Annotated in this window: 49 protein-coding genes, 1 pseudogene and 1 riboswitch (2 of these 51 cut by a window edge); of the genes and pseudogenes, 31 read left to right on the forward strand and 19 right to left on the reverse strand. The window is 69.2% G+C overall.

What is annotated here, in order from left to right:
• On the forward strand, nt 1-1105 hold the 3' end of the coding sequence (locus BXA03_RS23445; protein WP_076511604.1) for a YbcC family protein. Its footprint begins 1439 nt before the window's first position; only the last 1105 of its 2544 coding nucleotides appear in the window; its start codon lies beyond the left edge, outside the window; its stop codon occupies nt 1103-1105.
• Nucleotides 1106-1286: 181 nt separating this feature from the next.
• Here the strand turns inward: BXA03_RS23445 and BXA03_RS23450 are convergent, their stop codons facing one another.
• From BXA03_RS23450 to BXA03_RS23460, 3 genes are all read right to left on the reverse strand, one after another.
• Nucleotides 1287-1853 (reverse strand): fasciclin domain-containing protein, encoded by a 567-nt coding sequence (locus BXA03_RS23450; RefSeq protein WP_076511605.1) that lies wholly within the window; start codon nt 1851-1853, stop codon nt 1287-1289.
• 490 nt (nt 1854-2343) lie between these two features.
• Nucleotides 2344-3093: an anti-sigma factor gene (locus BXA03_RS23455; protein WP_076511606.1), complete on the reverse strand. Its 750-nt coding sequence runs from the start codon at nt 3091-3093 to the stop codon at nt 2344-2346.
• Between the two features lie 43 nt (nt 3094-3136).
• Nucleotides 3137-3715, reverse strand: a complete 579-nt coding sequence (locus tag BXA03_RS23460) for an RNA polymerase sigma factor (protein ID WP_076511667.1) — start codon at nt 3713-3715, stop codon at nt 3137-3139.
• Nucleotides 3716-3954: 239 nt separating this feature from the next.
• On the opposite strand from BXA03_RS23460, the gene BXA03_RS23465 reads away from it, so the two are divergent.
• From BXA03_RS23465 to BXA03_RS23510, 10 genes and pseudogenes are all read left to right on the forward strand, one after another.
• Nucleotides 3955-4503 carry a DUF3455 domain-containing protein gene (locus tag BXA03_RS23465; protein WP_076511607.1) on the forward strand — a complete coding sequence of 183 codons (549 nt, stop codon included), beginning with the start codon at nt 3955-3957 and terminating at the stop codon, nt 4501-4503.
• 178 nt (nt 4504-4681) lie between these two features.
• Nucleotides 4682-6640: a 1,4-alpha-glucan branching protein GlgB gene (gene glgB / locus BXA03_RS23470; protein WP_076511668.1), complete on the forward strand. Its 1959-nt coding sequence runs from the start codon at nt 4682-4684 to the stop codon at nt 6638-6640.
• On the forward strand, nt 6637-8703 hold the full coding sequence (locus BXA03_RS23475; protein WP_076511608.1) for an alpha-1,4-glucan--maltose-1-phosphate maltosyltransferase: 2067 nt from the start codon (nt 6637-6639) through the stop codon (nt 8701-8703). Before glgB ends, BXA03_RS23475 begins: the two co-directional genes overlap by 4 nt.
• A 33-nt stretch (nt 8704-8736) precedes the next feature.
• Nucleotides 8737-12090 (forward strand): maltose alpha-D-glucosyltransferase, encoded by a 3354-nt coding sequence (gene treS / locus BXA03_RS23480; protein ID WP_076511609.1) that lies wholly within the window; start codon nt 8737-8739, stop codon nt 12088-12090.
• Nucleotides 12087-12743: pseudogene (locus tag BXA03_RS23485) on the forward strand (hypothetical protein); the annotation flags it as partial. The gene treS and the pseudogene BXA03_RS23485, both read left to right, overlap by 4 nt.
• 283 nt (nt 12744-13026) lie before the next feature.
• On the forward strand, nt 13027-14937 hold the full coding sequence (gene treZ / locus BXA03_RS23490) for a malto-oligosyltrehalose trehalohydrolase (protein ID WP_083716333.1): 1911 nt from the start codon (nt 13027-13029) through the stop codon (nt 14935-14937).
• A 41-nt stretch (nt 14938-14978) separates the two neighbouring features.
• Nucleotides 14979-20078, forward strand: a complete 5100-nt coding sequence (gene treY / locus BXA03_RS23495; RefSeq protein ID WP_076511611.1) for a malto-oligosyltrehalose synthase — start codon at nt 14979-14981, stop codon at nt 20076-20078.
• Between the two features lie 93 nt (nt 20079-20171).
• Nucleotides 20172-20411 (forward strand): DUF3606 domain-containing protein, encoded by a 240-nt coding sequence (locus BXA03_RS23500; protein WP_076511612.1) that lies wholly within the window; start codon nt 20172-20174, stop codon nt 20409-20411.
• Between the two features lie 70 nt (nt 20412-20481).
• On the forward strand, nt 20482-21648 hold the full coding sequence (locus tag BXA03_RS23505) for a DUF3182 family protein (protein ID WP_076511613.1): 1167 nt from the start codon (nt 20482-20484) through the stop codon (nt 21646-21648).
• Complete coding sequence (locus tag BXA03_RS23510; protein ID WP_076511614.1) at nt 21632-22408, forward strand: alpha/beta hydrolase family protein; 777 nt, start codon at nt 21632-21634, stop codon at nt 22406-22408. Before BXA03_RS23505 ends, BXA03_RS23510 begins: the two co-directional genes overlap by 17 nt.
• A gap of 135 nt (nt 22409-22543) precedes the next feature.
• Here the strand turns inward: BXA03_RS23510 and BXA03_RS23515 are convergent, their stop codons facing one another.
• Nucleotides 22544-23356 carry an IclR family transcriptional regulator gene (locus tag BXA03_RS23515; RefSeq protein WP_076511615.1) on the reverse strand — a complete coding sequence of 271 codons (813 nt, stop codon included), beginning with the start codon at nt 23354-23356 and terminating at the stop codon, nt 22544-22546.
• A gap of 186 nt (nt 23357-23542) precedes the next feature.
• Between BXA03_RS23515 and BXA03_RS23520 the strand changes: the two genes are divergently transcribed.
• The 9 genes from BXA03_RS23520 to BXA03_RS23560 all read left to right on the forward strand — a co-directional run bounded on the left by BXA03_RS23520 (nt 23543) and on the right by BXA03_RS23560 (nt 31943).
• Complete coding sequence (locus tag BXA03_RS23520) at nt 23543-24511, forward strand: Bug family tripartite tricarboxylate transporter substrate binding protein (RefSeq protein ID WP_076511616.1); 969 nt, start codon at nt 23543-23545, stop codon at nt 24509-24511.
• Nucleotides 24512-24516: 5 nt separating this feature from the next.
• Nucleotides 24517-25716, forward strand: a complete 1200-nt coding sequence (locus BXA03_RS23525; RefSeq protein WP_076511617.1) for a CaiB/BaiF CoA transferase family protein — start codon at nt 24517-24519, stop codon at nt 25714-25716.
• Entirely contained in the window at nt 25713-26594 is an 882-nt protein-coding gene (locus BXA03_RS23530) for a citryl-CoA lyase (protein WP_083716341.1), read from the forward strand. Before BXA03_RS23525 ends, BXA03_RS23530 begins: the two co-directional genes overlap by 4 nt.
• A 97-nt stretch (nt 26595-26691) precedes the next feature.
• Nucleotides 26692-27390, forward strand: coding sequence for an HAD family hydrolase (locus BXA03_RS23535; RefSeq protein WP_076511618.1), 699 nt, complete (start codon nt 26692-26694; stop codon nt 27388-27390).
• Between the two features lie 63 nt (nt 27391-27453).
• Nucleotides 27454-27786 (forward strand): hypothetical protein, encoded by a 333-nt coding sequence (locus BXA03_RS23540; protein ID WP_076511619.1) that lies wholly within the window; start codon nt 27454-27456, stop codon nt 27784-27786.
• A 199-nt stretch (nt 27787-27985) separates the two neighbouring features.
• Nucleotides 27986-28549: a hypothetical protein gene (locus BXA03_RS23545; RefSeq protein WP_076511670.1), complete on the forward strand. Its 564-nt coding sequence runs from the start codon at nt 27986-27988 to the stop codon at nt 28547-28549.
• A complete protein-coding gene (locus BXA03_RS23550; protein WP_083716346.1) occupies nt 28546-29787 on the forward strand; it encodes a PrsW family intramembrane metalloprotease in 1242 nt (413 codons plus the stop codon). Before BXA03_RS23545 ends, BXA03_RS23550 begins: the two co-directional genes overlap by 4 nt.
• A gap of 186 nt (nt 29788-29973) precedes the next feature.
• Complete coding sequence (locus tag BXA03_RS23555) at nt 29974-30411, forward strand: tripartite tricarboxylate transporter TctB family protein (RefSeq protein WP_076511620.1); 438 nt, start codon at nt 29974-29976, stop codon at nt 30409-30411.
• 8 nt (nt 30412-30419) lie between these two features.
• On the forward strand, nt 30420-31943 hold the full coding sequence (locus tag BXA03_RS23560) for a tripartite tricarboxylate transporter permease (protein ID WP_076511621.1): 1524 nt from the start codon (nt 30420-30422) through the stop codon (nt 31941-31943).
• 69 nt (nt 31944-32012) lie between these two features.
• On the opposite strand, the gene BXA03_RS23565 is transcribed toward BXA03_RS23560, so the two are convergent.
• From BXA03_RS23565 to BXA03_RS23575, 3 genes are all read right to left on the reverse strand, one after another.
• Nucleotides 32013-32447, reverse strand: a complete 435-nt coding sequence (locus tag BXA03_RS23565; RefSeq protein ID WP_076511622.1) for a MarR family transcriptional regulator — start codon at nt 32445-32447, stop codon at nt 32013-32015.
• A gap of 171 nt (nt 32448-32618) precedes the next feature.
• Nucleotides 32619-34367, reverse strand: coding sequence for a thiamine pyrophosphate-requiring protein (locus BXA03_RS23570; protein ID WP_076511623.1), 1749 nt, complete (start codon nt 34365-34367; stop codon nt 32619-32621).
• 10 nt (nt 34368-34377) lie between these two features.
• Entirely contained in the window at nt 34378-35352 is a 975-nt protein-coding gene (locus BXA03_RS23575) for a Bug family tripartite tricarboxylate transporter substrate binding protein (protein ID WP_076511624.1), read from the reverse strand.
• 168 nt (nt 35353-35520) lie between these two features.
• Between BXA03_RS23575 and BXA03_RS26695 the strand changes: the two genes are divergently transcribed.
• Complete coding sequence (locus BXA03_RS26695; RefSeq protein ID WP_143476427.1) at nt 35521-35811, forward strand: hypothetical protein; 291 nt, start codon at nt 35521-35523, stop codon at nt 35809-35811.
• A 111-nt stretch (nt 35812-35922) separates the two neighbouring features.
• Here the strand turns inward: BXA03_RS26695 and BXA03_RS23580 are convergent, their stop codons facing one another.
• Genes BXA03_RS23580 through BXA03_RS23625 form a run of 10 tightly spaced genes read right to left on the reverse strand, consistent with a single transcriptional unit; the run spans nt 35923 to nt 43963 of the window.
• Nucleotides 35923-36162, reverse strand: a complete 240-nt coding sequence (locus BXA03_RS23580) for a PAAR domain-containing protein (RefSeq protein ID WP_234983809.1) — start codon at nt 36160-36162, stop codon at nt 35923-35925.
• Nucleotides 36163-36178: 16 nt separating this feature from the next.
• Complete coding sequence (locus BXA03_RS23585) at nt 36179-36619, reverse strand: hypothetical protein (RefSeq protein WP_076511626.1); 441 nt, start codon at nt 36617-36619, stop codon at nt 36179-36181.
• On the reverse strand, nt 36616-38445 hold the full coding sequence (locus tag BXA03_RS23590) for a T6SS phospholipase effector Tle1-like catalytic domain-containing protein (protein WP_076511627.1): 1830 nt from the start codon (nt 38443-38445) through the stop codon (nt 36616-36618). Before BXA03_RS23590 ends, BXA03_RS23585 begins: the two co-directional genes overlap by 4 nt.
• A 26-nt stretch (nt 38446-38471) precedes the next feature.
• Nucleotides 38472-39017 (reverse strand): DUF3304 domain-containing protein, encoded by a 546-nt coding sequence (locus BXA03_RS27565; protein WP_076511628.1) that lies wholly within the window; start codon nt 39015-39017, stop codon nt 38472-38474.
• Complete coding sequence (locus tag BXA03_RS23600; protein ID WP_076511629.1) at nt 39014-39229, reverse strand: hypothetical protein; 216 nt, start codon at nt 39227-39229, stop codon at nt 39014-39016. The genes BXA03_RS27565 and BXA03_RS23600 overlap by 4 nt, the downstream gene beginning before the upstream one ends.
• 26 nt (nt 39230-39255) lie before the next feature.
• Nucleotides 39256-39798, reverse strand: coding sequence for a DUF3304 domain-containing protein (locus BXA03_RS27570; RefSeq protein WP_076511630.1), 543 nt, complete (start codon nt 39796-39798; stop codon nt 39256-39258).
• Nucleotides 39795-40010, reverse strand: a complete 216-nt coding sequence (locus tag BXA03_RS23610; protein WP_076511631.1) for a hypothetical protein — start codon at nt 40008-40010, stop codon at nt 39795-39797. Before BXA03_RS23610 ends, BXA03_RS27570 begins: the two co-directional genes overlap by 4 nt.
• Before the next feature lie 25 nt (nt 40011-40035).
• Nucleotides 40036-40623 (reverse strand): DUF3304 domain-containing protein, encoded by a 588-nt coding sequence (locus BXA03_RS23615; protein WP_076511632.1) that lies wholly within the window; start codon nt 40621-40623, stop codon nt 40036-40038.
• Nucleotides 40620-41414, reverse strand: a complete 795-nt coding sequence (locus BXA03_RS23620) for a DUF4123 domain-containing protein (RefSeq protein WP_076511633.1) — start codon at nt 41412-41414, stop codon at nt 40620-40622. The genes BXA03_RS23615 and BXA03_RS23620 overlap by 4 nt, the downstream gene beginning before the upstream one ends.
• Nucleotides 41411-43963 carry a type VI secretion system Vgr family protein gene (locus tag BXA03_RS23625; protein WP_076511634.1) on the reverse strand — a complete coding sequence of 851 codons (2553 nt, stop codon included), beginning with the start codon at nt 43961-43963 and terminating at the stop codon, nt 41411-41413. The genes BXA03_RS23620 and BXA03_RS23625 overlap by 4 nt, the downstream gene beginning before the upstream one ends.
• Before the next feature lie 217 nt (nt 43964-44180).
• Nucleotides 44181-44289, forward strand: a riboswitch (TPP riboswitch).
• 115 nt (nt 44290-44404) lie between these two features.
• On the opposite strand from BXA03_RS23625, the gene thiC reads away from it, so the two are divergent.
• From thiC to BXA03_RS23650, 5 genes are all read left to right on the forward strand, one after another.
• Complete coding sequence (gene thiC / locus BXA03_RS23630) at nt 44405-46270, forward strand: phosphomethylpyrimidine synthase ThiC (protein WP_076511635.1); 1866 nt, start codon at nt 44405-44407, stop codon at nt 46268-46270.
• 111 nt (nt 46271-46381) lie between these two features.
• Nucleotides 46382-46588: a hypothetical protein gene (locus BXA03_RS23635; protein ID WP_076511636.1), complete on the forward strand. Its 207-nt coding sequence runs from the start codon at nt 46382-46384 to the stop codon at nt 46586-46588.
• Between the two features lie 200 nt (nt 46589-46788).
• Nucleotides 46789-47610, forward strand: coding sequence for a DUF3047 domain-containing protein (locus BXA03_RS23640; protein ID WP_076511637.1), 822 nt, complete (start codon nt 46789-46791; stop codon nt 47608-47610).
• 10 nt (nt 47611-47620) lie between these two features.
• The gene (locus BXA03_RS23645) at nt 47621-48607 is read left to right on the forward strand and encodes a VTT domain-containing protein (protein WP_076511638.1); all 987 of its coding nucleotides are present in this window, start codon (nt 47621-47623) and stop codon (nt 48605-48607) included.
• A gap of 45 nt (nt 48608-48652) precedes the next feature.
• On the forward strand, nt 48653-49579 hold the full coding sequence (locus BXA03_RS23650) for a class I SAM-dependent methyltransferase (RefSeq protein ID WP_076511639.1): 927 nt from the start codon (nt 48653-48655) through the stop codon (nt 49577-49579).
• Between the two features lie 5 nt (nt 49580-49584).
• On the opposite strand, the gene BXA03_RS23655 is transcribed toward BXA03_RS23650, so the two are convergent.
• The gene (locus tag BXA03_RS23655) at nt 49585-50628 is read right to left on the reverse strand and encodes an AraC family transcriptional regulator (protein ID WP_076511640.1); all 1044 of its coding nucleotides are present in this window, start codon (nt 50626-50628) and stop codon (nt 49585-49587) included.
• Between the two features lie 118 nt (nt 50629-50746).
• Here BXA03_RS23655 and BXA03_RS23660 point away from each other — a divergent pair, with 118 nt between their 5' ends.
• A complete protein-coding gene (locus BXA03_RS23660) occupies nt 50747-51928 on the forward strand; it encodes an isovaleryl-CoA dehydrogenase (RefSeq protein ID WP_076511641.1) in 1182 nt (393 codons plus the stop codon).
• Between the two features lie 10 nt (nt 51929-51938).
• Nucleotides 51939-53609: an AMP-binding protein gene (locus BXA03_RS23665; RefSeq protein WP_076511642.1), complete on the forward strand. Its 1671-nt coding sequence runs from the start codon at nt 51939-51941 to the stop codon at nt 53607-53609.
• Nucleotides 53610-53662: 53 nt separating this feature from the next.
• On the opposite strand, the gene BXA03_RS23670 is transcribed toward BXA03_RS23665, so the two are convergent.
• Entirely contained in the window at nt 53663-55393 is a 1731-nt protein-coding gene (locus BXA03_RS23670; protein ID WP_076511643.1) for a Na+/H+ antiporter, read from the reverse strand.
• Between the two features lie 128 nt (nt 55394-55521).
• Between BXA03_RS23670 and BXA03_RS23675 the strand changes: the two genes are divergently transcribed.
• The 3 genes in view from BXA03_RS23675 to BXA03_RS23685 are tightly spaced (at most 46 nt apart) and all read left to right on the forward strand, a layout consistent with a single transcriptional unit that may run on beyond the window.
• Nucleotides 55522-57183 carry a carboxyl transferase domain-containing protein gene (locus BXA03_RS23675; protein ID WP_076511644.1) on the forward strand — a complete coding sequence of 554 codons (1662 nt, stop codon included), beginning with the start codon at nt 55522-55524 and terminating at the stop codon, nt 57181-57183.
• 46 nt (nt 57184-57229) lie between these two features.
• Entirely contained in the window at nt 57230-57511 is a 282-nt protein-coding gene (locus BXA03_RS23680; protein WP_076511645.1) for a type II toxin-antitoxin system VapB family antitoxin, read from the forward strand.
• Nucleotides 57508-57671: the beginning of a type II toxin-antitoxin system VapC family toxin gene (locus BXA03_RS23685; RefSeq protein WP_076511646.1), read on the forward strand. The gene runs 229 nt beyond the window's last position; the window shows 164 of its 393 coding nt (coding positions 1-164); the start codon lies at nt 57508-57510; the stop codon falls past the right edge of the window. The genes BXA03_RS23680 and BXA03_RS23685 overlap by 4 nt, the downstream gene beginning before the upstream one ends.

The following is a 57671-nucleotide window of genomic DNA, read 5'->3' on the forward strand; positions in this document are numbered from 1 at the left end:
CTGGCTGCGGCCTGGCTTGCAGGACCGCGCGCGCGACGATCTGGACGGCGTGCCCGCGCGCTATCGGTCGGTGTGCCGGCCGCAGCTGCTCGGCCTCGATGCCGAGGCGCGTGTGGCCCTCGCGGCGCGCGTGCTGCAGTCCATGGGCCTCGTGCAGGGGCTCGCGCCCCTGGTGCTGCTCGTCGGCCATGGCAGCCAGTCGGCCAACAACGCGCATGCGGCTGCGCTGGACTGCGGTGCCTGCTGCGGCCAGACCGGCGAGGTCAATGCGCGCAGCCTGGCGCAGCTGCTCAACGATGCAGCGGTGCGTGCAGGCCTGAAGACGCAGGGCATCGACGTGCCCTCGGCCACGGTGTTCGTGGCCGCGCTGCACAACACGTCCACCGACGAGATCGAAGGCTTCGACCTCGACCGGCTCTCACCCGAGGCCCGTGCCCATTGGGACCGGCTGCAATCGGTCTTCGAGGCCGCCGCCGACCAGGTGCGTCGCGAGCGCGCGCCGCGCCTGGGGCTGGATCCGAAGGCGCCGGCCGATGCGCTGCATCGCCAGCTGCGCCGCCGCGCCAACGACGGAGCGCAGACCCGCCCCGAATGGGGACTCGCGGGCAACGCCGCCTTCGTGATCGGGCCTCGGCATCGCACGCAGGGCGTGGACCTGCAGGGCCGGGCCTTCCTGCACGACTACGACGCCGCACAGGACCCCGGGGGCCAGTTGCTCACGCAACTGATGACGGCCCCCATGCTGGTCACGCACTGGATCAACTGGCAGTACCACGCATCCACCTGCGACCCGGTGCGGCTGGGCAGCGGCAACAAGCTGCTGCACAACGTGGTGGGTGGCACCCTGGGCGTGTTCGAGGGCAATGGCGGCGACCTGCGCATCGGCCTGTCGCGTCAGTCGCTGCACGATGGACAGCGCTGGGTGCACGAGCCGCTGCGACTCACGGTGGTCATCGATGCGCCGCAGGCCGCCATCGATGCGGTGATCGCGGAGCATGCCGTGGTGCGCGATCTGCTGGCCAATGGCTGGCTGCATCTGTGGCGCTTCGAAGGCCTCACCCTGCAGCGCCTTGCCGAAGGCCGGTGGCAGATGCTGGCCTGCTGAGAACACGGACGCACAAAAGAAAAAGGGCCCGCCGTAAAGCGGGCCCCAAGACAGTCCGGGTGTGGAGGGGAAGCAAGAGTCGGAGAAGATCGGACTGCCGAGAACGAAGTATGTCGGGGTGCCCTGAGTGGCACCTGACGGTCCGCACGCAAAGGTAACGGACCGTGCATGCCTTCTCTGTTTACTTGGGCAGCAGCACCTTGTCGACGACGTGGATCACGCCGTTGGACTGGTAGACGTCGGCGATGGTCACGTCGGCCGAGCCACCCTTCTCGTCGGTGATCTTCACGGTGTTGCCACTGCGCGTGGCCTTGAGGCTGCCGCCCGCGGCGGTCTTGAGCATGGCCTGGCCCTTGCCGTCGTCGATCATCTTCACGAGCGCCGCCGAGTCGACCTTGCCGGGCACGACGTGGTAGGTCAGGATGGTCGTCAGCTGGCCCTTGTTCTCGGGCTTGAGCAGCGTGTCGACGGTGCCGGCGGGCAGGGCGGCGAAGGCCGCATTGGTGGGCGCGAAGACGGTGAAGGGGCCCGGGCCCTTGAGGGTCTCGACCAGTCCGGCGGCCTTGACGGCGGCCACGAGCGTGGTGTGGTCCTTGGAGTTGACGGCGTTGTCGATGATGTCCTTGGTGGCATACATCGGCGCGCCACCCACCGTGACCTGGGCCAATGCACCGATGGCGGCGCCGCCGAGTGCGAAGGCGGTGAGGGTGGCGGCGAGGATGCGGGTGGTCTTCTTCGAGAAAGTCATGGGAGGCTCCTTGGGATGTTGTACCGCCGGATATGCGGCAGGCTCTTCAGATACGGGTCTGTGCATCGCCTGGATGGCATCGGCCTGCAGTGCGTCCGGGAATGCATCCGCAGCGCGGTGTTCTGCGTAGATGGACCCCCTTCGTTCTGCGCTGCGCTGGTTGGTGTGTTGAAGGCTCGCGATTGTCGTGACGTGCCTTGCAGGGGCAGGCGCTTGACTTCCTTGATGGGGCACATGGGGCGCGCCGCTAACCGGCAGAGGGCACCGGCATGCGCGCTCCCGGTGCACGCTCGCGCCAACCGGCTTGCCTCACGTCGCGGGTGCCCGCATTCCACCGACGTGCTTGCCGTACTGCACGGCGCCGCGAATGGCACCTCCGCACGCACACCGGTGCCCTCTGCCGGTTAGCGGCACAGCGGTAGAAGGAGCGACGTCCGTCGTCGCGCAGACCCCGATCAGTCCACTCGGGTGACCGGATGCCGTGAACCCATCACAGCGTCTTCTCGATCAACGCCCCATGGAACAGCACCGGCCCCGTCGGCCCACGGTCGCCGGACACCCCGCCCTTGGGTTCCAGGCTGACCGCGAGCGCCGGTGCCTGCTGCAGCATCTGCGCGCTGGCCGCCAGGCGCATGCCCGCGGGCGAATCCACCACCCCCAGCGACTGCGGCGTGCGCCCTGGCGGCAGGGCCCACAGCTGCAGCGACCGATCGGCCGCCACGCTGAAGTCGCCTACGCGCTGCAGCGTCAGCTGACGGTGCTTCGCATCGAAGGTCACCAGCATCGACGCGGCCGAGCGATCGTCGTTCAGCACCGCCACGTACTTGACCTGCTGCGCCTCGCGCGCCTGATACCAGAACTGCAGGCCGATCACGCCCGCCAGCACCGTGGCCGCCAGGCCCGCGGCCGATGCGCCGCGCCATATCGCCAGGCTTCCCCACCAGCCGGTGGTGCGTACCGGCGGCGTCGGTGCCGCCTTCTGCTGGGCCAGACGGGTCTCTTGCAGGTCGGCGTCGACCAGGTTGCGGATGCGGGTCCACACCGCGGCGGGCGGGTTCACCGCGGGCGCGAGTTCGACGAAGCCCGTGAGCCGCTCGCGCCACAGCAGCGCGCTCGCCCGCACGGCGGGCTGCTCGCGGGCCAGGGCCTCGAAGCGTCGGCGTGCGCCGCCGCGCAGCGTGCCCAGGGCATGGGCGGCCGACAGCAGGGCCAGCAGGCGGGCATTGGCGGCGATGTTCATGAGAGTCTCCTCGGGCCGGTGGCGGTGGAAGGACGGGGCCGGGTCATGACGCCTGCTCCATGCAGCCGCGCAGCTTTTCCAGCCCGCGCCGGATCCAGGTCTTGATGGTGCCCAGCGGCTGCGCCAGTCGGGCGGCCAGTTCGCTGTGGCTCAGGTCGCGCAGATAGGCAAGCGACAAGGCCTCGCGCTGGGCATTGGGCAATTGCTGCAGGCACTGGTGCAGGAGCCAGGCCTGCTCGCTCGCATCGGCCAGCTCCTGCGGACCGGGTTCGGCCGCGGGCAGGGTGTCGGCCAGCGTCTCGCTGAACTCCTGCGTCACGTCGCTGCCCTGGCTGGTCTGGCGGCGCAGCAGGTCGAGTGCCCGGCTGCGCACGATCAGCGACATCCAGGCCATCGGCGGGCTGAGCGTCGCGCGGTAGTCGGGCGCCGAGCGCCAGATGGTGAGGAAGGCCTCCTGCAACACGTCCTCTGCCCACTCGTGCTGCCGCACCACGCGCATCGCAAGGCCGAAGAGCCGGGACGACGTGCGTTCGTACAGCGTCTGAAGGGCAGAGGCGTCGCGGCGGGCGACACGGTCGAGCAGACGCAGCAGCTCGTCGTCGGGCGTCGTGGCAAAAGGCATCAGGGGATTGTGCTGGAGCGGCGGCCATCCGTCGGGTACGCACGCCACGACCGGACGGATGCGGGTGGCTGCCGCCGTCGAATTCACAAATCCTTCAACTTTCGCAGGGTATGCATCCGCACCATGGCGGCCGCCGTAAGTCGAGGAGGGGCAGGCAGCAAGGACAGGTCGCGGAGGGCGACCGCCGACTGCCACCCCTGAACCTCAACCCTGTTGCTGCCCATCGAAAGGAGCATTCCATGCGCATGACCGCCCCCCTGGCCACCGTGGCCGCCGCCGTCCTTCTGTCCGCCTGTGCCACCGCGCCCATGCCGGCCCCGTATTCCCAGGCCAGCCTGCCCGCACCGGTGCAAGTCCCGGCGGGCCAACGCGTGGCCCTCGAGACGGTGGGCGCCGGCACCATCACTTACGAATGCCGTGCCAAGGCCGACATGGCCGGCCAGTTCGAATGGTTCTTCGTGGGCCCCGACGCTCGCCTGATGGACCGCAGCGGCAAGGCCATCGGCCGTTACTACGGCCCGCCCGCCACCTGGGAGAGCATGGACGGCTCCAAGGTCACCGCCACGCAGGTCGCCGTCGCGCCGGGCGGTGCCGGCAACATCCCGCTGCAGCTGGTCAAGGCCAACCCGGCGATGGGCATGGGCGCCATGCAGGGCGTGAGCTACATCCAGCGCGTGGCCACCAAGGGCGGCGTCGCACCCATGATGCCCTGCGGCCAGGCGACCCTGGGCCAGAAGCAGGTGGTCAACTACCAGGCCGACTACATCTTCTACAAGCCGACGATGTAAGGCACATGTCCCTCTCCCCTTGCGGGAGAGGGTCACAAGACGGGGCGCCGGCCGGCCCCCCCCGTGTTGTTCGCAAAGGACGTGGGCATCCGTCCGACAAGGCACCGCGGCTTTGCCGTCCGGCCTCCTTCCTGCTGGCGGGGTACAACCTTCGTTGACCTTCACGCCCCCCGGCATCATGTCCTCAGCCTCTGCTCCATCCTCCCGATTCGGCCCCCTGGACGTGCACCTCTTGCGGGAGGGCAGCCATGCGCGGCTGTACGAGCGCCTGGGCGCGCACCCCGACGGAAGCCATGGCTTCCGTTTTGCCGTCTGGGCCCCCAACGCCAGCCGTGTCAGCGTCATCGGTGACTGGAACGGCTGGAACGACGAAGCCGACCCGTTGCAGGTTCGCCCCGACGGCAGCGGCGTGTGGGAGGGTGAGGGCATCCCGGCCCAACCCGGTCAGGCCTACAAGTACCGCATCTGGGGCCCCGATGGCCGCTATGTCGGCGAGAAGGCCGACCCCTTTGCCTTCAGTGCCGAATTGCCGCCGGCCACCGGCTCACGCATCTGGGCCGGCGCGCACGAATGGGGCGACGCCGCCTGGATGAAGGGCCGCGCTGCGCGCAACGCCCTGGATGCGCCCATGAGCACCTACGAGCTGCACATGGGCTCCTGGCGCCGCCGCGACGGCCAGTTCATGGGCTACCGCGAGCTGGCGCATGCCGTGGGCGAATATGTCGGCTGGATGGGCTTCACGCACGTGGAGCTGATGCCGGTGACCGAGCATCCCTTCTACGGCTCCTGGGGCTACCAGACCACCGGCTACTTCGCGCCCACCTCGCGCTATGGCTCGCCGGAAGACTTCATGTACTTCGTCGACCACCTGCACCAGCAGGGCATCGGTGTGATCCTGGACTGGGTGCCCTCGCACTTTCCCACCGACGCGCACGGCCTGGCCGAGTTCGACGGCACGCACCTGTACGAGCATTCGGATGCGCGCCAGGGTTTCCATCCGGAGTGGAACTCGGCCATCTTCAACTACGGCCGCAACGAGGTGCGCGCCTTCCTGATCTCGTCGGCGCTTTACTGGCTGGACCGCTTCCACATCGACGGCATCCGCGTGGACGCGGTGGCCTCGATGCTGTACCTGGACTATGCGCGGCAGCCGGGCGAATGGATCCCCAACGTGCATGGCGGGCGCGAGAACCTGGAGGCGGTGTCCTTCCTGCAGGACCTCAACCGCGCCGTGTACCGCGAGCATCCCGACACCTTCACCGTGGCCGAGGAATCGACCGCGTGGCCCAACGTGTCTCGGCCCATCGAGATGGGCGGGCTGGGCTTCGGCATGAAGTGGAACATGGGCTGGATGCACGACACGCTCGACTACGTGCACGACGATCCGGTCTACCGCCGCTACCACCACCACCGGCTCACCTTCTCGCTGGTCTACGCCTTCACCGAGAACTTCGTGCTGCCGCTTTCGCATGACGAGGTGGTCTACGGCAAGGGCTCGCTGATCGGCAAGATGCCGGGCGACGAATGGCAGCAGTTCGCCAACCTGCGCGCCTTCTTCGGCTACATGTGGGCGCACCCAGGCAAGAAGCTGCTCTTCATGGGTGGCGAGTTCGGCCAGCGGCGCGAATGGACGCACGAGGGCGAACTGGAATGGTGGGTCAGCGACCAGTGGGGCCATCGCGGCGTGCAGCAGTTCGTGCGCCAGCTCAACCGCGTGCTGCGCGAAGAGCCGGCCCTGCACCAGCTCGACTTCGACCCCGCCGGCTTCCAGTGGCTCGAGGCCGACGATTCGGACCGCAGCCTCTACATGTTCCTGCGCAAGCCGAAGGCTGGCGGCGCGCCGGTGCTTGTGATCTGCAACATGACGCCCGTGCCCCGCCCGGGCCTGCGGGTGGGCGTGCCGGTGGCCGGCAACTGGACGGAACTCATCAACAGCGATGCACAGGAGTTCGACGGCAGCGGCTGGGGCAACCTGGGCGGCGCTCAGACGGTGCCGGTGCCCTCGCACGGCCAGGCCCAGTCGCTGGTGCTGGCGGTGCCGCCCCTGTCCACGCTCTACCTGCGGGCGCCGCTGTCGCCCGATGTCTCCGATGTCTCCGACGTCTCCGGTGTTCTCGAGAAAGGTCCTGTCCGATGAGCGCTCCCGTTCTGCTCAGCGCCCAGCCCCTGGTGCATCCCATCGGTCTCGAAGACGGCCGGCAGCGTGCCGTGATCGATGCCGTCCTGCCCTGCGTGGACAACGGCCGCTTCGCCGCCAAGTGCGTCGCGGGCGAGCCCTTCGCGGTCGAGGCGCACTGCTTCGCCGAAGGCCACGACATGCTGCGCGTGATGCTGCACTGGCAGCGCGAGGGCGAGGCCACCTGGACCGAGGTGGAAATGGCCCTCAAGTGGAACGACGAATGGCATGCGCGCTTCATGCCGCCGGTGCCTGGGCGCTACCGCTACACGGTCGAGGCGTGGGTCGATGCCTTCGAGTCGTGGCATCACGAACTGGAGCGGCGCGTCGACGCCGCGGACATCCGCATCGCCGCCCGCGTGGGCGCGGCCGAGATCCTGGCCGCCGCCGGCCGGGCGCGCGAGGCCGGCCAGTCGCAGGACGCCACGCGCCTGCAGGGCTGGGCTCATGCGCTCGAGGCCCGCGCGGCCGACGCGAGCGAGGATGCCGCCCTGCTCAAGGCCCATGCGCTGGATGAGGGCCTGGCGGCCATCGTGCGCCGCTATCCCGACCGCCGGCATGCCACGGCGCTCAAGCCCGGCTTTCCGCTGGTGGCCGACCGGGCGCTGGCGCGCTACTCGACCTGGTACGAACTCTTTCCCCGCTCCGCCTCGCCCGAGCCGGGTCGCCACGGCACCTTCGCCGATGTGCAGGCCCTGCTGCCGGGCATCGCGAAGATGGGCTTCGACGTGCTGTACTTCCCGCCCATCCATCCGGTGGGCCGGATGCAGCGCAAGGGCCGCAACAACGCGCTGGTGACGGAAGAGGGCGACGTGGGCAGCCCGTGGGCCATCGGGGCCGACGAAGGCGGGCACGACGCCATCCTGCCCGCGCTGGGCACGCACGAGGATTTCCGCGCGCTGGTCAAGGCCGCCCGCGGGCATGGGCTGGAGATCGCACTGGACATCGCGTTCCAGTGCGCGCCCGACCATCCCTGGGTCAAGGAACATCCGGCCTGGTTCAAGTGGCGGCCCGACGGCACTGTGCAGTACGCCGAGAACCCGCCCAAGAAGTACCAGGACATCTACCCCTTCAACTTCGAGAGCGAGGACTGGCAGGGCATGTGGGTCGCGCTCAAGGGCGTGCTGGACCACTGGATCGCGCAGGGCGTGACGGTGTTCCGCGTGGACAACCCGCACACCAAGGCCTTTCCCTTCTGGGAGTGGGCGATCGGCGAGGTCAAGCGCGAGCATCCCACCGCGATCTTCCTGGCCGAGGCCTTCACCCGCCCGAAGGTGATGCACCGGCTGGCCAAGGCCGGCTTCTCCCAGTCGTACACCTACTTCACCTGGCGCAACACCAAACGGGAGCTGGTGGCGTACTTCACCGAGCTGTCCACACGGCCGGGGCTGGACTACTTCCGCCCCAACGTGTGGCCAAACACGCCGGACATCCTGCATGCGCAGCTGCAGACGGGCTCGGACGCCATGTTCCGCCTGCGGCTGGTGCTGGCGGCCATGCTGAGCGCCAGCTACGGCATCTACGGCCCGGCCTATGAGCTGAAGGAACACCTGCCGCGCCATGAGGGCAGCGAGGAATACCTCGACTCCGAGAAGTACCAGCTTCGCCACTGGGACCTGGGCCGGCCGGACAGCCTGGCGCCCTACATCGCGCACCTCAACGCCATCCGCCGCGCGCATCCCGCGCTGCAGCGCAACGACGGCCTGACCTTCCTGCCCATCGACAACGATCAGCTCATCGCCTGGGCCAAGCAGTCGCCGGACGGGCAGGACGTGATCGTCACCGTGGTCAACCTCGACCCGGACCACGCGCAGTGGGGCATGCTGGACTTCGACCCGGTGGCCCTCGGCCTGGGCGTGGAGCCCGGCCAATGGTTCCAGATGCACGACCTGCTGGGCGGCGAGCGCTTCCTCTGGCAGGGCGGCCGTCACTACGTGCGCCTGGACCCCGGCGTCAACGTGGCACACGTCATGCAGCTGCTGCGCAAGACGCGCAGTGAGCGCGACTTCGATTACTACCAATAACAGCCACAAGTCACTTTTGAGGAGGCGCGCCGCATGACGCAGACCGCACCCCGCCTGGCGCTGGAGAACGTCGAGATCGACAGCTCCCAGGACCCCACCTGGTACCGCGACGCGGTCATCTACCAGCTCAACGTCAAGGCCTTCAACGACACCAACGGTGACGGCATCGGCGACTTCAAGGGCGTGACCGAACGCCTGGACTATGTGAAGGAGCTGGGCGTCAACACCATCTGGCTGATGCCGTTCTACCCGTCACCGCTGCGCGACGACGGCTACGACATCAGCGAGTACTGCGCCGTGAATCCGCAGTTCGGCACGCTGGAGGACTTCAAGGAGATGCTGGACGCCGCGCACGAGCGGGGCCTGCGCGTCATCACCGAGCTGGTGATCAACCACACCTCCAGCGACCATCCCTGGTTCCAGCGTGCGCGGCAGGCCCCGGCCGGCTCGCCCGAGCGCAACTTCTATGTCTGGAGCGACACCGACCAGATCTACCAGGGTACGCGGATCATCTTCACCGATACCGAGACGAGCAACTGGGCCTGGGACCCGGTGGCCAAGCAGTACTACTGGCACCGCTTCTTCAGCCACCAGCCCGACCTCAATTTCGACAACCCCGACGTGCTGGAGGCGGTGTTCGGCATCATGCGCTTCTGGCTGGACATGGGCGTGGACGGCTTCCGCCTGGACGCCATTCCCTACCTGATCGAGCGCGACGGCACCAGCAACGAGAACCTGCCCGAGACGCACGACGTCATCAAGAAGCTGCGCGCCGCCATCGACGCCAACTACACCAACCGCTTCCTGCTGGCCGAGGCCAACATGTGGCCCGAGGATGTGCGCGAGTACTTCGGCACCGGCGACGAGTGCCACATGTGCTATCACTTCCCGCTGATGCCGCGCATGTACATGGCCATCGCGCAGGAAGACCGCGATCCCATCGTCGAGATCCTGCAGCAGACCCCGGACATCCCCGATGGCTGCCAGTGGGCCATCTTCTTGCGCAACCACGATGAGCTGACGCTCGAGATGGTGACCAACCGCGAACGCGACTACATGTACAGCACGTACGCGGCGGACAAGCAGGCGCGCATCAACCTCGGCATCCGCCGCCGGCTGGCGCCGCTGATGGGCAACGACAAGGACCGCATCAAGCTCATGAACGGCATGCTGCTGTCCATGCCCGGCTCGCCCATCATCTATTACGGCGACGAGATCGGCATGGGCGACAACGTGTTCGTCGGCGACCGCAACGGCGTGCGCACGCCCATGCAGTGGAGCAACGAGCGCAATGCAGGCTTCTCGCGTGCCGACCCGCAGCGGCTGTACCTGCAGCCGATCATGGACCCGATCTATGGCTACGAGGCCGTCAACGTCGAGGCCCAGCTGCGCGACCAGAGCTCGCTCCTGCACTGGACGCGCCGCATGCTGGCGGTGCGCAAGACCAGCCGCGCCTTCGGCCGTGGCCGCAAGACCTTCCTCAAGCCCGGCAACCGCAAGGTGCTGGCCTACCTGAGCGAGTACGAGGGCGAGGTGATCCTCACCGTCTTCAACCTCTCGCGCGCCGCCCAGCCGGTGGAGCTGGACCTGGGCGCCTTCAAGGGCCGCGTGCCGGTGGAGCTGCTGGGGCGCAGCGCCTTTCCACCCATCGGCGAGCTGCCGTACATGCTGACGATGCCGTCGTACGGCTTCTTCTGGTTCCGTCTGGCCACCGACGTGGACGTGCCCAGCTGGCACCAGGAAGGTCTGCAGCTGCGCGACCGGCCGGTGCTGGTGCTCTTCGACGGCTGGTCCAGCCTGTTCCGCGAGCGTGTCATGCCCTGGCGCATCGGCATGGCCGACCGGCTGCGCGAGCAGTTCGAGGTCGACGTCATGCCCCGCCACCTCGAAGTGCAGCGCTGGTACGCCGCCAAGGGCGAGGCGATCCAGCGCGTGGGCATCGCCGACTACGCGGCCTGGGAGCAGGGCGAGCGCGCCTACGTGCTGCCTTTGCTGGACGTGCAGGCGGGCAGCGGCAGCGGCCGCTACTTCATGCCGCTGGGCCTTGCCTGGGAAGAGCTGGACGAGGAAACCATCAAGCAGTACGCGCCTGCCGTGATCGCCAAGGTGCGCCAGCAGGCGCAGGTGGGCGTGATGGGCGACGCCATGTACGACCCCGCCTTCGCGCATGCCGTGGCGGTGGCCATGGCGCAGGGCCTGGTGCTGCCGGCCACCGGGGGCGAGATCCGCTTCACCGGCAGCCGCGACCTGACTGGCGTCGATGCCGCCGCGATCCAGGCGCTGCCTGTCAGCCGGCCCAGCGTGGCCAGCAGCAATACGGCGCTCACCTTCGGCGACCAGCTCTTCTTCAAGTGCTACCGCCGCGTGCAGCCGGGCATCAACCCCGAGTTGGAGATCGGCCGCTTCCTCACGGAGACGGTGCGCTTCGCCAACTGCGTGCCGGTGGCCGGCGCGGTGGAATACCACGGCAACGACGGCACGGTCATGACGCTTGGCCTGCTGCAGGCCTTCGTGCCCAACCAGGGCGATGCCTGGGACTACACCCTGGCGTACCTGGAGCGGGCCCTGGCCGAGCACCAGGCCGCGCCCGAGGCGGCGCAGGTGGACCATGGCGCCTTTCTCGCGCTCATGCGCCTGCTGGGGCAGCGCACGGCCGAGATGCACCTGGCCTTCGCTGCGGCACCGGCGGACGACCCGGCCTTCGCGCCGGAGCCGCTCACCGGCGAGGACCGCGAGGCGCTGCGCCTGCGGGCCCATGACGATGCGCGCGCCACGCTGAGCCTGCTGGCCGAGCGTCTGCCCACGCTGGGCGAGGGTGCCCAGGGCGATGGCCGCCAGCTCATCGAGCGGCAGGCCCAGTTGCTGGATCGCATCGCCGCCTTCGACGGCGTGGGCACCGGCGGCATCAAGACGCGCCTCCACGGCGACTACCACCTCGGCCAGGTGCTGGTCTCGCGCAACGACTTCATCCTCATCGACTTCGAGGGCGAGCCGGCGCGCAGCATCGACGAGCGCCGCGCCAAGGGCCCGGCCCTGCGCGACGTGGCGGGCATGCTGCGCTCGTTCAACTATGCGCGCTGGTCGGCCCTGAAGCGGGTTGCGCAGAACGTGGACGAGCTGGCCCGCCTCAATGCCGTGGCTGCCGACTGGGAGGCCGCCGTGCGCGCCGCCTACCTGGGCGGCTACCGCGACACGCTGGCCCATGCCGGCGCCGAGGCACCGGACGAGGCGCTGATGTCGCTCTTCGAGATCGACAAGGCCCTCTACGAGCTGCGCTACGAACTCAACAACCGCATCGACTGGGCCCAGGTGCCGCTGCAGGGGCTGCTGGCCCTGGCACGCGCGCCGGGGGCACCCGAAGCATCACGAGGAGGTGAGCAACCATGAACGACTTCAGCATGCAGCTGTTGCCCCTGCGGGCCTTCCTGTACCAGATCGCGGCCTTCCTGCCCCGGCTGCTGTTCGCGGCAGTGGTGCTCGTGGGCGGCTGGCTCATCGCCAAGGTGGTGCGCTTCGCCGTCACCAAGGCGCTGAGGGCCATCAACTTCCCGGTGCTGACCGAGAAGGCGGGCCTGGACGGCTTTCTGCGCCAGGGCGGCGTGCGCGTGGACACCACCGGTCTCGTGGGCCTGCTGGCCTATTGGGCGGTGATCCTCGCGGCGCTGATCATCGCCTTCAACAGCCTGGGGCTCACCTACATCACCGACCTGCTGGGCCGCGTGATCTGGTTCGTGCCCAACGTGTTCGTCGCGCTGCTGGTGCTGGCCTTCGGCGCCTACTTCGCGCGCTTCGTGGGCGATGCCGTGCGCACCTATGGCCGCAACGTGGGCCTGCCCGATGCGACCTTCTTCTCGCGCATCGCGCAGTACGCCATCCTGGTGTTCGTCATCCTGATCGCGCTGGACCACCTGCGCATCGGCGGCGACATCGTGCGCGAGAGCTTCCTGGTGATCCTGGCTGGCTTCGTGTTTGCACTCGCGCTGGCCTTCGGGCTGGCCGGCAAGGACTGGGCGGCGCGGCACATCCAGCAGTGGCTGCCGCCCGAGGTGGACGGCGCACCACGCGCCGCACCCCTGGGCAGCGCCACCGCGCCGGTCGCAGCCGCGACGGCTGCAGCCGCCGCCCATGCGGCCATGGACGATGCGCCCGTGCTCGACCCCGCGCCCGACCTGCCCGCCACCACGCCGCCGCCGCCCGCCCCGCAGGTCGACGGCGAGACGCTGCCGCGTCCTGCCTCGGCGCGCGGCTCGGACGATCCGCTGATCCCGCGTCGGCCGGTCGATCCGCCTCCCCCTCTTTGACATTGAAAGCTGGAAGCGAACGATGAGACGTGAGCACAAGATGCCCTTCGGCGCCACGGTGCTGGAGGGCGGGGGCGTTCGTTTTCGCCTGTGGGCGCCGGGCGTGGCCGAGGTGACGCTGGAGCGGCGCGCGCGCGGCGCCGCGTGGGCGACGCACCACATGAAGGCCATCGGCAGCGATGGCTGGTTTGGCTGCGACGTGCCGATGGCCGCCGCGGGCGACGACTACCGTTTCGTGCTGCCGGACGGCCTGAAGGTGCCCGACCCGGCCTCGCGCCACAACCCCGACGACGTGCACGGCCCGAGCCGCGTGGTGGCCCCGGCCGCCTACGAGTGGCGCGACGACGACTGGCAGGGGCGCCCCTGGCGCGAGGCGGTGGTCTATGAGCTGCACGTGGGCAGCTTCACGCCCGAGGGCACCTTCGACGCCGCCCGCAAGAAGCTGCCCGAGCTGGCCGCCCTCGGCATCACGGCGATCGAGATGATGCCGGTCGCCGATTTCCCCGGCACGCGCGGCTGGGGCTACGACGGCGTGCTGCAGTTCGCGCCCGAGGCCAGCTATGGGCGGCCCGAGGCGCTCAAGGCCTTCGTGGATGCGGCCCACGGCCTGGGGATGATGGTGCTGCTGGACGTGGTCTACAACCACTTCGGCCCCGAAGGCAACTACCTGCACGCCTACTGCCCGCAGTTCTTCAACCCCGCGCACCAGACGCCCTGGGGCGCCGCCATCAACTACGACGGCGACCATGCCCGCCCGGTGCGCGATTTCTTCGTGCACAACGCGCTGTACTGGATCGAGGAATTCCGCTTCGACGGCCTTCGCATGGACGCGGTGCACGCCATCCGCGACGACTCCGAACTGCATATCGTGCGAGAGATCACCGAGGCCCTGCGCAAGGGCCCCGGCCGGGATCGCGCCATCCACGTGGTGCTCGAGAACGAGCACAACCATGTGCACCTGCTCACCCGCGACGCCGAAGGCCGTCCCCACGACGCGACGGCGCAGTGGAACGACGACTTCCACCATGCCGCGCATGTGCAGGCCACCGGCGAGATCGACGGCTACTACCTCGACTACGCGAGCGAGCCCAAGGCGCTGGTCGGCCGGGCGCTGGCGGGCGGCTTCATCTACACCGGCCAGCCCTCGGTGATGCGCGACGGCGATCCGCGCGGCGAGCCGGCGGATTCGCTGCCGCCCACGGCCTTCGTGTCCTTCCTGCAGAACCACGACCAGATCGGCAACCGGGCCTTCGGTGAGCGCATCGAGGCCCTGGCGCCGGCCCACCGGCTGCGCGCGCTGCGCGCGGCGCTGCTGCTGTCGCCGCATGTGCCGCTGATGTTCATGGGTGAGGAGTGGGGTGCCACCGCCCCCTTCCTGTACTTCTGCGACTTCGGTCCCGAGCTGGCCCAGGCCGTGACCGACGGCCGCCGGCGCGAGTTCGGGAGGTTCGAGGGCTTCACCAGTGCCGAGGCCCGCGCCCGCATCCCCGACCCCAATGCCGAGAGCACCTTCACCGCCAGCCGGCTCGACTGGGCCGAGCGCGACCAGCCCGGCCACCGCGAGCGGGTGCACGAGGTGCGCACGCTGCTGGCCGTGCGCAAGCGCCGCGTGGTGCCGCACCTGCCCGCCAAGCCGGGCAGCGGGCGCTGGCAGCTGGCGGGCGACCTGCTCTTCCTGCAGTGGGAGATGGTGCCTTCGCAACCCGACGGCATCTGCTGGCTGCAGATGGTGATCAACCTCGGCGACACCGAGCAGCTGGGCGCCGCACCCACCGGGCGGGTGTTCCACAGCTGGGGCTGCCACCTGGCGCCTGGGCCGAGCCCGCGGCTGCCGCTGCTGTCGCTGTCGCCGGGTGGTGGCTGCGCGGCCTTGCTGCAACTGCCTGCTTTCGACGAGGATGACGACAGCATTTCCGTGTTCGAGGCTCTCTGAGCCCGTTCCTGCCTCCTTTCCCTTTCCTGCGACTGTTCCTCATGCCCGACGCCCTCTACCGTGCCTGCGCCCGCTTCGGCCTGGCTCCCCGCTACCACGATGTCTGGGGCCGAGAGGTGACGGTCGAGCCGCGGCACCTGGCCAGTCTTCTGCACGAGCTGGGCGCGGGCCGTCACGACCCGCATGACGAGGCTGCCTGGCAGGCCGAGATCGACGGGTTGGATGCGGCCGAGTGGCGCTCGCCGCTGCCGCCCGTGCTGCTGGCCCGGGCCGACACGTTGCGCCTGCCGCTCGCATTGCGCTGGCCCGAGGGCGAGACCCCACCCGCCTGGACGCTTCAGCTGGAAGAAGGCGGCGCGCATGAGGGCGTGATCGATCTCGGTCAGGGCGAGGGTGGGCGCCGCCTGGTCGATGGCCGCACGGTGGTCGAGCGCCATGTGGTGCTCGACCTGGCCGATGCCTTGCCCATGGGCTACCACCGCCTGCGGGTGGGCACGGCCGAAGTGCTGGTCATCGCAGCGCCGGCCTCGTGCCAGCCCCCGCCCGGGGATGCGCAGGGCGTGCGGCACTGGGGCGTGGCGGCGCAGCTCTACGGCCTGCGCTCGGACACGCAATGGGGCATGGGCGACTTCGCCGACCTGGGCCGCCTGGTCGAGCAGTCGGCCGGCCTGGGCGCGCAGGCGGTCGGCCTCAACCCGCTGCACGCGCTGTTCCTGGACGACCCGGGCCAGTGCAGCCCGTACAGCCCGTCCTCGCGGCTCTTCCTGAATCCGCTGTACATCGCCATCGAGGCGCTGCCCGAATATGCGGACTGCCTGGAGGCCCGCCGCCTGGTCGAGTCCCCCGAATTCCAGTCGCGCCTCGGTCACCTTCGCGCCCAGTCGCTGGTGGACCACGCGGGCGTGGCGGCCGCCAAGCTGGAGGTGCTCGCGCTGCTGCATGCCCATGTGCAGGCCCAGCGCAACGCGTCCGAGCCCGGACTCGTCGCCCGCCAGCGCGAGCAGGCCTTCCGCGACTTCTGCCATCAGCGCGGCGAGGCGCTGCAGCGCCATGCCACCTTCGAGGCCCTGCGTCGCCATCTGCGTGCGCGCGATCCCGACTGCTGGGGCCCGCCGTGCTGGCCTGCGGCCTACCGCGATGCGGCCTCCCCCGAGGTCAAGGCCTTCGCCCAGCAGCATGCGGCGCAGGTCGACTTCCAGGCCTGGCTGCAATGGCTGGCCGCCAGCCAGTTGGAGGCGGCGGCGCGCCAGTGCCGCAGCCGCGGCATGGCCATCGGCCTGTACCTGGACCTCGCGGTGTCGGTGGACCGCCATGGTGCCGACGCCTGGGCGGGCGGCGACGTGTTCGCGCCGAACGCCAGCGTGGGTGCACCCCCCGACGCGCTCAACCAGTTGGGCCAGGACTGGGGCCTGCCGCCCATGCGGCCCGCGGCCCTGCGTGCCAGCGGCTACGGCCTGTTCATCGAGGCGCTGCGCGCCAGCATGCGCAACGCGGGTGCGGTGCGCATCGACCATGTGATGGGACTCACGCGGCTGTTCTGGATTCCGCCCGGCGAGAAGGCCGCAAGCGGCGCCTACGTGGCCTATCCGGCCGAGGAGATGATGGCCATCGTCGCGCTGGAAAGCCGGCGCCAGCGCTGCGTCGTCATCGGCGAGGACCTGGGCACCGTCACCGACGAGACGCGCGGCCTCATGCAGCGCTGCGGCCTGCTGTCGTACCGGTTGATGGTGTTCGAGCGCGAGGGCGCTGCCTTCAAGCAGCCCCCCGCCTATCCGGCCCAGGCCCTGGCGGCCTTCAGCACGCATGACCTCGCCACGCTGGAAGGCTGGTGGGCCGGGGCCGACCTGCGCGAGCGCATCCGCCTGCAGCTCTATCCCAGCGACGAGATGGCGCGCCAGCAACTGGCCGAGCGCGCGGCTGACCGCGTGCAGCTGGCCTTTGCGCTGGAAGACGCCAAACGGCTCGACGCCGAGGCCGGCGCGCGCCTGCTCGGCAGCGGCGAGGTCGGCGCCGAGGCGGCGGCCGCGGTGCATGGCTGGCTGGCGCAGGCGCCCTCACGGCTGCTGATGGTGCAGGCCGAGGACCTGCTGGGCGAGCGCGGTCAGGCCAACCTGCCGGGCACCGTGCGCGAGCACCCCAACTGGCGCCGGCGCCTGGCGCTGCCGGTCGAGCGGTGGAGAGAGGAGCCGCGCGTGGCCGCCATCGCCGCCGCCGTGTCGGCCGAGCGGCCGGCCAGCGGCACCGGTGCCGCGGCCGAAGGCCCGGTGCGTCACCCCCTGCGGCTGCCCCGGGCCACCTACCGGCTGCAGTTCCATGCCGGCTTCACCTTCGACGATGCCATCGCCATCCTGCCGTACCTGCAGCGGCTGGGCATCAGCCATGTCTACTGCTCGCCGCTGCAGCGCGCGCGGCCGGGCAGCACCCACGGCTACGACGTGGTGGCGCACGACGAGATCAATCCCGAGCTGGGCGGCGAGGCCGGCTTCATGCGCTTCTGCGCCGCGCTGCAGCGCCATGGCATGGGCCAGATCCTGGACCTGGTGCCCAACCACATGGGCGTGCTGGGCGGCGACAACCCCTGGTGGGAGGACGTACTGGAGAACGGCCCCGCCTCGCTCTACGCCAACCACTTCGACATCGAATGGCAGCCGTCCGACCCGGAACTGGCGGGCAAGGTGCTGCTGGCGGTGCTGGGTGGCGCCTACGGACAGGTGCTGGACGACGGCGAGCTCAAGCTGGGCCTCGATGCCGCCACCGGCCGCCTCGCCATCCACTACCACGACCACTGCTGGCCGGTCGCGCCCGAGAGCTATCCGGCGGTGCTGCGCTCGGCCGAGCCGCTGCTGGCCGGCCCCGAGGACGCGGCCGCGCTGGCGGGCGTGGCGCAGGCCTTCGAGTCGCTGCCCACCAGCGCCGACGAGGCTGCCCGGCGCGCCCGCGACAAGACCGCCGCCCAGGCCCGCCTGGCCACACTGATCGGCGAATCGGCCGCTTTCGGCAGTGCCTTGCAGGCCGCCGTCTCGCGCTGGAACCATCCGCGCTACCGCGAGCAGCTGCACCGGCTGCTGGAGGAACAGCACTACCGGCTGGCCTTCTGGCGGGTGGCTTCGGACGAGATCAACTACCGCCGCTTCTTCGACGTCAACGAGCTGGCCGCCCTGCGCATGGAGCGCCCCGAGGTCTTCGAGGCCACGCATGCGCTGCCGCTGGACCTGGTGGCACGCGGCCTGGTGGATGGCCTGCGCATCGACCATCCGGACGGCCTGCACGACCCGGCCGTGTACTTCGAGCGGCTGCAGCAGGGCTTCGCGCGGCGCACCGGCCGACGCCTGGCCGACGATGACGGCACCGGCCGGCCCGAGCGCCCGCTCTATGTCGTGGCCGAGAAGATCGCGGCCGGCCATGAGGACGTGCCCGAGGCCTGGGCGATCCATGGCACCACCGGCTACCGCTTTGCCAACGTGGCCGCCGGGGTGCTGGTCGACACCGAGATGGAAGGCGCCTTCATGCGCATCTGGCGTGGCTTCACGGGTGAGACCGCCGCCTTCCACGAGGTCGAATACCAGGGCAAGCGGGCCGTCACCCGCAATGCGCTGGCCTCGGACCTGACCATGATCGCGGCGGCCGCGCTGCGCATCGCCCGCGCCGACCGGCGCACCCGCGACTACACCCTCAACAACCTGCGTCGCGCACTGGCCGAGGTGGCCACCTGCATGCGCGTGTACCGCAGCTACGTGACCGAACGCGGCCTGTCCGACCAGGACAGCTACTACATCGACGACGCGATCGCGTCCGCCCGCGAGCGCGGCGAACTGGCCGACGACAGCATCTACGACTTCATAGGCGAGGCCCTGCGCGGCGAGCTGCATGCAGGCGATCCTGTGCTCCATCCGCAGGTGCTGCGGCTGGCGGCGCGCTTCCAGCAGTTCAGCTCGCCGGTGGCCGCCAAGGGTGTGGAAGACACGGCCTTCTACCGCTGGTACCCGCTCGCCTCGCTCAACGAGGTGGGCGGCGATCCGGCCACCTTCGGCTTCTCGCTGGCGGAGTTCCATGAAGCCAGCGCCGACCGGGCCCGCCGCTGGCCGCACACGCTGCTGGCCAGTTCCACGCACGACAACAAGCGCGCCGAGGACGTGCGCATGCGGCTCCACGTGCTCTCGGAGATGCCCGGCACCTGGCGGCTGGCGCTGCGCCGCTGGCATGCGCTGACCGAGCCCGAGTCGCAGATCGCGATGCTCGAGCACGGCGTCTCGCCGTCCCGCGCGGACGAATACCTGATCTACCAGACCATGCTGGGCATCTGGCCCGCCGGCGGCGCCGATGACGAGGCCCTGCCGGGGCTGGCCGAGCGCCTTGTGCGCTACATGCACAAGGCCGCCCGCGAGAGCAAGCGCCACACCAGCTGGGTCACGCCCGACGAGGCCTATGAAGGCGCGCTGGGGATGTTCGTGCGCGGGCTGGTGGCCAGCGAGGAATTCCGCGCCGACTTCGAGCCACTGGTCGATCGCCTGGCATGGTGGGGTGGCCTCAACTCGCTGGTGTTCACGGCCCTCAAGTTCTGCTCGGCCGGGGTGCCCGACACCTACCAGGGCACGGAGTGCCTGGATCTGAGCCTGGTCGATCCCGACAACCGGCGTCCGGTCGATTACGAAGCCCGCAGCGACCTGTTGGCCGGCCTGGAGGCACTGGCGGCCCGGCCGGAGCGCATGACCGAAGGCCTGGCCGAGCGCATGACGCCCGCGCGCATCGGCGAGGCCAAGCTGTGGACCGCCTGGCGCCTGCTGCAGATGCGCCGCGAGCAGGCCACCCTGATGCGCGACGGCGACCATCGCGCGCTGTATGCCACCGGCCCGGCCGACGATGCCGTGATCGCCTTCACCCGGCAGGCGGGCGGCGATGCCATGGTGTTCGTGGCCGGCCGCTTCTTCGCGCGGCAGGACGCCGACCGCCGGGACGCGCCGCCGCCCTCGGCCTGGGACTCGCAGCCCTGGGCCGGCACCACGCTGACCCTGCCACAGCGCGCCGGGGGCTGGCGCGATGTGCTGAGCGGGCGCCACGTCGAAGGCGGCACGGCGGCGGTCGACGCCTTGCTTCAGACGCTGCCCTGCGCGGTGCTGGTCGCCGCGGAACACGCCGTGTAGGCGACGTCCTTCAAGGGGGGCGGCCTGCGCCTGCTGCTTTCTGGGGCGCCCCTCTTCAAGATGGTGCTCCAACCAGGTCCGACGGAGACAGCCATGACCACCCTTCAAAGCGCCGTGTTCCCCGGCAGCGTGCTCCAGCACCCCGAGCGCATCCACCTCGACTGCCGTGACGATGTGAGCTACTGGATGGGTGAGTTCGGCGTCACCGAATCGCTGCTGCGCCTGGCCGTGCAGCGCGTGGGCGACCAGCCGGGCGCCGTGCGGCGGCTGATGCGTGATGGCTGGGGCGCGCAGCCACCTGCGGCCGCACCGTGGCCGACGCTCACTGCCTGAAAGCACCTACGCGGCCCCTCGGCCGCGCTCCCAGCATCGCTCCATTGCCACCGGACACTGGAGAGCACCGATGCCCGTTCTGGAATTCGAGGATGGCCTGGCCCATCCGCTGATCCCCGCCCCCGGGACCGCTCCCGGCGAGACATGGCTCTGGCACGTAGCGGGCCGCGGCTATGACAGCGCCCACGAGCGCGCCGCGCGCACCGATTTCGCGCAGCGCCTGGCCGCCCTCAAGGGCTTTCGCTTCGCGGGCGACTTCGACCCCCAGCGACCGAGCACCGCCCCGCAGTACGTGGTGCCCAACGACACCCTGAGTGCCTCCGATGCCCACACCGCAGGCATCCGCGGCCCCCACGACCTGTTCGGCGGCGTCGTCCCGCATCCCTTCGTCGCCACCAAGGCCATCACCCATCCGCTGCTGGAGCCGGGCGCCGCTCAGCCGGAAGGATGGTTGGCCGACTTTCATGCGCATGCGGCCGATGCCGTGCTGCATGGCTACACCGCCTTCAGCCTGGCCGATGCACGAGGCGCCGGACGCCTGGTCCTGGCCCGGGGGCCGGTGCGCGTGAAGGCGGTCCGTGGCACCGCCGGCCGAGGCCAGAGCGTGGCCACGGACCCCGATTCGCTCGACTGCCAGCTGGAAGCGCTGGGCGACCCCGCCATCGCCGCGGACGGCGTCGTGCTCGAAGAGAACCTGCGGCATCCCGACACCGTGAGCGTGGGCCAGGTGATCGTGGGCAGCCTGGTGCTGAGCTACTACGGCCACCAGCGGCTTACCTATGACAACCAGGGCGAGGCGGTGTATGGCGGCTCGCAGCTGACGCTGGTGCGCGGCGGGCTGGACGTGCTGATGGCCGAGCCCTTCATGCCCGACGCGCTGCGCCTGGCCGTGGCGCAGGCCCGCAGCTACCACGCGGCCGTCGAGCGCAGCTATCCCGGCTTCTTCGCCTCGCGCATCAACTACGACGTGGCGCAGGGCATGGACGTGCACGGCCAATGGCGCTCCGGCGTGCTGGAGCAGTCCTGGCGCCTGGGTGGCGCGACGAGCGCCGAGGTGGCAGCGCTGGAGCGCTTCCATGCCGACCCCACCCTGCAGCGCCTGCGCGCCGCCAGTGGCGAGTGCTACGGCAGCGAGGACCCGCCTGAGGGTGCCGATGTCTATTACCGCGATGTGGACCCGAGCGTGGGCCTCATCACCCGCTATGCCCTGATCCTTCCCGATGCAGACCCAGCTTGACACCCTGCAGATCGCCGTCGACGACCAGAAGATCGACGGCACCCTGGTGGCTGCCGCCAAGGTGCCCGGCGTGCTGCTGGTGCACGGCTGGGATGGCAGCCAGGAGCAGTACCTGGCCCGTGCCCGCGAGATCGCCGCGCTGGGCTGCGTGTGCCTGACCTTCGACCTGCGTGGCCACGCCCGCCATGCGGCCCAGCGCCTCGACGTGACACGCGAGGACAACCTGCGCGACGTGCTGGCCGCCTACGACACGCTGGCGGCCCATCCGGCCGTCGACCCGACGGCCATCGCCATCGTCGGCAGCAGCTATGGCGGCTACCTGGCCGCGCTGGTCACGGAACTGCGGCCCGTGCGGTGGTTGGCGATGCGCGCGCCGGCGCTCTACCGCGACGAGGACTGGGACGTGCCCAAGGGCCAGCTGAGCCGCAGCGATCTGGCGGCCTATCGCCTCACCTCCATCGCGCCGGAAGCCAATCGCGCCCTGGGTGCCTGCGAGGCGTTCCGGGGCGACGTGCTGGTGGTCGAGTCCGAGCACGACAGCACCGTGCCGCACCCGGTCATCGCCAACTACCTGGGCTCCTTCCGCGCCGTGCGCTCGGTCACCTACCGGGTGCTCTCGGGCGCGGACCATGCACTGTCGAAGGAGGCCTGGCGCAAGGCCTATGGCGCGCTGCTGGTGACGTGGATGACCGAGATGATGCGCGGGCTGCACGTGGCGCCGGACATGGCGGCCTCGCGGGCGCCGGTCAGCCCGCCCTGAGGCAGGCGGCCGAGGCTGGCGGCTGCTGCTGCTGCTTCTGAGCGCTTGGTAGTGATGGCGCAACTGCGCAATCAGAAGGGCGTGCGCGCTGGATTTCCCCGACAGGCGCGAATCCCCAGCCGGAGTCGCAGGCGTTCAGCCGCGGGGGGTGATGCCTTCGCTCGCCAAGAGGTCCAGGCCCTGGTTGAAGCTGCTCACGTTGCCGCCCAGCGCCGCGGTGGCGTTGCGCGCCGCCTCCAGCACCTGACGGCAGGCGTTGCGCATGGTGTCGCCCTGTTCGAGCCGCTGCCGCGGGCCGGAAAGGGCCAGCGCACCCTGCAACGCGCCGCCCACGCCGAACACCGGGGCGGCGGCGGAGGCGGTCTCGGGGTCGCGTTCGCCCCAGGAGACGGCCCACAGCTGCGCGCGGATGGCATCGGCCTCGGGCACGGGCGGCAGCTCGGTCGCATCCTGCGGGGCAAACGCCACCAGCACCTTGCCCGAGGCGCCCTGGCCGATGGCGTAGCCCTTGCCGATCTGGACCGAGGCCCGCACCGAGCGCGCGGGTTCGACGCGGAACAGCGCCACGCGCTCCAGCCCGTGCCGCACGTAGAAAGAGGCCGTCTCGCCGCTGGCGGTGCTCAGCTGCTCCAGCAGGGGTTCGATCACATGCCCGACCTGGAAGGAACGCTGGTACACGGCAGCCAGCCGCAGCGGCTGCGGCCCGACGGCGTACTGCCCATCCGGCAGGCGCCGCACGAAGCCGCCGTGCTCCAGCGCGCCGAGCAGCCGCAGCACCGTGCTCTTGTACAGGCCGGTACGGCGCGACAGCTCCGAGAGCGTCAGCCGCGCACTGTCGGCATCGAAGGCGGCCAGGAGCGCGAAAGCCCGGTCCAGCACCGCCACGCCACTGGAGTCGGAGGCGGCGTCGGCGGTGGGTTCGGTGGGGGAGGGAGCGGCGTCGGTCATGGCGGCGGCGGGGGCAGGGCGTCGGGTTCGCAGGAGCGGGCGCAGTGTGACATGGCCGCGACGCGCACTCCGCGATCCAGGCGCACCAGGGTTAACCCGGTAGGTCCTGCCGCCAAGCGCGGCCTACAGTTCTGTTCAGTAGATTTGAGTTCTATCCAACAGAACAGTCTATTTCAGGAGACCGATGTGAAAACGTTCCACCGCCTGGCGCTGTGCGCCACGCTGGCGCTGCACGGCGCTCTGGCCGCCGCACAGGCCGGCTTTCCCACCCAGCCCATCAAGATCGTGGTGCCTTTTCCGCCCGCCGGCGGCACCGACGTGCTGACCCGGCTCGTGGTCAACGAGATCACGGCCAAGGACACGCGCTGGAACTTCGTCATCGACAACAAGCCGGGCGCCGGCGGCAACATCGGCCTGGATGCCGTGGCCAAGGCCCGCAAGGACGGCTACACCTTCGGCGCCGGCCAGACGGCCAACTTGGCCATCAACCCCGCGCTTTACAGCCGCATGCCCTTCGACGCGGCCAAGGACTTCGCGCCGGTGGTGCTGCTGGCGTCGCAGCCGGTGGTGTTGGTCGTGCGGGCCGATTCCGCCATCCACACGCTGGCCGACCTGAAGACCCAGTCCAAGTCCCGCCAGCTGACCATGGCCTCGGCCGGCACCGGCACGGTGGGCCATGTGGCCGGCGAGATGTTCGCGCGTCGCGCAGGCATCCAGGTGATGCATGTGCCCTACAAGGGCGCCGGCCCGGCCATCACCGACATGCTGGGCGGGCAGACCGACATCTACTTCGCCACGCCGCCCAGCGTCATCTCGATGGTCAAGGCCGGCAAGCTGCGCGCCGTGGCCGTCACCTCGGGCAAGCGCATCGAAGTGCTGCCGGACGTGCCGACGGTGGCCGAATCCGGCTACCCCGGCTTCGTCGCCGAGGACTGGAAGGCCCTGGTGGCGCCCGCCGGCACCCCGGCGGAGGCGGTGAACGGGCTCAACGCCGCGGCCAATGCCGCCCTCAAGCGGCCGGATGTGGTGGCCCGCCTGCGCGACGAAGGCAGCGAAGCGCGCGGCGGCACCGCGGCCGAACTGGGCGCGTTCATGAAGAGCGAGCAGGCCCGCTGGGGCACGGCGGTGCGCGAATCCGGCGCGCGGGTGGACTGAGCCTCATGGTCACTTCGCTGCAGGGCATCCGCGTCCTCGATCTCACCAATGTGCTGGCCGGGCCCTTCGCCTGTCACCAGCTGGCCCACATGGGGGCCGATGTCATCAAGGTGGAAAGCCGCCAGGGCGGCGACCTGGCCCGCCAGCTCGGCGCCGATCCGGAACTGAATCGGCGGCACATGGGCGTGTCCTTCCTGGCGCAGAACCCGGGCAAGCGCTCCATCACCGTCGACCTCAAGAAGCCCGCCGGCAAGGAGGTGCTGCGCCGCCTGGTGCGCAGCGCCGACGTGCTGGTGGAGAACTTCCGTCCCGGCGTGATGCAGCGCCTGGGCGTGGGCTATGAATCGCTGCTGGCCGAGAACCCGCGCCTCATCTACTGCGCCATCTCCGGCTTCGGCCAGGACGGCCCGCTGCGCGACCTGCCGGCCTACGACCAGATCATCCAGGGCATGTCGGGCACCATGAGCATCACCGGCGCGCCCGACAACGCGCCCTACCGCGTCGGCTACCCCATGGCCGACACCATCGGCGGCATGACGGCCGCCTTCGCCATCGCGGCAGCCCTGGCCGACCGCCAGCGCACGGGCGGTACCTTCATCGACGTCTCCATGCTCGAGGCGGTGATGGCGACGATGGGCTGGGTGGTGTCCAACCACCTGATCGCCGGCCAGGCGCCCAAGCCGATGGGCAACGACAACTTCACCGCCAGCCCCTCGGGCACCTTCCGCACGGCCGACGGGCTGCTCAACATCGCGGCCAACAAGCAGGAACAGTTCGAGGCCCTGTGCCGCGTGGTGGAGCGGCCCGACCTGCCGCACGACCCGCGCTTCCGTGAGCGCCAGGGCCGCCTGCAGCACCGCGCCGAACTCAAGGCCGAGCTCGACGCGGCGCTGGTCGCCCGCAGCACCGAGGCCTGGTGGCCGCTGCTCAACCAGGCGGGTGTGCCCTCCGGTCCGGTCTACACCGTGGGCGAGGTGCTGGCGCATCCGCAGGTGGCCGGCCGCGGCATGATCGGCCAGTTCGACGACGTGCCGGGCGTGGGCCGCGACATCCGCGTGGTGCGCACCGGCTTCAAGATCGACGGCCAGGCGCCGCGTGTCGACACGCCGCCGCCCACGCTGGGGCAGCATTCCGGCGAGATCCTGGCCGGCCTCGGCTACTCGGCCGAGGAGATCGCACAACTGCAACAGGACGAGGCCGTATGACCGATCCCGCACACCTGCCGGCTGGCGCTTCCGCCCCCGGCGCCAAGCCCGCCCCCGACGCCCGCCGCACCACCGAGGACTGGTGGCGCACCTCGATCATCGACATGTCGCCCGGTGTGATCCGCTACCGCGGCTACCCCATCCAGGACCTGATCCGCGAGCGCGTGAGCCTGGCCCAGATGATCTGGCTGATGACCCGCGGCGACCTGCCCACGCCCGGCCAGGCCGCGCTGCTGGAGGCCGCGCTGATGGCTGCCGTGGACCACGGCCCGCAGGCGCCCAGCATCGCCATTGCGCGCATGGCCGCCACCTGCGGCGTGGGCCTGAACAGCGCCATGGCCTCGGCCGTGAACGTGCTGGGCGACGTGCACGGCGGCGCGGGCGAGCAGGCGGTGGAGCTGTACGAGGACATCGCCGCCCGCATGGACGCCGGTGCCGACGAGGACCGCGCCGTGCAGGAGGGCCTGGACGCCTTCATCGCCGCGCGGGGCAAGGTGGTGGCGGGCTTCGGCCACCGCTTCCATCCGGTGGACCCGCGCTCGGCGCCCCTGCTGGCGCTGGTGGACGAGGCCGCGGCGGCCGGCGAGGTGAACGGGCGCTTCGCCCGCATCGGCCGCGCGGTGGAGGCGCGCCTGACGGCGGCCAAGGGCAAGCCCATCCCGATGAACATCGACGGTGCCACCGCCGTCATCTATGCGGAGCTGGGCTTTCCGGCGCCGCTCGCGCGCGGGCTGTTCTGCCTGTCGCGCTCGGTGGGCGTGCTGGCGCATGCGTGGGAGCAGACCTCGCAGGACGTGCGCATCAAGGGGCCGATCCCGCGGCAGTACCAGCCCACCTACGACGGGCCGCCGCAGCGCGAGGTGCCCAGGCAGGCCTGAGCGGGCATCAGGGGCGCTGCGCCCCGGAAGGGCGACGACACAGGGCGCCGGCTATGCTCGCCGGCTGTCCCTCGTCCTCATTCCCGTCCGCGCCCGCATGTCCTCTGCCGCCTCCGCCTTCCCCTTCGACGCCGTCCTCTTCGATTGCGACGGCGTCCTGGTCGACTCCGAGCCGATCACGCACCGCGTGCTGGTGGCCATGCTCCATGAACTGGGCTGGGCCATCACCGAGGAAGAGGCGATGCAGGTCTTCATCGGCAAGGCGGTCAAGGACGAGGCCGAGCGCATCTTCCAGGAGACCGGCGTGCGCATCGACCGCGCCTGGCTCGACCGCTTCTGGGCGCGCCGCAACGAGGCGCTGGAGCGCGAGCTTGTCGCCATTGCCGGCGCCGTCGAGGCCGTTCGCGAACTGCACCGGCGGCTCGACGGCCGCATCGCCTGCGCCTCGGGCGCCGACCGGCGCAAGGTCGAACTGCAACTGGCCAAGGTGGGCCTGCTGGAGTTGTTCGAGGGCCGCATCTTCAGCGGCCACGAGACGCCGCGCAGCAAGCCGCATCCCGATGTCTACCTGGCCGCGGCCGAGGCGCTGGGCGTGCCGGCCAGCCGCTGCGCCGTGGTCGAAGACACCGTGACCGGCGCCACCGCCGGCGTGGCCGCGGGCGCGACCGTCTTCGGCTACAGCCCGGGCGGCCCGGGCCACAGCGGCAGCCAGGCCCTGCTGTCGGTGGGCGCCGCGACGACCTTCGAGGACATGGCCCGTCTGCCGGCGCTGCTGGCCGGCTGGTCCGGCCGCTGAGCGACCGGCGCCTGTCCGCTGCCGTCCGTCCCGCCATTGCGCGCGCCCTGATCCCTGGCCACCATGGGCGATTCCCGACCGCACCGCGTCATCCACCTGCAGCCCGAGGCTCCGGACAAGCCGGCCCATGGCGCGCCGTGCAACGGCTGCGGCGTGTGCTGTGCGCATGCGCCCTGTCCGCTCGGCATCGTGGCGAGCCGTCGCACGCAGGGCGCCTGCGCGGCGCTGGTGTGGGAGGCGGATGCGCAGGTGTACCGCTGCGGCCTGATCGTGCAGCCCGATCGCTGGCTGCCCGGCCCGCTGCGCCGTGCCGCGCCGCTGCTCGCGCGGCTGGCCCGTCGCTACATCGCCGCGGGCAAGGGCTGCGACGCGCACCTGGAGACGGAGAAGCAATGAGCGCCCGCCCGGCCGCTCCGAAGGGCGCTCGCACCGCAGGCGAAGCCGGAGGCTCAATCAACGCCCGCCCGGCCGCTCCGAATGGCCCTCGCACCGCATGGCCCCGCCCGGCCGCTGGCATGCGCGTTGCTCGCCCGCCGACATGACATCGCCGCCCACGGTCAGCGCCGCGACAACGGACCATGGCAGCATCGCCGGCATGCCTGCCGCTGCCCGTCCCCGCCAGCCGACCTGGCCCGCCACCCTGGCCCTGGCGGGCGCCATCGTGCTGTACGTGGGCGGGCTGCAGCTGTGGGACCGGCTCACGCCCGGCGCGCGGGCCGTGGCCCAGGGTCAGCCGCTGACCCTTGGCCCCGCCCGCTTCGTGCCCGCCCCCGGCTGGCAGATGGACGTGGCCCGCTCGCGCCCCGGCCAGTCGCTGGTGCTGGTCAAGAGCGGCCACAGCTTCTCGGTGCAGACGGCCACCTGGCACGGCGATGCCGACGGCCTGCTGCGGCGCGAACAGCGGCTGCTGGAGCGGGGCTACCGCCTGCGTGTCGAAGGCGAGCCGTCGGGCTTCTTCACCGACTGGGGCCTGCAGGGCACCACCTTCGCCTACTACGGCGCGCGCACCAGCGGCCGGCTCTGGCTGGTGATCGACGGCACCCGCTCGACGGTCGTCACGGTCGACTTCTACGGCCCCAACCAGGACCCCGACGCCGCCGCGCAGGCCCTGACCGAGGCGCAGGACATGCTGGCCTCGATGGACCTGGGGGCGGCATGAACCCCGTGGTCGTGCCCGCGTCGCCTGTGCCCGCAACGCCTGCCGAGCCGTCGGCCCTGGCGCGCCTGAGCGCCTTCGAGGCCGAGGAGCCCTTCTTCCAGCCGCGGCGGGCCGCCTTCTGGCTGATGGTCGCGCTGCTGCTGCTGGGGCTGTGGTCCATGGGCCAGCTCTACCTGGCCGGCCTGCGGGTGGTGCCCATCGCGGCGGTCCTGGCCCTGTTCGCGTGGGCGCTGTATGCGCGGCTCTTCATGGCGGTCTTCGGCGCCATGGACCTGCTGGCGCAGCACCGGCCCGCGGCCTACGGCCTGGCCTTTGCCTGGGGCGGGCTGGCCGCACCCACGCTCGCGGCGCCGGCCAATCGCGCCATCCAGAGCATTGCGGCCAAGCAGGTCTCGCCCGAGTTCGCAGCCACCTGGGGTCCGGCCCTGGCGGGGCCCATCACCGAGGAATTCCTCAAGCTGGCCGGCGTGCTGCTGCTGGTGCAGATGGCGCGCCGGCAGTTCCGTACCGAACTGTCGGTGCTCATCGTCGGCGCCATGGCGGGGCTCGGCTTCCAGGTGATGGAGAACCTGGCGTACACCGTGCGCGCGGCCATCAATTTCCCGCAGGAAAACCAGGTCTACCCGGTGCTGTGGAACCTGCTCAGCCGCGGCGTGCTGTCGGGCCTGTGGACGCATGCCGCCTTCAGTGCCGTGGCCGCCTACGGCGTGGCCTGGTACATGCGCCACAAGGAGCGCAGCCGGCCGGTGCGCATCGGCGTGGCCCTGGCCTGCTTCGGCTTGGCGTGGGGCATGCACTTCGTCTGGAACTCGCCCTGGCTCGAACGCTGGTTCCCCAACAACGACCTGGGCGTGAGCCTGTTGATGGTGACCAAGGGCCTGCCGCTGCTGCTGGCCGCCGCGCTGATCTGGCGCGCCGCCACGCGCGAGACGGGGGCCTACCTGCATGCCCAGGCCGAGGCGCTGGTGCCCGAACGCGACCTGCTGGCCGACGACGAGCGCGAGCGCCTGGGCGATCCGCTGGAGCGCCTGCGCGCGCGCCGTGCCGTCGGCCGCGAACACGGCCGCCGCGCGATGCGACTCAAGCGCCGGCTGCAGCGCGAGCAGCTGCGGCTGGTGCTCAAGGCGTCGATCTATGGGCGGGGACGCCGCACATTGAAGAACGAGCGCCGCATCCGCCGCCTGCGCGAGACGCTGGGCGTGGTGATGGAGCCGCGCGCAGGGCGCTTGCCGGGATGATGCGGCGCCCGGGCCGGGCCTGAACGAGCACCCCGCCTGAAGCCTCTGACCCGGCCTGCCAAAGCTTGCCGAACGGCAATGTGACGTTCACGTACGGCGCGAAAGCTGCGCCCTACCATCCTTCGACACACCCCATGGTGGCGGCACTGCGTGGTTTTTTGCGGTGCCGAAGCAACGAAGGAATCCATGAAACACAGAGACACGCACGACCTGGTCGGCGGCATCGCGCTGGTCGTCATCGGCGTATTTTTCGGCCTGTATGCCAGCCGCTACACCATGGGCACCGCCGGCCGCATGGGCCCTGGCTACTTCCCCATCGTCCTGGGCTGGCTGCTCGCCCTGCTGGGCCTGCTGGTGGCGTTGCCGGCGTGGTGGCGGCAGGGCGCGCCTATCAAGGTGCAGTGGCGCAACCTGGCCACCGCCACGGCCAGCATCGTGCTGTTCGCGGCGCTGCTGCGGCCCGCGGGCGTGGTGGTGGCCTCGGTGGCCACGTCGATGGTGGCGCTGATCCCGGCGCGCATCCCGATGCGGCAGAAGTTGCTGGTCTCCGTGGCCGTGGCGGTTCTGACCGTGCTCATCTTCGTGGTCGGCCTGCAGATGACCGTCCCCACCTGGCCCTGGTAGGCAAGACCATGGATCTGGCGAACAACCTTCTTCTCGGGCTCCAGGTGGCGATGGAGCCGATGACCCTGGCCTATTGCTTCTTCGGCGTCCTGCTGGGCACCGTCGTCGGCGTGCTGCCGGGCATCGGTGCCCTGGCGGCCATCTCGCTGCTGCTGCCCATCACGTACCACATCCAGCCGACCGCGGCGATCATCATGCTGGCGGGCGTGTACTACGGCGCGCAGTACGGCGGCTCCACGGCCGCCATCCTGCTGAACCTGCCGGGCACGCCGTCGTCGGCCGTGACGTGCCTCGATGGCTACCCCATGGCGCAGAAGGGGCGGGCGGGCCTGGCCTTGTTCATCACCACCATCGCCTCGCTCGTCGGCGCGATGACGGGCCTGGTGCTGCTGGTGCTCTTTTCTCCGGCCATTGCCGAGATCGGGCTGAAGTTCGGCCCGGCCGAGTTCTTCTCGATGATGGTGCTCGGCCTGGTCGCCGCCTCGTCCATGAGCATCGGCTCTGCGGCCAAGGGCCTGGCCATGGTGGTGCTGGGGCTGCTGCTTGGCATGATCGGCACCGACGTCAACTCAGGCGTCGCGCGCTTCGACTTCGGCATCATCGAACTGACCGACGGCATCAACCTCGTCGCGCTGGCCATGGGCCTGTTCGGGGTGGCCGAGGTGGTGCGCTGCATCAACTCGCCGGACATGGAACGCAAGCCCGAACCGGTGTCGATGCGGTCCATGATGCCGTCCCGCGCAGAGTTCCGCGAGAGCGTCGCGCCCATGCTGCGGGGCTCCGCCCTTGGCGGTGCGCTGGGCGCCCTGCCGGGCGTGGGCCCGTCGATCGCAGCCTTCATGTCCTATGCGATCGAGAAGCGCGTCGGCCGCGACCCCAAGGCCTTCGGCAAGGGGGCCATCGCCGGCATCAGCGCGCCGGAGTCGGCCAACAACGCCGCCGCGCAGACCGCCTTCGTGCCCTCGCTGTCACTGGGCATTCCTGGCGATGCGGTCATGGCGGTGATGCTGGGAGCGCTCATCATCCACGGCATCCAGCCCGGACCGATGCTGATCAGCGAACAGCCGGCGCTGTTCTGGGGCCTGGTCGTGAGCTTCGCCCTGGGCAACATCATGCTGGTGATCCTGAACCTGCCCACCATCGGCATCTGGGTCGCACTGCTGCGCATTCCCTTTGCCTGGATGTACCCGGCCATCCTCGTCTTCGTGGCGCTGGGGGTCTACAGCGTCAACAACAACGAGTTCGACATCTACATGGTGGCCGTGCTGGGCGTGGTGGGCTATGCCCTCATGGTGCTGAAGTTCGAGCCGGCGCCTCTGCTGCTGGGCTACATCCTCGGCCCCATGCTCGAAGAGAACCTGCGGCGCACGCTGCTGATCTCGCGCGGCGACCCGATGGTCTTCATCGAGCGGCCCATCAGCGGCGGGCTGCTGGCCGCGACGGCGGTGATGCTGGCGTGGACCATCTGGAGCACGGTGCGCAAGTCCATCGCGGCGAAGCGGCAGTTGGACCTGGCGGAAGCCGCGGCCTGACGCCGGCCTGCGCGCGGCAGCCCCGGCGGGCCGCGTGCCGAGGCTGGCGCGCGCAGGCCGGCACCGTGTTCAGAGGCCGTCGTCCTCGACGGGGGTCTGCTCTCCGGACGGGTTGAGCACCTCGAGCACCGTGTCGCACATGGCGTACATCTGGTCCACGAAGGCCGGGCCCAGAACCGCTTCGAGTTCCTGGTAGACGGCCTCCATGTCCTCGCTCACGTCCGCGAACATCTGGTTGGCGCGGGGCGAGAGCGACACATGCTGCCGGCGCTGGTCGTCCGGGTGCCGCTCGCGCTGCACCAGTCCCATGGTGTCCATCCGTGCGAGCACGCCGCTCAGGCTGGGGCTGGAGATGTGGCAGATGGCACAGAGCTCCCGCGGCTCCAGCGTGCCCCGCACATGGAGCGCGCGAAGGATGCGGAACTGCTGCTCCGTCAGCCCCGTCTTCTTGAGCACGTGGCGGAAGCGGCCAATGATGGCGGCGCGCACCTGCAGCAGCAGCAAGGGAAGGTTCCGCCGGGGCTGCGCGGGGCTTGTGCGGGGGGCGGGAGATCGACGCGGGTTGCTGCGCGCGGCGGGCTTGTTCGTCAAGATGCGGCTTCGGTCGGACGGCCGCCCGATGGGGCGGTCTGCGAGTCGCCCGGATGGTAATGGAGCCCCCTTGTCCAGCGCCCCTCAGAGCGGCGCGATGCGCGCGTGCAGCAAGGCGCTGCGGCCTTCGTCCAGCGCGCGGATGCAGCGCGCGATGGCCGCCTCCGCATCGGCCGGGTCGACCAGCCGCTCGCCATGGGCACCGGCGGCTTCGGCCACGCCCGCGAAGTCCATGCCGGTGGGCAGCACCGACGCATAGTCGTTGGTGGCAAAGGCCCGGCCCTTGGGGTACATGCGCAGCGTGGCTTCCTTCACCGCCGACCAGCCGCCGTTGTCGAGCACGACGGTGAAGATCGGCACGCCGTACTCCCGCGCCACCGCCAGGGTGGAGGTGGCATTGCTGAAGTAGAAGGTGCCGTCGCCCACGAAATGCACCACGCGCGTATCGGGCCGCGCCAGCTTCACGCCCAATGCCGTTCCGGCCGAAAAGCCCAGGCCGCCGCCCGGCAGGCCCAGCAGCGTGCCCGGTTCGTTGCGCGGCAGCTGGTCGAACACCGTGAGCGTGTTGCGGATGCCTTCGTTGAGCACGGTGTCGCGGCTGTCCAGCGCCCGGTGGATGGCGGCGCACAGGTACGCCGGGTTGATGGCGCCGGGCTCGCCAGGCGCCTCGGCGGCGGCCTCGATCCGACGCTGGCGCGCGGCATGTTCGCATTCGAGCTTCTTCAGCCGCTCGGCCGCCCGTGCCTCGAAGGCCGGTGTCGCCAGCGCCTTCACGGCCTCGATGAGCTGGCCGAGCAGGACCTCGCTGTCGCCCTCGATGCGGGCCTGCGTGGCGAAGCCCCACATCGGCATGTCGCGCTTGATGGCGTCGAGGTCCATCTGCGCCCACCAGGCGTTCGGGTTGACGCGCGTGGTCCTGGGCACCCAGGGCACGTCGACGTCCAGCATCAGGCCGACGTCGGCCTTCTCGGCGAAGGGGCCGGGCAGGTAGCCGGCAAAGCAGGGGCTGTCGCGGCGGATGTTCAGGTGCACGCTGTTGAACTCGCACACGCGCATGCCGGTGAGCATGGCCAGCTCTTCCACCCGTTGGGGCGTGCGCAGGTTGCGCCCGGCATAGGCGGTGACGAGCAGCGGGTCTTCGCTGGCCACGAGCTTTTCCGCGATCTGCTGGATCGGCGCCGGATGCGCGCCGCCGGCCTTGACGGGCCGATGGCTGGCCGCGGGAAAGGGATGCAGCTCCTGCGGCGGGCAGGGCGCGGCCAGTGTCTCGCGCGGCAGCATCAGGTACACGGGCCCCGGCGGATCGCTCTGCATCACCGAGTGGGCGCGGGCGATGACCTCGGCGGCCATCGACGGCCAGGGCAGCGTGTACTCCCACTTGACGTAGGGGCGCACCACGCTGGCCTGGTCGAAGGGCTCCTGCACGAAGTGCACATAGGTGTCGCGCCCGCCCTCCACCTGGTTGAAGGTGGTGGCGGGCGCGCGGCCGGCCATCAGCAGCACCGGTACGCGCGCGCGAAACAGGTTGTGCATGGCCATGGCCGAGTTGGCCGTGCCGGCATCCACATGCACCAGCACCGCCTGGCCGCGGCCGGTGGCGATGGCGTAGCCGCCCGCCATGTGCAGGGCCGTGTTCTCGTGCGGACAGAGCACCACTTGGGGCAACGCCCGCCCTTGCTCCCGCCACCGGGCCATCTCTTCGATGAGCGGCGCGTGGTCCGTCCCCAGGTTACAGAACAGGTATTCGACGCCATGGTCCAGCAGGGCCTGCAGCAGATGGTGCGACGCCGTGTGGGTGGGGGTGTTGTCGTCGGGGGAGCGTTGGAGTTCCATGAGGGCGGGTTCAGTTGTTCTGCGCGGCCAGGCCAGCGGCGCGCACGGCCGGGGCAAAGGCACTCTGCTCGGCCTGGATGCGTTGGCGCACGGCATCGGGCGCGGCGTAGTCGGCCTCGTGGCCCAGGCGCACGAAGGCCTCGCGCGTGGCGGTGTTGGCAAGCACCTTGTTCAACTCGGCCGAGAGCTTGTCGAGCACGGCGCGCGGCGTCTTGGCCGGTGCGTAGAGCGCGAGCCACACCTCGAACTCGGTGCCCGGGAAGCCGGCCTCGGCCAGCGTCGGCACATCCGGCAGGAAGGGCGAGCGCTTCTCGGACGCGACGGCCAGCGGACGCAGCTTGCCGTCCTGGATCTGCGCATTGAGCGGCGCCAGGTCGGCCATCACCATCACGGTCCGCCCCGTCACCAGATCGGCGATGGCGGGCGTGAAGCCGTTGTAGGGCACGTGGATCATCTTGGCGCCCGCGCGCTGGATTAGCGCCTCGGTGCCGATGTGCGCCATCGAGCCGATGCCGTTGCTCGCATAGGCCAGCGAGCCGTCCCGCACCTTCGGGTCGGCGAGCAGGTCCTTTGCGGACTTGTAGGGCTGGGTGGCCGAGACCGCGAGGAAGTAGGGCAGGCGCGACACCTGGCCCACCGGCGCGAAGTCGTTGAGCGGCACGAAGGGCAGTTTGGCCTGCGTGAGCGGCAGCAGCGTCATGGTGGAGCCGCCCGTCAGCAGCAGCGTGTAGCCGTCCGGCGCCGCGCGCGCCACGGCCTCGGCCGCGATCACGGTGTTGCCGCCGGGCTTGGACTCGACGACGAAGTTCTGGCCCATGGCCGTACCGAGGGACTGGGCCACGAGTCGGGCCGCGGCATCCACGCCGCCGCCCGGGGCGTAGGGAATAAGGATGCGCACCGGCTTGGACGGATAGGCCTCCTGGGCCAGGCTGGCCCCCGCGACCACGGACAGCGCGACCGCGAGGACGCAACGAAATAGCTTCATGTCTGTCTCCTGAGTCGTGACTGCCTGGGGCGTCGCTCGGGTGGCAGATCACTAATATGTGAGCGATTTGGGGATGCTAGGGGGGAAGAAGACGTGTAGGTTCAGCAGTTACCCGGAGGACGCCTCGCCCGCGTTCAGCCGCGACGTGGGCTCTAAGCGACGACTGGAGTGCTGCACGATGCCGGTTCATTTCGGCCCCGGCTTTCGGCTTATCACGCGCGACACCTCACCGGCCTGCCCCCGGACATCGCGTGGCTGAAGACCCGCTTCCCTAACGCCAGATCGCTACTGGCATCCACCAACCGCAACGTGCAGGCGCGCATGTGGCCCCACGGCATCGGCATCGCCGTGCTGTCGCAGGTTGTGGGCAGTCAGGTGAGCGGCTTGCGCCGGCTGCACCTGCCGGGAGAGCTGCCCGCGACGGAGATCCGGACAGGCTATCGCCGCGACCTGCAGTGACTGACTCGGCTGCGGGCGCCCATTGCAATCGTGAATGAGCACGTGGCGAGCCGCATGCCCAGGCGTCAGTGGCGCGAGAGCGCTCCTGGGGACGCTAGACGCCCCGCCTAACTACCGCGCGGGCAAGGTTGCGATCAGCCGGGCGCCGCATTCGGTCAGGTCGCCCTCGAAGGCGACGACCTTTCCATGATGCCGCCGCTCGGTATGTGTCGGCACGATCCTGAAGAGCCCGCCACAGCGCGGGCAGCATGCAACGCATCCTTCGCCGGTCGCCGGCTTGCCGTGCACGATCAATTGGAGAGCCGTCAGCACTTCGCCCCCGTGGTCGGTGGGGTCACCCAGGCGGACCACGCGCCGGCCTCTGGAATCACGCATCACCGTGCCCAGGGTCGGCCCTACCCGGCGACGTGCCCTTCAACAGCAATACGCCGTCGTTGTCCTGCACAGCCTCTACCCGATGCGTGGTGACCTCGAGCATGCGGCCAGTCGCATCCATCAGGTAGGCGAAGCGGCCGCCGCCCACGAACTCAAGGGTGTGCGAAGTGGTGTCGAACACCTGCCGAACCACGAAGCCGCTCAAGGTACGGGCATCTTCAATGGCAATGCGACGGAATGCCGGGTTTTCGATCACATGCGTGCCATCAGAGTGAATGCGGGTCACGCTGCCATCGTGCGCATGCAGGGCAACGCCGTTCTCGTCATTCACCACCACGCCGAACCGGGTGATGTACACCCGCGGCGGCTCGCCGGGCTTGACGTCGCCCGCGCGGATCACGAAGTCGTCGGATTCCTCCCATGCGGGGCTCATGCAAGTGCTCCTTCTTGAGCAGCGCGCTGGAGCTGCGCATTGAGCCCCAGGTTGCTTCCCTGGTAGATCTGCCGCCACCGCATGTAGCGTTGGCCCTCCGCCATGATGTGCACCAAGTTGCCCTTCGTGGTCTTGACCCAGTTGACGCCCGCTTCCCTGAACTTGCCGATGAAGCCGGCATAGGAATCGTGCACCCAATCGTCGAAGAACTCACCCAGTTCGTACGGAACGGGAATCTTCTTGATGTCCTTGTAGATGTCCAAGGCCTTGGAGTGAAAGTTGCGCATCACCTCGCGGTTGCCCATCATGTCGATCGGTCCGGGCGGACGGTCAAGCAGATCGATCTGCTGCTTGAAGATCTGCTGACCCAGCAAATAGAACTCTTTCCCCTGTGGATCGAAGCGGGAGCTTCGATCCACGCTGGGCAGCTTCTCGAAGCCGGGCCGCAGGGTGACCGCATAGCGCCATGCCAGGTAGCGCTGGCCGTGTTGGCGCAGTGCTTCGCGTGTGTCGAGGCCGGCGGGGACACCGCAAGCAGTGAAGTACCTCTCTACCGCCTTGCGGACCAAGTCGTGGCCGACGAGGCCGAACTCGCTAGGCAGCATGAGACGCTCCGCAGCTGGACTGTCAAGCGCGATCCACGGCACGAAAATGTGCCCCTCGCAAGCCTGAACGGCAGCGTCATACATATGCTTCAGCGTCAGATTCGACAGGCGCAGATCGTCGGCCAACTCAGGCTCGTCGAGAAAATCTCCGAACTGCCCGCGCACTTTCTTGATCCGAATTCCCTTGCCCTGCTCCCCCGCGGCATAGCCGCCACCAATGTCGCTGTGGACGCCGGGGCAGTGGTGCTCTTCGCAGTTGGTGGGCAGTCCATCGCCCTGTGCCACGCTGTCCGACGGGAAGTTCATTCGCAACTCGTGCAAGGCCACGTGATGCAGGCAATTGCGCACGCCGGGGTGGATGCGTAGGTCCTCCGCCGTGGCCCAGGCGTTGTGGCCATCCGAACCCAGAGCATCGGTCACGCCGACGGAGGCGACGGTGTCGAAGATGCCGAGCATGCGCACATAGGCGGGTACGCCGAAGAGTTCGCCCCCGACCATCAGGTACTGGTGCAGCCACGAGACGAAGACGCGGGCCTGCGCCGCGCCGCGGGAGAAGCCGAAGACATCCAGATAGATGGCCTTGGGTCGTGGGCGCGTGTCGCGCTGCGCGATCTGCTGACGCAGTTCACCGGAGACGCGAGAGAAGAACTTACGTCGCTCGCCGGCGATGGAGGCACCCAGGAAGCTGCGGTCGCTGGCGCCGACGAGGCCGCAGGGCAGACCGAGCTGATCGAGGATCTTCTGCTCGGGCGTCAGGCGGGGTGGTGGGACGCTGGTGTCGCTTGCGCTGGTATCGGGAGTTCGGTTTTCGGAGCAGAGGGCGGCCAGCGAGGGTGCTTCAAATCGCGCTTCTTGGCCGTTGACCGTTTGATGCACGGCGTTGAACACCTGGAGCAATCCGTAGACGATTCTTGCCTCACCACCCGCACCAAATGGCCCACCCATTGCATCGGCCACCTTCTGACCGATTTCGGTGAAGGGCGTACCCACCCCTGAGATGTAGTAGCGGTAAAAACCGTTGACCGGCTCGTTGCGATACGCAAGGGACAACTTCCACACGTTCGTATCTAGTGCAGATGGATGGAAGCTGTGGTTGTTGTCGGTGCCGTCGAAGAACAGGCCGATGTTGATGATCTGCTCGCAAAAGGCTGCCTGAGGAAATGCCAAGGGCTTGGCGTAGCGCATGGTCGCCGGATCGAGGATGGACTTGTAGGTACTCATTTCTTTCTCCCTGATTTGGTCGTCGGTCAGTTGGCGTTACTGTTTTGAGGTGAGGGCTTTTCGCTGGGTAGTGAGTTGTAGGGGGGGGCCGGGCCTCGTGGGAAGGCGGGACCGGGGTACCGGCTGCTCGCTGGCGTGGGGCCGGCGTACCAGACCTCCACCTTGTGCCCCGGCATGAAGTGGACATAGAGGCCGGAGCCGCCTTCGCCGGGATCGACAGCGAAGTGAATGGGGACAGTGGCTTCGTGCTCGAGAAGTTCCTCGACATCGTCCCTATAGGTCCGCCATCGGACGGTGACAACGACGGGGCGGGTAACGTGACGTGGGAGGAGGACGCAGCAGTCGCCCGCTCCGCCACCGCCCCAGCCCAAGATTCCGGGTCCACGGAATTTGTCGTCAATGGAGAACCTGGGGATACCGATGCCATCTCCGTAGTGCCCTACGGCACCCACGGGCACGCCGATGGTTCGCTTGTCTGGGAAAAGGTCCTCGGAGGAACTGGCGCATCCGGCGGCGAGCAGGACCAGGGCGATGGCGGCCAGTGCCCGGGCCACCCGTCGTGCGAAGTTCATGCGGCCTCCGTGCAGGCGACCGTGCTGGGCTGGAGCCAAGCCTTGGCGGCCGAGCTCTTGTGCGTGTCTTTGCGGGGGCCGAGCCCGCCGTCGATGCCGTCGAAGAACAGGCCGATGTTGATGATCTGTTCGCAGAAGGCCTCTTGAGGAAACGCCGGGGGCTTGGCGTACCGCATGGTGGCGGGTTCGAGAATGGACTTGTAGGTACTCATGTTGCTCTCCCTGAAGTGGTCGTGAATCAGTTGGGCTGGGCTTGCGAGGGGGTTGGCTTCTCTCCTGGTAGTGGGAGGTATGGCGGTGCGGGGCCTCGCGGGAATGCTGGGCCGGGGTACTTGGAGCTGGGTGGGCCCGGCCAACTCACCCAAACCTCGACGTGATGACCAGGCAAGAAATGCACGTACATCCCGGAGCTGTCGGCTGGCTCTACGGCGAAGTGGATTGGGACGGTAGCTTCGTGCTCGGCGAGTTTCTCTAGGCCGTCGTGGGAAGTCTTCCAACGGACAGTAATGACAATGGGTTTCGTGACGTGCCGGGGTAGCAGGACGCAGCAGTCGCCTGCACCGCCGCCGCCCCAACCCTCGACGTAGCCTGCACGGAATTTCTCGTCAATGATGAATTCCGTCACCAAGATTCCGCTGCCGTAATGGCCGACGCCCCCCACGGGCACGCCGATGGTTCGCTTGTCTGGAAAAAGGTCCTCGGAGGAGCTGGCGCATCCGGCGGCGAGCAGGACCAGGGCGATGGCGGCCAGTGCCCGGGCCAGCCGTTGTGCCACGTTCATGCGGCCTCCGTGCAGACGACCGTGCTGGGCGGGAGCCAGGTCTTGGCGGGCGATCTCTTGTGCACGTCTTTTCGGGGGCCGAGCCCGCTGTCGGTGCCGTCGAAGAACAGGCCGATGTTGATGATCTGCTCGCAGAAGGCCGCCAGAGGAAATGCCGGGGGCTTGGCATACCGCAAGATCGCCGGCTCGAGGATGGACTTGTAGGTACTCATATTTCTCTCCCTGAAATGGCGTGAGTCAGCGGGGCTTGGCTTGTGAGGGCATGGACTTCTCTCCTGGCAACGGGATGTATGGCGGCGCAGGGCCTCTCGGGAAGGATGGACCGGGATACAGGGCACTTTCGGGGTAAGCGCGGCTGACCCATACTTGGACGAGATGCCCTGGCAAGAAGTGCACGTACATCCCGGAGCTGCCGCCTGGCTCTACGGCGAAGTGGATGGGGACAGTGGCCTCGTGCTCGAAAAGACGGTACTGGCCGTCCTGAGAGGTCTTCCATCGCACGGTGACTAGGATGGGTTCGGTGATGTGGAGAGGTAGCAGGACACAGCAGTTCCCTGCGCCCCCGCCGCCCCAGCCCCCGACATAGCCTGCACGGAATTTCTCGTCAATGATGAATTCCGTCACCAAGATTCCGCTGCCGTAATGGCCGACGCCCCCCACGGGCACGCCGATGGTTCGCTTGTCTGGAAAAAGGTCCTCGGATGAGCTGGCGCATCCGGCGGCAAGCATGGCCAGAGCGAGGGCGGTCAATGCGATGGCAAGGCGCGATGCCAAGGTCATGCGATGTCCCTTCACTGCCTGCAGGCCAGGGTCCACGGCGCTCATCGCCGGCGCGCCACCGCATGCTGCCAAGCACGGTTCATCCATGCGGCATTCCTGCTGCTTTCCAGGCCGGCCGCGAAAGCCAGGCGTGCAAGTTCCAGCAGAACGTTGCGATCCGCGTTGCCAGCGCCACGCCAATGTCGAACACACGCGTCGGCGATGGCGAAGTCTGCGGAATGCCGTGGGTTTGAAGTGGCGCTCACGGGTCTGCCGACCCGAAGAAGAAGGGCGTCGGGCTCTCCTTGATCGATCAGGCGATCGACCTGTTCAGCGGTCAGTTGAAGACTCTGAAGCGGCTCCTGGTTCTCTTGTGCCTCCGCGTCCAGGGGCAGGAGTCGCGGCTTTCCCTGCCGATCGTGAATCTTCCACTCGGCGAGGGGCGCAGTGATCGCTGCCCACTGCGCAGGCGTGAGGATGCCCGGGAGATAGGCCATGACGCGGCAGTCCGCGATGCGCAGCCCGTAGCTTTCACCACTGTCGTCCGTGAACCAGACCGCGCGGCGAAGGTGACTTGCCAAGTCGGGCAGCAGCAAAGCCGAGACCAGTTCCGCCACGTGCAGGCGGTGTCCGAAGTCGTCGAACAATGCGAGCACCTGTTGACGGACTCTGGGGTCTGCTGCCGCATGAGTCTGCGAGATGAGCAGCGGGCCGGCGAGGTGCTGTTCGACGTGTGGCATCAGCGGCTCGAACAAGGCGCTCGGCGTGGCAAAAGCAGATGACGCCTTGAGCCGCCCGTGCACCAGTGCGCCGTCCAGCAGGATGTATCTGTGCATGGGATCCGTCATGGTGCTCATAGCGTTGAAATCGCGCTGCCAGCGCGCGCCGCCGCCATGAGGCAGGGAATGCAGACCCGCTCAGGAAGTTTGGGCAGGATGGTCTTGGCTGTCTTGGGCCCGAAGTTCTGGACATCCGCGGCCCACACATGGTGATTGCCGGGCGTGTTGAAGGTGAAGCCTTCGGGCACGATGTCCAGGCGAGTTCCGTCGACCTCGAGGGAAATGCCTTTGGCGGCCTTGATCCGGATCCAGTCGCTCTCGCTGATGAGTTCCAGCACGCGTTTGGCAATCAGTTCAATCCGATCGTCCTGTGCCTGGACCTGAACGGCGCCTTCGCCTGCGACGACGCGAACACCCTGCTCCTTCGCGAACAGCCGCAGCGCTTGCTCGGCACTGGCCAGCAGGCTGCCGCTGGCCACTACGCTGGCATGGCCGCCTGCGGTGATGGCCGTGTGGGCTTCCGACGCCAGGTGCAGAGAGCCGTGCGTGGTTGCTTCAATGCCGGCGGGGCTGGAGAGCACCAGATGCGGGCTGCTCAACTCCGGAAACTGAGTGGCTGCGCCCGCGCCTGCCAAGGCCTGGTGTTGCTGCCCCAAAGCCTCTGCGACCGTGTGCTGGTCTTCTTGGTTGGGCTGGACACCATGGTGCGTTGCAACGCCTGCCAGCGTCTCGTGCCTGCGCTGCGCAACGTCGAGCCGGGAAAGTGCCTCGGCCATGTCCTTGATATGGCCCTCGGCGCGCTCCCGCCCCTCGGTGCTGATGAGCAGGCCCTGTTGGGCACGTATGGCGCCTGGGCCGTCGGTGCGAAGCTCGAAGCCTTCGCCGCGCGGATCCTTCCTTCCCGCGTTGTCTTCGATGCGGGTGATCTTTCCAAGACTCAGTTGACTGTGCTGGTGATCGCTTTTGATCTGAGCCTGGATGGCCCCGTAGGTGTCGTCCAGAACCAGATGGTTGGAGCGGCCGCTTGCACTGTTGCCGCCCTCCGGATTCAGTTCCCTCGACCGCACCCCTGAAAGTGCTGCCTGATCTGGCAAGTGCCAAGGCGGCAAGTTCAGCTGGTTGTGGACACGGCCGGTGCAGATAGGCAGGTCGGGGTCGCCCCCGAGAAAGTCGACGACCACCTCTTGCCCGACACGGGGAATGTGAATGGCGCCCAACTGGTTGCCCGCCCATGGAGAGCTGACGCGCAGCCAGCAGCTGCTGTGCTGGTCCTTGCGCCCCAGTCGATCCCACAGGAATTGCACCTTGATGCGGCCGAGTTCGTCGGTCCAGAGATTGCTGTTCTCTGGCCCGACCACCAATGCGGTGGCGGGGCCGCGCGTGAAGGGCTTCGCCCGGGTGTGGAGCGGTCGCAGTGGCTCACGGACGGGGTGCACGGTCAGGTCGACTTCCACAGCCCATCGTTGATGCCGATGTGTTGCAGCAGCCTGGGCTTGGCTGTCCTGCGCGACCTCGCTGATGCACAGCTGAGTCTGCAGGATGATGTACTCGGCATTCGCGGTGGTGCGAGGATGCTTGGCCAGCATGAAGGTGTGGCCAGGCTGCATTCCTCGCAGGTTGCCGCTGGCGCGTGCGCGGGCTCCGTGGGTCCGCAGGGCCTGCATGCGTAGCAGCGACAGCAGACGTCCCTCCTCGAAGGGGTCGGTATCCTGGAGCGTGCCTGCACGAGGCTGGGCGAAATGAGTGCCTGCCGTCCCCTCGTGCCACTGATAGATCTCACCGTCGGCTTGGCCCGTGGGCCGAGGGTCGCGGCGCTTGGCCGTGAGGTCGGCCCTGGGACGCGTGTAGTCGTAGTCGTTCGTGACGTAGCGTCCGCTCGTCAGCTGGTGTGTGGGTACGAAGCTGTGGATGTACTCCGCATCGACCTTCCAGCCTGGTGCGTGGTACTCGACGACGTGGTAGGCCTCACTGTCGTTGCGGTCGAAGGCGGCATTGCCATCGCTGAGCACGAGACGATGCACGCCCTCCGCATGCTCGAAGTGGAAGTTGATGCCCCATTCCTGGCAGAGCCGCTCGAAGAAGGCAAAGTCCGTTTCGTTGTACTGGACCTGAAAGTCCCGCTTCGGATAGCGCTCATAAAGCCGCTTGTGCAGAGAGTACGGATAGTCTGATAACAGCTCGTCCAGGATCTCTACAACAGTCTTGTTCTGGAAGATCTTGCAGTCGGTGGTCAGCGTGGCGAGATAAAGCCAGGGACGCAGCGTGAGCCTGTACTGGATGTGCCGTCCTTCTTCGCCCCAGAAGTCTGCGTGAGTGACCAAGCCGCTGATCTCGCGCCTGCCTGCACCCACGTAGCTTGTGGAGGGGCCGACCGAGCCCGGAACAAATTCGCCTGCCCCGTCCAGTTCGATGAGGCACGTCAGTTCTCGACCGATAAAGCCATCCAGATCGAACTGCGCAGCCAAACCGGGATTGAAGTTCAAGGCGTCGGGTGTCTTGAGCAACAGCTCGTACTCGAACAGTGAGTTGACTCCTTCTTGCCCCGAAAGCCGGACGGGATGCAGAGCAGGCGTGCCGTTGTGCAGAGGAATGGCAGCGCTCTGCACGGTGAGCGTGGTGTATGACATGGATCGTCCTCCCTGAGCCTTCTTAGTGAAGCGGGGCCTCGGTCCGACCGCCGCGATCGACAAGCTTAGGTGGACTTCCGCATGCGAAGCCTTTGGCCAAGACATCGGGTCCGGGCTTTGGACAACTAGTTCTCACCGCCTGCCGTGTTGGAGGTGATCCAACCAGTTAGCTTTTTCTGCGTACGAATTGGCTGCGCCGCAAAGCCTGCCTAGAATCGCCCCCGCTCCGGGGTGCACGTATGGCGTGCTGAGACGGCGGACCTGACCGCCGGAACCGCGAACTTGATCTGGTTAGTACCAGCGTAAGAAGAGCTGCAGCGCCAAGGCGCGTGTGTCCGTCCATCCGTCCGTGCATCCATCGGCGGGGCCGGGCCCACCCGCATCCCCTTGGCGCCGATGGCGGGGCATCCATCCACCCATGTGCTTTGGAGAGTCCGCCCCATGAACGCCCCCGACAAGTTCGCCCATCTGCTCGCGCTGACGCGTGAGCCCTTTCCCGCTTCCACCAAAGGCCGCATCGCCGGCAGCCGGCCCGACCTGCAGGTGCCGGTGCGCGATGTGCGCCTGACCAATGGCGAGACGGTGTCGCTCTACGACACCTCCGGCCCCTACACCGACCCCAACGCCGAGATCGACGTGCGCCGCGGCCTGGCCGGCCTGCGCGCGGCCTGGATCGACGAGCGCGGGGACACCGAAAGCTACGAAGGCCGCATCCGCCAGGCGCTGGACGACGGCGCCAAGCACGCCGAGCAGCAGGCCCCGCAGGAGCACGAGCGCATCACGCAGCTGCGCGCCGAAGCGGCAGCCTTGCAGCGCCAGCCGCGCCGCGCCAAGAGCGGCCTGAACGTCACGCAGATGCACTACGCCCGCCGCGGCATCGTCACGCCCGAGATGGAGTACGTGGCCCTGCGCGAGAACGGCCGCCGCGAATGGATGGCCGAGTACCTGGCCGACGAGGAGCGCGCACGCCGCGTGGCGGGCAACCCACTCGGCGCGGCCATCCCCAAGATCATCACGCCCGAGTTCGTGCGCGACGAGGTGGCGCGCGGGCGCGCCATCATCCCGGCCAACATCAACCACCCCGAGGTCGAGCCGATGGCCATCGGCCGCAACTTCAAGGTCAAGATCAACGCCAACATCGGCAACTCGGCCGTCACCTCCAGCATCGAGGAAGAGGTGGAAAAGCTGGTGTGGGCCATCCGCTGGGGCGCCGACAACGTGATGGACCTGAGCACCGGCAAGAACATCCACACCACGCGCGACTGGATCGTGCGCAACTCGCCGGTGCCCATCGGCACGGTGCCGATCTACCAGGCGCTCGAAAAGGTGGGCGGCGTGGCCGAAGACCTGACCTGGGCCATCTTCCGCGACACGCTGATCGAGCAGGCGGAGCAGGGGGTGGACTACTTCACCATCCACGCCGGGCTGCGGCTGCCCTTCATTCCGATGACGGCAAAGCGCATGACGGGCATCGTCTCGCGCGGCGGCTCGATCATGGCCAAGTGGTGCATCGCGCACCACCGCGAGAGCTTCCTCTACGAACACTTCGAGGACATCTGCGACATCATGAAGGCCTACGACGTGAGCTTCTCGCTCGGCGACGGCCTGCGCCCCGGCTGCGGTGCCGACGCCAACGACGAGGCGCAGTTTGCCGAGCTGCGCACGCTGGGCGAGCTGACGCAGATCGCCTGGAAGCACGACGTGCAGACCATGATCGAAGGCCCCGGCCACGTGCCGCTGCACATGATCCAGGCCAACATGGACGAGCAGCTCAAGCACTGCCACGAGGCGCCGTTCTACACGCTGGGCCCGCTGACCATCGACATCGCCCCGGGCTACGACCACATCGCCTCGGCCATCGGCGCGGCCATGATCGGCTGGATGGGCACGGCCATGCTGTGCTACGTGACGCCCAAGGAGCACTTGGGCCTGCCCGACCGCGACGACGTCAAGCAGGGGATCATTGCGTACAAGATCGCGGCCCACGCCGCCGACGTGGCCAAGGGCCACCCGGGCGCGCGGGCACGCGACGACGCGCTTTCCAAGGCACGCTTCGAGTTCCGCTGGGAAGACCAGTTCAACCTGGGCCTGGACCCCGACACGGCCCGCGACTTCCACGACGAGACGCTGCCCAAGGATTCGAGCAAGGTGGCGCACTTCTGCTCGATGTGCGGGCCCAAGTTCTGCTCGATGAAGATCACGCAGGAAGTGCGCGAGTACGCCGCGCAGGGCATGGACCAGAAGTCGCGCGAGTTCCGCGAGGGCGGCGGCGAGTTCTACGTGCCCATTCAGCCGGCCAAGGGCTGAAGCCACGCGGCGGTGGGCCAGGCGCCCGCCGCCGCAGTTGCTGATTCGACCGACAGCAGCGTAGGACGCGGCCGACAACCTGCCGTCCTTCGCGAGGATCACGGTTCGCGCATGACCCATCCTGCACTCAAACTCATCGTGGAGGAGCCGCAACCCGGCGCCTTCGTCTGGAAGCTCCAGCAGACCGACGGCAATGGCCAGCCGACGCGCACCGTGCGCGAGGGCGAGTCGCCTGCCGACAGCTACGAGGCCGCACTGGCCAGCGGCACCCGCGCGCTGCAGGCGGCCTTGCGAGAGGGCGAAGCCTCGCACGCTTGACTGCCTGTGACAGGTCGCCACGTCCCCTGGCGACCTGCCTGCTTCGCTGGCGGCGGATGGATTGTCTGCACCAGCGAGACGCAGTGGATCCGTTTTGGGGGATTTATCGACGGGCCTTCGCGCGGCACACTCTCCTGCCTGCGCGCGCGACCCCGTTCCGGGCTGCGCCGCCGCCACCAACGCGCCGCCGGGGTCCTTCCATGCACATTGCCACTGCCTTCGTGTCTGCCCGCCGCGGCGCTCTCCTGCTCGTCGGGGCCGGGTTGGTCGTGGCATTCGCCGCGTCCCCGGCGCGGGCCGACGAGGCGAATGCACTGACGCCCTTCTCGGCGGCAACCGGTGCCGTGCCGCCCGCGCCCTGGCACTTCAGCACCCTGCCCAACAAGACGCCGACCCGCTTCGACGTGGTGTCCGAGGCGGGTCGCCGTGTGCTCAAGGTGGACGCCGACGACTCCTATGGCCTGCTGTCGCACCGCGTGCAGGTGCCGTTGACCGAGTCGACGGTGCTGAGCTGGCGCTGGCGCGTCGACCAGTTCGTCGACGGTGCCGACCTGCACACGCGCGCAGGCGACGACGGTGCGGCCAAGCTGTGCGTGTTCTTCGACTTCCCGGCTGATCGCCTGCCGCTGCTGGAGCGCACGCGCCTCGGCGTGGCGCGCAGCGTGTCGGGTGAAGAGGTGCCCAGCGAAGCCCTGTGCTACGTGTGGGACGCCAAGGAGGCCAAGGGCCAGATGCTGGTCAACGCCTTCACCAACCGCATGCACATGGTGGTGCTGGAGTCCGGTGCCGCCGCGCAACCCGGCGCCTGGGTGAGCGAGCGACGCAATCTGCTGGCCGATTACCGGCGGGCCTTCGGCGGCGAGGCCAAGGGCGCAACGCCCGGCGTGGCGGCCGTGGTCGTCTCGGCCGACGCGGACAACACGCACGGCCACGGCCTGGCCTACTTCTCCGACCTGAGCCTCACCGGCTCGGCCGCCACGCGCGCCGAAACTCGCCCCGCCTCCGGCGGCACGGCCGAATAGCGGGGCGGTCATGAACGACCTCATTTCGCTGCTCGCGACCCAGGGGCCCGCGGTCGTCTTCGTGGTGACGCTGGCCGCGCGCCTGGGCGCGCCGGTCCCGGCCGTGCCTTTTCTGGTGGCGGCGGGCGGCCTGGCGGTGGGCGGTACGGCACTCAACGCCGTGGGCATCGTCATCGCCTCGCTGGTGGGCAACGTGCTGGGCGATGGCGCGTGGTTCCTGGCGGGGCGCCGCTGGGGCTACGCCGTCATGCGCCTGCTGTGCCGCCTCTCGCTCTCGGCCGATACCTGCGTCTCGCGCAGCGAATCGATCCTCGGGCGCTGGGGCGGGCTGTCGCTGATCGCGGCCAAGTACGTGCCGGGCGTGTCGGTGGTGGCACCGCCCATGGCCGGCGCGCTGGGCATGTCGAATGCCCGCTTCCTTGCCTACGAGACGGCAGGCGCGCTGGTCTGGACGTTGGGCTACCTGCTGCTCGGCGCGATCTTCCATGCCGCCATCCGCGACGTGCTGGCCGTGCTGGCCGACATCGGGCTGGCCGCCACGGTGGTGGGCGGTGCGCTGATGCTGGCCTTTCTGCTCTGGCGCTACTACCAGCGCCGGATGGCGCGCCACGCCGACGACATCGTGACCATCACCGTCGATGCCCTTCGCACCGCGCTGGCGCAGGGGCGCGCGCCGGCAGTGCTCGACATGCGGGGCGAGCAGGTGCGGGCGATCGATCCGCGGGTCATACCCGGCGCCGTCGGCTTCGCGTTGCGCGAGTTGCCGCATGCTCTCGGCCCCCTGGCGGATGGCCGCGAGCTGGTGGTCTTCTGCGACTGCCCGGACGACGCGTCGGCCATCGCGGCGGCGCGCGTGCTGATGGCGGCAGGGCTGCCGCGCGTGCGCGTGTTGGAGGGCGGCCTCGCGGCGTGGATGGCCATGGACGCCGGCGACGGCAAGGTCGTCGAGGCGCCGCCGCCCGTTCCCGCGTCGCTGGGCACGACCGGCGCCGCCTGAGGCCTCGGCCGGGCGGCGGGGTTTTCGTGGCAACCTCGCCGGCTCATGCAAGCACTTCTCGACGCCATCCATACCTTGGCGCCCGCCCCTGACGCGCGGCGCATCTTCCACGGCCGCGGCGGCCTGCACCCTGGCTGCGAGCACCTGGTGCTCGACGCCTATCCACCGGTCTTCGTGCTCACCAGCTTCAAGCCGCTGGCCGATGAGGACCTGGGTCGCATCGGCGACGCCCTGCAGGCGCGATGGGCCGAGGTGGCGCCGGGCGAGCCGCTGAACTGGGTCTACCAGTGCCGGCACGAGGGCCGCAGCGAAACGCAGCTCATGGTTGGCGCGGTGCCCGACCCGCATGTGGTGACCGAGGACGGCGCCCGCTACCGCGTGCATGTGCTGCGCGGCCAGAACCACGGCCTCTTCGTCGACATGGCCGAGGGCCGGCGCTGGGTGCGGGCGCATGTGGCTGCGCGGCCGGGGGCGGCGGTGCTCAACCTCTTCGCCTACACCTGCGCCTTCTCGGTGGTGGCGCTGCAGGCGGGCGCGGGCCGCGTGGTCAATGTGGACATGAGCGCGGGGGCCATCGCCATCGGCCAGCAGAACCACCGGCTCAACGGCGTGGAGGGCGGCGCCAGCTTTCTGCCGCACGACCTGTTCAAGACCTGGGGCAAGGTCACGCGCGGCGGGCCCTACGACCTGGTGGTGGTCGATCCGCCCAGCTATCAGAAGGGCAGCTTCGTTGCGACCAAGGACTATGCGCGGCTGATGCGCCGTCTGCCCGAGCTGCTGGCGCCGGGCGGGCATGCGCTGCTGTGCCTCAATGCGCCGGAGCTGGGCGTGGCCTTTCTGCAGGACCAGATGCCCGAGCTGGCGCCGACGCTGCAGTTCGTCGAGCGGGTGGCCAATCCGGCGGCGTTCGCGGACGTGTCGGACGAGCGGGCGTTGAAGGTGCTGGTGTACGCGGCACCTGCGGGCGACTGAGTCGATCAGCCGCTCGGCTCCTGCTGCGCCGCCGCGGCCCGAAACGCCCCCGGGCTCTGCCCCGTCCATTCGCGAAAGGCGCGCGAAAAGCTCTTCTCGTTGCGAAAGCCCACCGCCAGCGCCACCTGCTTGACCGGCCGCGCCGTGCGCTGCAGCAGCTCGATGGCCTGCTGCCGGCGCACCTCGTCCTTCAGGCCCTGCAGGCTCAGCCCTTCGGCCAGCAGCTGCCGGTGCAGGGTGCGGCTGGAGATGTGCAGCAGCGCGGCCAGCCCCTCGGCGGTGGAGGCCTGCGCGCCATGCGTGCGCAGCACCTCGCGCACGCGCTGGCCCAGCAGCCGGTCTCGGCGGTACTGCAGCACCGTCAGCGGCAAGGCGCGGCGCAGCATGGTGCGCAGGGCGGCCTCGTCGCGCAATAGCGGCAGCGCCAGGTAGCGCGCGTCGAAGCGAAAGCCCGCCTGCGCCGCGCCGAAGTGCAGCCGGCCGCTGAACATCAGGCCGTACGCATCGGCATGCGGCGGCGCCTCGAACGGGAAGTGCGCCTCCTGCAGCCACAGCCGTGAGTCGATGACCCAGCTGGCAAAGCCATGCAGAAAGCGCAGGCTCGAGACCAGGCAGAACTCGCGGAAGCTGCCGAGCGGGCGCATCTCCTCGATCCACACCGAGGCCACCTCGCCCTCCACCTCCAGCCGCAGCGCGATGTCGTCCACCAGCAGCCGGTGGTGGCGGCACCAGCGCTTGATGGCCACGCCCAGGTCGGGCGCCGTGATGGAGGCGCGGCACAGCATGCCGTGGCTGCCCCAGGGCAGGCGCCGGCTGAACCAGCCCAGGGCCTCGTCGTCCAGCTCCTGCATCGCATGCTCGTTGAGCGCCTCGAACTGCGCCGCGGTGACGCGCGCCTCGGGCCGCCACAACTCGCGCGGCGTGATCTGTGCCGCGCGCAGGGCTGCGCCCGGGTCCACGCCGTAGCGGGCATAGCCCTGCACGATGGCTCGCACGAAGGCCATCGGCGTGGCCGCGCGCTGGGGTCTGAGGAAGCGGGGAGAGGGCATCTAGTGGATAACCCGAGCCATCGGCCGATGGCGGGATTTGCAACCATTGTGTCGCCAAATGCGAATCCCTCAGGCGTAAGCTGAACCGGCTTTCGCACACTTTCCACGGAGACGACGCATGTCCGCACAACGCCTGCCCGGCCTGGACTTCGGCCTAGGCGACACCCTCGACGCCCTGCGCGAGGCCATCGCCGATTTCTGCGCCCACGAGATCACGCCGCGCGCCGCGGACATCGACCGCGAGAACCTCTTCCCCCGCGACCTGTGGGCCAAGCTCGGCAGCCTGGGCCTGCACGGCATGACCGTGAAGGAGGAATTCGGCGGCACCGAGCTGGGCTACCTGGCCCACATCGTCGCCATGGAAGAGGTGTCGCGCGCCTCGGCCTCGGTGGGCCTGTCGTACGGCGCGCATTCCAACCTGTGCGTCAACCAGATCCACCGCAACGGCAGCGAGGCGCAGAAGAAAAAGTACCTGCCCAAGCTGGTCAGCGGCGAGCATGTGGGCGCCCTGGCCATGAGTGAGCCCAACGCCGGCTCCGACGTGGTGAGCATGAAGCTGCGCGCCGACAAGAAGGACGGCTACTACGTCCTCAACGGCAGCAAGATGTGGATCACCAACGGCGGCGATGCCGACACGCTGGTCATCTACGCCAAGACCGAGCCCGAGATGGGCGCGCGCGGCATGACGGCCTTCCTGGTCGAGAAGGGCTTCAAGGGCTTTTCTGCCGGCACCAAGCTCGACAAGCTGGGCATGCGCGGCAGCAACACCTACCCGCTGTTTTTCGACAACTGCGAAGTGCCCGAGGAGAACGTCCTGGGCGGCGAGGGCAACGGTGCCAAGGTGCTGATGAGCGGCCTGGACTACGAGCGCGCCGTGCTCTCCGGCGGCCCGCTGGGCATCATGGCCGCCTGCATGGACGCGGTGCTGCCCTTCGTGCACGAGCGGCAGCAGTTCGGCCAGAGCATCGGCGAGTTCCAGCTCATGCAGGGCAAGATCGCCGACATGTACAGCACCTGGCAGGCCTGCCGTGCCTATGTGTACGCCGTGGGCCGCGCCTGCGACACGGCCGACCATGCACGCACCTTCCGCAAGGACGCGGCCGGCGCCATCCTGTACTCCGCCGAGAAGGCCACCTGGATGGCCGGCGAGGCGATCCAGGCCCTGGGCGGCGTGGGCTACACCAAGGACTTCCCGGTCGAGCGCCTGTGGCGCGACGCCAAGCTCTACGAGATCGGCGCCGGCACCAGCGAGATCCGCCGCATGCTCATCGGCCGCGAGCTGTTCGCCGAAACGGCCTGAGGAGGCGCACATGACCGACAGCTACGCCCGCGGCGCCACCGAGCCCGCCCTGATCGAGCAGACCATCGGTGACTTCTTCGACGCCATGGTCGCGCGCCAGCCCGATGCATTGGCGCTGGTGAGCCGGCACGAGGGCGTGCGCCTGTCGTATGGCGAGCTGCAGGCGCAGGCGACGCGCTTGGCCAGCGCCCTGCTGCGCGCCGGCCTGCAGCCGGGCGAGCGCATCGGCATCTGGTCGCACAACAACCTGGCCTGGGTGCTAATGCAGATCGCCACCGCCAAGGCGGGGCTGGTGCTGGTCAACATCAACCCGGCCTATCGCACGTCGGAGGTCGAGTACGCGCTCAACAAAGTGGGCTGCAAGGCGCTGGTGACCATGCCGCGCTTCAAGACCAGCGCGTACCTGGCCATGCTGCGCGAGCTGGGCGCGGCCCGGCTGCCCCACCTCAAGAACATCTGGTGGATCGACGCCCCCGGCGCTGCCGACGAGGCCGGGCCGGACATCGCCACCGCGCGCTTCTCGCAGCTGCTGGCCAGCGGCGACGCGGCCGACCCGCGCGTGGGCCAGGTGCAGGCCACCTTGAAGGCCACCGACCCCATCAACATCCAGTTCACCAGCGGCACCACGGGCTTTCCCAAGGGCGCGACGCTCACGCACCGCAACATCCTCAACAACGGCTACTTCATCGGCGAATGCATGAAGCTGGGCCCCGAGGACCGGCTGTGCATCCCCGTGCCCATGTACCACTGCTTCGGCATGGTGCTGGGCAACCTGGCCTGCCTGACGCACGGCAGCGCCATCGTGTATCCCAACGACGGCTTCGACCCGCTGCTCACGCTCGAAGCGGTGCAGGCCGAACGGTGCACGGGCCTGCACGGCGTGCCCACCATGTTCATCGCCGAGCTGGACCATCCGCGCTTCGGCGAGTTCGATCTCTCCAGCCTGCGCACCGGCATCATGGCCGGCACCGCCTGCCCCATCGAGGTGATGAAGCGGGTGGTGGACCGCATGCACCTTGGCGAGATCACCATCGCCTACGGCATGACCGAGACCAGCCCGGTGAGCTGCCAGAGCAGCACCGACACGCCGCTGGAGCGGCGCGTCTCCACCGTGGGTACGGTGCAGCCGCACCTGGAGGTGAAGATCGTCGACCCCGAATCGGGCGCCACCGTGCCGCGCGGCCAGCCCGGCGAGCTGTGCACCCGCGGCTACTCGGTGATGCACGGCTACTGGGGCGACGAGGCCAAGACCCGCGAGGCCATCGACACCGAAGGCTGGATGCACACCGGCGACCTGGCCACCATGGACGACGAGGGCTACGTCAACATCGTCGGCCGCATCAAGGACATGGTGATCCGCGGCGGCGAGAACATCTACCCGCGCGAGATCGAGGAGTTCCTGTATCGCCATCCGCAGGTGCAGGACGTGCAGGTGGTGGGCCTGCCCGACCGCAGGTACGGCGAGGAGCTGTGCGCCTGGATCATTCCCAAGCCCGGCCAGCAGCCCACCGAGGCCGACATCCGCGCCTTCTGCCAGGGCCAGATCGCCCACTACAAGGTGCCGAAGTACATCCGCTTCGTCGAGGCCTTCCCGATGACGGTGACCGGCAAGATCCAGAAATACCGCATCCGCGACCAGATGGCCGACGAACTGGGCCTGACGGCCGAGAAGACTGCATGAGCCTGTCGGCGGTCGCAGGCAGGGCGGCAGGCGCGCCCGCGATGCCCCGAGCGTCAGTCGCGCGAGCCCGGGCCGTGCGGCGCGAGGCCCGCGGCTTGGCGCGCGGCGCGCAGCCGCTTGCGCAGCGACACCTCGGCCATGTCGAGTTCACCGACCAGCTCGCGCAGCGAGGCGTCGTTGATGCGGTGCGCCTGGCGCTCGGCATACAGCGCATGCCGCTCGGCCTGCAGACAGGTCAGGCGCAGCGCCAGCTCGTTCACGAAGCCCTGCTTGCGCGCCCGCACCGCCTCGGCCTCGTCGGCACGGGTCTCCGGCGTGGAGGCGGTGGTGCTGTCGTCGTCCAGCAGCTCCAGCCGCACCCGGTACTGCTGGGTGATGCGGCCGACCATCTCCTGGCGCTGGGCAGCGGTGTCGGCGTCCACGCCGTCCAGCGCCTTCTGGCTGCGCACCAGGCTGGCGATGGCGGCATGGCAGGCGGCGATCCGGGCCTCGCGTTCCTCGCGCACCTCGGGCGCTTCGGCTGGCTGGGGCAGATTGCGAAGCACCAGCGGCAGGCCGATGCTGCCCACCAGCAGCGTCACGAGGATGGTGCCCGTGGCCAGGAAGACCAGCAGGTCGCGCGAGGGGAAGGGCGTCGTCTCGTTGATCATCAGCGGGATCGAGAGGGCGCCGGCCAGCGTCAACGCGCCGCGGATGCCGGCCAGTGTGGTGGCGAGCGTCAGGCGCCAGGACGGCTGCTCGGCCATGCGCCCGTCCTGATGCGCGCGGCGCAGGCTGCTGCGCACCGCCACCTGCAGCCACACCCAGCGCAGCAGCAGCAGCGCAGCCGAAATGACGAACACGTAGCCCACCAGCGTCCAGGCGCCATGGTGTCTGCTCTCGTCCACCGTGCGAAGGATGGAGGGCAGCTGCAGCCCCAGCAGCAGGAAGATGGCGCCGTTGAAGGCCGACTCGATCATGGTCCAGGTGCCTTCGGCCTGCATGCGCTCGGCCACGAACTCGCCGCGTTCCAGGTCGGCGAAGTTGGTGGCGATGCCGGCCGCCACCGCGGCCAGGATGCCCGAGACGCCGATGCGTTCGCCCACGATGTAGGCCGCGAAGGGCAGCAGCACCAGCAGCAGCACCATCTGCGTGGCGGCCACGTCGCCCAGCCGGCGGGTGACGACGGCGCGGGCATGCGCGAAGGCCCAGCCCATCAGCGTGCCGGCGCCCACGCCGCCCAGGGCGATCCACAGGAACTCGCGCGTCGCCTGTGCCCACGAGAACAGGCCGGTGACGGTGGCCGCGACGGCGAACTTGAGCGCCACCAGGCCCGAGGCATCGTTCAGCAGCGATTCGCCCTCCAGCACATGCATGGTCTTGGCCGGCATGCCCAGGCGCCGCGTGATGGCCGAGACGGCCACGGCGTCGGTGGGCGAAACCACCGCAGCCAGGGCGAAGGCCACCGGCAGCGGCATCTCCGGGATCATCCAGTGCACCAGCGAGCCCAGGCCGAACACGGTGAAGGCCACCAGGCCGAAGGCCAGCTTGAGGATGGGCCGGTGCAGCGCGAAGAACTCCCGCTTGGGGATGCGCCAGCCGTCCGCGAACAGCAGCGGCGGGATGAACAGCAGCAGAAACAGCTCCGGATCGAAGGCGATGTGCAGCCCGTGCTGCGGCCACGAGAGGGCGGCGCCCAGGGCGATCTGGATCAGCGGCAGCGGGATGGCACGCAGGTAGCGGGCAGCAATGCCGGTGAGGGCGCCGAGCATCAGCACCAGCAGGACGGTTTCGACGGTGTGCACTCGTTTTTCTTCTTCAAGGACTTTGTGAGGTGGTGGGAGGGGCGGGCTCGCAGTGTCCGCCGCCGCCGCCGAGGGTTCGCATCATCTTCGCGCGGCACGCGGCCGCGCGTCAGGCTCCAAGGACATTCATGAGCAAACTGGTCTCCCAACTCAATCCCAGATCCGAGGCCTTCCAGGCCAACGCGGTCGCCATGCGCTCGCTGGTGGACGACCTGCGCGCCCAGTTCGCGCGGGTGGAGCAGGGCGGCGGCGAGGCCGCGCGCGCCAAGCACACGGCCCGCGGCAAGCTGCTGCCGCGCGACCGGGTGCAGCAGCTGCTGGACCCGGGCTCGCCCTTCCTGGAGATCGCGCCGCTGGCGGCCCATGCCATGTACAACGGCGACGCGCCGGGCGCCGGCCTCATCGCCGGCATCGGCCGCGTGAGCGGCGTGGACTGCATGGTGGTGTGCAACGACGCCACGGTGAAGGGCGGCACCTACTACCCGATGACGGTCAAGAAGCACCTGCGCGCGCAGGAGATCGCGGCGCAGAACCGGCTGCCCTGCATCTACCTGGTCGATTCGGGCGGCGCCAACCTGCCGAACCAGGACGATGTGTTCCCCGACCGCGACCACTTTGGCCGCATCTTCTACAACCAGGCCAACATGAGCGCCGACGGCATCGCGCAGATCGCGGTGGTGATGGGCTCGTGCACCGCGGGCGGCGCCTATGTGCCGGCCATGAGCGACGAGTCGATCATCGTCAAGGAGCAGGGCACCATCTTCCTGGGCGGCCCGCCGCTGGTGAAGGCCGCCACGGGCGAGGTGGTGTCGGCCGAGGACCTGGGCGGCGGCGACGTGCACACCCGCCTGTCGGGCGTGGCCGACCACCTGGCGCAGAACGACCTGCATGCGCTGGCGCTGGCGCGGGAGGCGGTGAGGAACCTGAATGTTCCCCAGTCCGTTCGCACTGAGCCTGTCGAAGTGCCGGCCCCGGCTTCGACAGGCTCAGCCCGAACGGGTGGAGGCTCGCCAAGCTTCGAAGAGCCTGTCTACCCCCCCGAAGACCTCTACGGCGTCATCCCCACCGACACGCGCAAGCCCTTCGACGTGCGCGAGATCATTGCCCGCATCGTCGACGGCAGCGAGTTCCACGAGTTCAAGGCCCGCTTCGGCACCACGCTGGTCTGCGGCTTCGCGGCCATCGAGGGCATGCCGGTGGGCATCGTGGCCAACAACGGCATCCTGTTCTCGGAGTCGGCGCAGAAGGGCGCGCACTTCATCGAGCTGTGCGGCCAGCGCAAGATCCCGCTCGTGTTCCTGCAGAACATCACCGGCTTCATGGTGGGCCGCAAGTACGAGAACGAGGGCATCGCCCGCCACGGCGCCAAGATGGTGACGGCGGTGGCCACGGTCAACGTGCCCAAGTTCACGGTCATCATCGGCGGCAGCTTCGGCGCCGGCAATTACGGCATGTGCGGCCGGGCCTACTCGCCGCGCTTCCTCTGGATGTGGCCCAACGCCCGCATCAGCGTGATGGGCGGCGAGCAGGCCGCCAGCGTGCTGGCCACCGTCAAGCGCGACGGCATCGAGGCCCGCGGCGGCCAGTGGAGCCAGGACGAGGAAGAAGCCTTCAAGGCCCCGATCCGCCAGCAGTACGAGGACCAGGGCCACCCCTACTACGCCACCGCCCGCCTGTGGGACGACGGCATCATCGACCCCGCCGACACCCGCCGCGTGCTGGCGCTCGGCCTGGCCGCGGCGCGGCATGCGCCCATCCCCGAGCCGAAGTTCGGCGTGTTCCGCATGTGAGGCGCGATGTGTATGATTTTTTGTTTTCATACACACAGGGATTGCCATGCGGACCAACATCGTGATCGACGACGCGCTGATGGAGGCCGCCATGAAGGCCGGCGGCTTCAGCACCAAGAAGGAGGCGGTGGAAGAGGGCCTGCGCCTTCTGGCGCGCCGCAAGGCCTATCAAGACCTGCGCGCCCTGCGCGGCAAGCTCACCTGGGCGGTCGACGCCAGCGTGGACTGGACGACGCTCGAGGCCGAGTCCGTGGCCGTGCAGGACCAGCCGGCCCCCTATGCCGCCGCCGCGTCCAAGCCTTCCGCCAGGAAGCGCGCGAAGCCATGATCACCGTCGACTCCAGCGTCTGGATCGACTACTTCCGCGGCCGCACGACGCCGCGCACCCAGGCCCTGGACGCCCTGCTGGACGACAGCGCCAACGAACTGGTGCTGCTCGACCTGGTGCTGATGGAGGTGCTGCGCGGCTTCGTGCATGACCGGGAGCA

The organism is Pseudacidovorax sp. RU35E, assembly GCF_900156165.1.
Lineage (GTDB): Bacteria > Pseudomonadota > Gammaproteobacteria > Burkholderiales > Burkholderiaceae_C > Xenophilus.

Bases quoted from the DNA above. Each gene is read 5' to 3' on its own strand.
- BXA03_RS23450 (WP_076511605.1), bottom strand. From the start codon at position 1,853: ATGACTTTCTCGAAGAAGACCACCCGCATCCTCGCCGCCACCCTCACC.
- BXA03_RS23455 (WP_076511606.1), bottom strand. From the start codon at position 3,093: ATGAACATCGCCGCCAATGCCCGCCTGCTGGCCCTGCTGTCGGCCGCC.
- BXA03_RS23460 (WP_076511667.1), bottom strand. From the start codon at position 3,715: ATGCCTTTTGCCACGACGCCCGACGACGAGCTGCTGCGTCTGCTCGAC.
- BXA03_RS23465 (WP_076511607.1), top strand. From the start codon at position 3,955: ATGCGCATGACCGCCCCCCTGGCCACCGTGGCCGCCGCCGTCCTTCTG.
- glgB (WP_076511668.1), top strand. From the start codon at position 4,682: ATGTCCTCAGCCTCTGCTCCATCCTCCCGATTCGGCCCCCTGGACGTG.
- BXA03_RS23475 (WP_076511608.1), top strand. From the start codon at position 6,637: ATGAGCGCTCCCGTTCTGCTCAGCGCCCAGCCCCTGGTGCATCCCATC.
- treS (WP_076511609.1), top strand. From the start codon at position 8,737: ATGACGCAGACCGCACCCCGCCTGGCGCTGGAGAACGTCGAGATCGAC.
- treZ (WP_083716333.1), top strand. From the start codon at position 13,027: ATGAGACGTGAGCACAAGATGCCCTTCGGCGCCACGGTGCTGGAGGGC.
- treY (WP_076511611.1), top strand. From the start codon at position 14,979: ATGCCCGACGCCCTCTACCGTGCCTGCGCCCGCTTCGGCCTGGCTCCC.
- BXA03_RS23500 (WP_076511612.1), top strand. From the start codon at position 20,172: ATGACCACCCTTCAAAGCGCCGTGTTCCCCGGCAGCGTGCTCCAGCAC.
- BXA03_RS23505 (WP_076511613.1), top strand. From the start codon at position 20,482: ATGCCCGTTCTGGAATTCGAGGATGGCCTGGCCCATCCGCTGATCCCC.
- BXA03_RS23510 (WP_076511614.1), top strand. From the start codon at position 21,632: ATGCAGACCCAGCTTGACACCCTGCAGATCGCCGTCGACGACCAGAAG.
- BXA03_RS23515 (WP_076511615.1), bottom strand. From the start codon at position 23,356: ATGACCGACGCCGCTCCCTCCCCCACCGAACCCACCGCCGACGCCGCC.
- BXA03_RS23525 (WP_076511617.1), top strand. From the start codon at position 24,517: ATGGTCACTTCGCTGCAGGGCATCCGCGTCCTCGATCTCACCAATGTG.
- BXA03_RS23530 (WP_083716341.1), top strand. From the start codon at position 25,713: ATGACCGATCCCGCACACCTGCCGGCTGGCGCTTCCGCCCCCGGCGCC.
- BXA03_RS23535 (WP_076511618.1), top strand. From the start codon at position 26,692: ATGTCCTCTGCCGCCTCCGCCTTCCCCTTCGACGCCGTCCTCTTCGAT.
- BXA03_RS23540 (WP_076511619.1), top strand. From the start codon at position 27,454: ATGGGCGATTCCCGACCGCACCGCGTCATCCACCTGCAGCCCGAGGCT.
- BXA03_RS23545 (WP_076511670.1), top strand. From the start codon at position 27,986: ATGCCTGCCGCTGCCCGTCCCCGCCAGCCGACCTGGCCCGCCACCCTG.
- BXA03_RS23550 (WP_083716346.1), top strand. From the start codon at position 28,546: ATGAACCCCGTGGTCGTGCCCGCGTCGCCTGTGCCCGCAACGCCTGCC.
- BXA03_RS23555 (WP_076511620.1), top strand. From the start codon at position 29,974: ATGAAACACAGAGACACGCACGACCTGGTCGGCGGCATCGCGCTGGTC.
- BXA03_RS23560 (WP_076511621.1), top strand. From the start codon at position 30,420: ATGGATCTGGCGAACAACCTTCTTCTCGGGCTCCAGGTGGCGATGGAG.
- BXA03_RS23570 (WP_076511623.1), bottom strand. From the start codon at position 34,367: ATGGAACTCCAACGCTCCCCCGACGACAACACCCCCACCCACACGGCG.
- BXA03_RS23575 (WP_076511624.1), bottom strand. From the start codon at position 35,352: ATGAAGCTATTTCGTTGCGTCCTCGCGGTCGCGCTGTCCGTGGTCGCG.
- BXA03_RS23585 (WP_076511626.1), bottom strand. From the start codon at position 36,619: ATGAGCCCCGCATGGGAGGAATCCGACGACTTCGTGATCCGCGCGGGC.
- BXA03_RS23590 (WP_076511627.1), bottom strand. From the start codon at position 38,445: ATGAGTACCTACAAGTCCATCCTCGATCCGGCGACCATGCGCTACGCC.
- BXA03_RS27565 (WP_076511628.1), bottom strand. From the start codon at position 39,017: ATGAACTTCGCACGACGGGTGGCCCGGGCACTGGCCGCCATCGCCCTG.
- BXA03_RS23600 (WP_076511629.1), bottom strand. From the start codon at position 39,229: ATGAGTACCTACAAGTCCATTCTCGAACCCGCCACCATGCGGTACGCC.
- BXA03_RS27570 (WP_076511630.1), bottom strand. From the start codon at position 39,798: ATGAACGTGGCACAACGGCTGGCCCGGGCACTGGCCGCCATCGCCCTG.
- BXA03_RS23610 (WP_076511631.1), bottom strand. From the start codon at position 40,010: ATGAGTACCTACAAGTCCATCCTCGAGCCGGCGATCTTGCGGTATGCC.
- BXA03_RS23615 (WP_076511632.1), bottom strand. From the start codon at position 40,623: ATGAGCGCCGTGGACCCTGGCCTGCAGGCAGTGAAGGGACATCGCATG.
- BXA03_RS23620 (WP_076511633.1), bottom strand. From the start codon at position 41,414: ATGAGCACCATGACGGATCCCATGCACAGATACATCCTGCTGGACGGC.
- BXA03_RS23625 (WP_076511634.1), bottom strand. From the start codon at position 43,963: ATGTCATACACCACGCTCACCGTGCAGAGCGCTGCCATTCCTCTGCAC.
- thiC (WP_076511635.1), top strand. From the start codon at position 44,405: ATGAACGCCCCCGACAAGTTCGCCCATCTGCTCGCGCTGACGCGTGAG.
- BXA03_RS23635 (WP_076511636.1), top strand. From the start codon at position 46,382: ATGACCCATCCTGCACTCAAACTCATCGTGGAGGAGCCGCAACCCGGC.
- BXA03_RS23640 (WP_076511637.1), top strand. From the start codon at position 46,789: ATGCACATTGCCACTGCCTTCGTGTCTGCCCGCCGCGGCGCTCTCCTG.
- BXA03_RS23645 (WP_076511638.1), top strand. From the start codon at position 47,621: ATGAACGACCTCATTTCGCTGCTCGCGACCCAGGGGCCCGCGGTCGTC.
- BXA03_RS23650 (WP_076511639.1), top strand. From the start codon at position 48,653: ATGCAAGCACTTCTCGACGCCATCCATACCTTGGCGCCCGCCCCTGAC.
- BXA03_RS23655 (WP_076511640.1), bottom strand. From the start codon at position 50,628: ATGCCCTCTCCCCGCTTCCTCAGACCCCAGCGCGCGGCCACGCCGATG.
- BXA03_RS23660 (WP_076511641.1), top strand. From the start codon at position 50,747: ATGTCCGCACAACGCCTGCCCGGCCTGGACTTCGGCCTAGGCGACACC.
- BXA03_RS23665 (WP_076511642.1), top strand. From the start codon at position 51,939: ATGACCGACAGCTACGCCCGCGGCGCCACCGAGCCCGCCCTGATCGAG.
- BXA03_RS23675 (WP_076511644.1), top strand. From the start codon at position 55,522: ATGAGCAAACTGGTCTCCCAACTCAATCCCAGATCCGAGGCCTTCCAG.
- BXA03_RS23680 (WP_076511645.1), top strand. From the start codon at position 57,230: ATGCGGACCAACATCGTGATCGACGACGCGCTGATGGAGGCCGCCATG.